Raw genomic sequence first — 51,691 nt, forward strand, 5'->3', positions numbered from 1 at the left:
CCTCCAGAGAGGCGGCCTGCTGCTCGGTGCGGCGCGACAGGTCGTCCGAGGCCTGGCTGATCTCGCTCGAACCCGAACGGATGGCGGCGACGTTGGTGACGACCACCGCGACGGCCTGCTCCAGCTGGGCGATGGCGGTGTTGAAATCCACCTTCAATTGTTCCGAACGGGTCGCGACCTGGGCCGTCATGCGGTGCGTCAGATCGCCGTTGGCCATGGCCTGCAGACCCTGGCCCAGGGCGGTGACGGCGACGCGGTCTTCCTCGGCGGTGCGGGCCTTCTCGGCCTCGATGCGGACGCGTTCTTCCTCAGCGGCGGCGCGTTGGGCCACGGCCTCGGCCTCCAGACGGTCATTGGCGATGGCGGCGTCGCGGAACACTTCCAGCGCCCCGGCCATACGGCCGATCTCGTCGTGACGCGCCAAACCCGGAATGGGGGCGGCTTTGTCGCCGTCCGCCAGCCGCTTCATGCGGTCAGCCAGGGCCACGACCGGACCCGCGACCGAACGGCCCAGCATCCAGCCGGCCACGCCCATGGCCAGGGCCACGGCCAGGGCCATGCCGCCCAGGGTCAGGGCCGCGCGGGCCACGGCGGCGACGATCTGGTCGGTATAGACGCCCGAACCGACCACCCAGCCCCAGGGCTTGAAGGCCTTGACGTAGGAGATCTTGGGCGAGGCCTCCTCGGCGCCGGGCTTGGCCCAGCGGTAATGAACGAAGCCTTCGCCGTCGCGGCGCGCCACCTCGGTCATTTCGCGGAACATGAAGACCCCGTCGGCGTCGGTCTTGCCGCCGATGTCCTGGCCTTCCAGCTGGGCGCTGAACGGGTGCATGATCATGCGCGGCTGCATGTCGTTGACCCAGAAATAGTCATCCTGGCCGTAGCGCAGGGCCCGCAGGGTCGACAGGGCCGAGGCTTGGGCCTGCGGGCGCGTCATCACGCCCAACTGCTCCTGGGCCTGATAGTGGGCGACGACGCTGTGAGCGACCTCGACGGTCTTCCTGGTCCGGTCGGCGATGTCGGCGCGCATCACGCCGTCGAGCTTCATCAGAGAGAGGCCCGTCACCAAAAGCAGGCCGGCCACCGCCAGCACCGACAGCAGGTTCACCCGGCCGCCGATCGTCAAACTACGCATTCCGTCATATCCCCTGACTGTCAGGGTCAGGATGACGAACGCCGGTAAACGGCGCGGAAAATCCGCGTTGCGTAAGATCCCCTGCGTAACCACCCTTACGACTAAGGTCGTAGATCGGGTCGAAACCCATGATCGACGGCGCGATCGGGCCGCCGCCCCTGGCTAGGCCTGGCGCTGGAACTCTAGGAAGATCGGCGTGGTGTCGCCCAGCTTCTTTTCCTCATAGCGGGTGACGACGTGGTCGGCGGGGACGGTGAACCAGTCGGCGCCCCCCGCCTTGATGTCGCCCGTCTCGATCCGCGTCAGGCCCGGGGTGCGCGCCAGCCGCTCCAGCGCCCATTCGGCGTAGTCCAGCCAGTCGGTGACGAAGCGCACCCGGCCGCCGGGCTTCAGCAGGCGGGCGATCTCGACCGCCGTCTCGTCCTGCAACAGGCGGCGCTTGTTGTGGCGCACCTTGTGCCAGGGGTCGGGGAAGAGGATCATCACCCGGTCCAGCGAGGCGTCCGGCAGGGCCGTCATCACGGCGCGGGCGTCGTCGGCGTGCAGGCGCACGTTCTTCAGACCGCCCTCCTCCACATGGCGCAGGGCCGAGGCGACGCCATTGAGGAAGGGCTCGCAGCCGATCATCAGGGCGTCCGGGTTGCGCGTCGCCTGTTCGGCCAGATGCTCGCCGCCGCCGAAGCCGATTTCCAGCCAGACTTCTTTCGCGTCCGGCATCAAGGCCAGGGGGTCGATCGGACCCTTGCTCGGGTCCGGCACGGCGATCTGCGGCATCAGGGTCTCGAACAGGGCCGCCTGACGCGCCTTGATCGGCCGCGACTTGATGCGCCCGAACGAGCGCAGCGGGCCGTGGGCCTGGGCCCACTCGGGGCGGTCGCTGTCGAAGGCGGGCAGATCGGCGGGGTCGGACTTGTCGGTCATGCCGCGCGCTCTAACCGTTTACGCCCGAAGGCGCAAAGTCGATCAGCCCCAGGGTCCGCGCGGGGCGGTCGGCGCCGAGGGCGTGGTCGGCACGCTGGTGCGCGGCGCGCTTGCCGACGGGGCGGGCGCCACGGGCACCGCCGCCGCACGACGGCTCATGCCCATGCTCGCCCCCAGCTCCATCAAGGCGCGGACGCGATTGCCCGTCGCCGGGTGGGTCGAGAACAGGCTGTCCGCCCCCTTCCCGTTCAGCGGATTGATGATGAACATATGGGCCGTGGCCGGGTTGCGCTCGGCCGGGACGTTCACCGCGCCGCGGGCATAGGCCTCGATCTTCTGCAGGGCCGAAGCCAGGGCCTGGGGGTCCTTGGCGATCTCGGCCCCGACCCGGTCGGCCTCGTACTCGCGGGTGCGGCTGATGGCCATCTGCACCAGACCCGCCGCCATGGGGGCCAACAACATAAGGGCGATGGTCCCGATCATGCCGCCGGGACGTTCGCGGTCGTCGCCGCCGCCGAAAAACATGGCGAAGTTGGCCAGCATGGCGATGGCCCCGGCCACCGTGGCCGTGACCGTCATGGTCAGGGTGTCGCGGTTCTTCACATGGGCCAGTTCGTGCGCCATCACCCCGCGCACCTCCTCGCGCGTCAGCATGTCCAGCAGGCCGCTGGTCGCGGCCACGGCGGCGTTCTGCGGGTTGCGGCCGGTAGCGAAGGCGTTGGGCTGATCGTTGGGAATGATGGTGATGGTCGGCAGAGGCAGGCCCGCGTCGCGCGCCATCTGCTTCACGTCGGCGACATAGGCCCGGACCACGGCGTTGGGGTGGGTCTCGTCCACCACCTGCGCCTTGTACATCTTCAGCACGATCTTGTCGGCGTTCCAGTAGCTGAACAGGTTCATCCCCGCCGCCGCGAGCAGGGCGATCATCATGCCGGGGCCTTTGCCGATCAGATAGCCGATCCCCATGAACAGGGCGGTCATCACGGCCAGCAGAGCGAAGGTCTTGAGATGGTTCATGCGGTCCGGGCGTCGTCAGGGGTGGCGTCAAAGGCCTGAACGTCTATGTGAGGCCCTGTATCCGCGCCCTCAAGGCAGACCCCCTGTGACCGAACAGCCCACCCCGCCCGCCGCTGACGACGCTGAAGACACCCCCGCCTTCAACGCCGACGTGCCCCACGCCACGCCGGAGCGCCCCCTGAGCGAGGCCGCGCGCCGCGCCCTGCTGGAAGCGGCCGAACGTCGCAAGGCGGCCGAAGAGACCGTTCTGGCCGAAGAACACGGCGGTCCGCGCGGTCCCGAACCGACCCGTTACGGCGACTGGGAGAAGAAGGGTCTGGCTGTCGACTTCTGATCGCGGGCCGTCCCCGCTCGCGCCAAGGGAGAATATTGAACGCTTCCACCGAAACCGCATTAACCTTTGCGGCTGAAACAAGGAGCGTGGCCATGAAGGCTGTTCTGTATATCGCCGTCGGCGCAGCCCTGCTCGCCGCCGGAACCGCCGAGGCGCAACAGCGTCAGGTCCGCCACAACGCCGCCTCCGGCCATGCCCGGCAAGTCCATGTCGAGCGCGGCCCCATCGTCGAGAGCCGCGTCCGAACATACTACAGCGACACCGGCTGGCAGGGCGGCTACGGCCCGGTCGAGGCCTACGGCTATGGATACGGCTACGGCGGCGCGGGATATCGCCCGCCCGTGGTCGTCGCCCCGCAGCAGGAACCGATCCGCCACGGCTACGGCTATGGCGGCGTGACCCGTTCCATGCCCTTCGGCTATCCGGTCGACGGCTTCGGCCGCTATCCGTGGTCGCGCTGGGGCGGCGGCTACGGCCAAGGTCAGTATCCACAGGGCCAATATCAGCAAGGCTACTATCAGCCCGGCTATCATCACGGCGGGTATGACTGCGGCCGCTGCGGTCCGCCGCCGCAACCGGTCCACTACCGGCCCGAGCCGGTCTATGTCAGCCAACCGCCGGTCTATGTCTCGCAGCCGCCCGTCTATGTGGAATCGCCGCCGGTCTATGTTCAGCCGGCCCCGGTCTACGTCGAGCCGGCCCGCGTTCACGTCGCGCCGCCGCCGGTCTATGTGGCCCCCGCCGACGTCCGCGTCGCCCCGGCCCAGGTCGAGGTCGCCCGGCCCCAGGTCTATGTCGAGCCGCCGCGCGTCGAGGCCGCGCCCCCGGTCGTGAACTTCGAGCAGGGCTACTACGCCGTGCCCAGCACGCCACCCCCTCCCCCGCCGCCGCACCACCATCGGTCGCCGACCGAGCGGCCCTATATGCAGGAGCCCGGCGAGCGAGGCTGATCAAGACAAAGGGCGGCCCCCGCGAGGAAGCCGCCCTTTTTGTTTCACGTGGATCAACAGGTTGCGCGGGATCAGATCAGCGCGATCTCCTGCGATATGGCTTGCGCCGCCGCGCGCGGATCGGCCGAGGCGGTGATCGGGCGGCCGACCACCAAATGGGTGGCGCCGGATTCCAGGGCGCTGGCCGGGGTCGCCGCCCGCGCCTGATCGTCCAGGGCCGCGCCCGTCGGCCGCACGCCCGGCGTCACGATCAGGAAGTCGTCGCGTCCCGCCGCCAGCGCGATCTCGCGCACCCGCGCCGCCTCGTGCGGGCTGGAGACCACGCCGTGGATGCCCGCCTCCAGCGCCTGTCGCACCCGCAGTTCGACCAGGTCGGCGGCCGACAGGCTGTGATCGTCCGCCGTCAGGTCCTCCTCGGTCAGACTGGTCAGGACGGTGACGCCCAGGATCTTGAGGTCCGAGCCCGCCGCCCCGCGCGCCGCCGCCGCCATCACCTGAGGCCGGGCGTGGACGGTCAGCAGGTCGCAGCCAGCGTTCGCCAGCACCGCCGTCGCCTTCTCCACCGTCGCGCCGATGTCGTGCAGCTTCCAGTCCAGAAACACCTGTCGGCCTGCCGCCTTCAGCTCGCGCGCCAGCCCCATGCCGTCGGAGGCGAACAGCTGCAGTCCCACCTTGTAGAAGCCGACCGCGTCGCCGATCCGCTCGACCAGAACCCGCGCCTCGTCGGTCGTCGGCACGTCCAGGGCGCAGATGACGCGGGGATCAAAGGGGCGGTTCGGGCGGTCTTCGGACATTTCCGGCTCTCGGCGGGTTGCAGGCGCGCGCGGATGCCCCGATAGGTGGGACGAAGGGTCGCGGGTCGCGCGGCGGGATTTCAGGGCGGGGGCAAGCAATGAACGCGGTCGATCTGGGGGTCAACCTGTTCGTGGCGCTGTTCGCGCTGCTGGACCCCATCGGCAATGTGCCGATCTTCGCCGCCGCCACCGCCGGGGCCTCGCTGCGTCAGCGGATCACGGTCTCGGCCATGATCTGCGGTTTCGCCGCCGTCTTCCTGGGCTTCTTCTTTTTCACCGGCCTGGGCCTGCTGCAGTTCTTCGGCATTTCGCTGGCCGCCTTCCGCATCGCGGGCGGCATCCTGCTGCTGCTGCTCGGCCTCGACATGGCCCGCGACGACTTCCTCAAACTCTTCGCCGACGCCGACGCCGTGACCGACGCCAAGGACGTGCGCGGCTACGCCAAGCGCCGCTTCAAGCGCCTGATCGTGCCCTTCGCCATTCCGCTGATGATCGGCCCAGGCGCCATCTCGGCCATCATCATCAACGCCGGCGAGGCCGAGAAGCTGGGCGCGGCCGGCACCGCCTCGTCGCTGATCGCCATGGTCGGCGCCTGCGTCGTCACCTTCGTCTGTTTCGCCTGCACCGGCCCGATCAGCCGCATCCTCGGCGACGTCGGCATGGCCATCGTGGTGCGGGTCCTGGGCCTGATCCTGTGCGCCCTGGCCATCCAGTTCATCATCGCCGGCCTGGGCGAGGCCATCCCCGGAATGTTCAGCATCGGGGTCACGGCGCCCTACCCCGCCGGCGGTCACTAGGTCCTTACAGGCGGTCCAGCCTCCTGGCGTGGCCGCCGACCATCCGCAGCGCCAGGGCGTCTGGCAGCATCCCGCCCAGCGCCGCCAGCACATTGTTGGCGAACCCCGGCGTGACGCGCGGCTGGTTGGCCTCGACCGCGTCCCAGCCGATGCGGGCCACGCGATCGGCCTCCATCCACATCCAGGCCGGATAGGCGCTCGACACCTGCTCGCGCGAGCCGTTGACGTCATGGAACTCGGTATAGGTGTAGCCGGGGCAAAGGGCGGTGACGTGCACCCCCGTCCCCTGCGTCTCCAGCCACAGACCCTGCGACGCCTTGATCAGGAAGCTCTTGATCGGCCCGTACAGGGTGTCGCCGCCGGTCGCGGGCATCTGTCCGGCCAGGGAGGCCACGTTCAGCACCCGGCCCCAGCCGCCTTCGATCATGCCGGGCAGCAGCAGACGGCTCAACTCGACCGGCGCCGTCAGCATGACGCGGATCATGGCGGCGTGGTCGGCGGGATCGGTGTCGAGGAAGCCCGTGGTGCGGCTGAAGCCCGCGTTGTTGATCAGGCCGTCGACGCTCAGGCCGCGCGCGGCGACGGCTTCCACGAGGGCGGCGGGCGCCCCCGGTTCAGCCAGATCGGCGGGAACGACATTCGCAGCCACGCCGTGCTTCGCCGTCAGTTCCTCGGCCAGGGCCAGCAGCGGGCCTTCGCGGCGGGCCGTCAGGATCAGGTCATGCCCCCGCCCCGCGCACTCGCGCGCCAGGGCCGCGCCGATGCCGGCGCTGGCCCCCGTGATCAGGATGGTGCGCTCCCCCAAGCGGCGAACGTCAGCCGACGACGCTGGGACAGGCGGGATGCGGCGCGAAGCCCCGCAGCGAGGCGGCGTCGGGGGCCAGCAGGTCGGCGATGGTGATCTTCGACAGAGCCGCGCCCGCGGCCTGATCGGCGGCGGTCAGGGCCTTGGACACCTGACGCGGGATATGTTCGCCAATGGGGCAGCCCTTGGCCCCGGCGGGCGGCGAACCCAGGTGGGCGCAGCCGTTCACCGCCTTCAGCACCTCGTCCAGGCAGATGTCATCCGGGCGACGCAGCAGCCAGGACCCGCCCGAGGCGCCGGGGCGCGTGGCGATCAGGCCCGCCTTGGCCAGCAGGGCCGTCACCCGGCGGATGACCACCGGATTGGTCGGCACCGAGGCGGCCAGAACGGCGCTGGGCGCCGCGTCCGCAGCCGAATAGGCGCCCTTATGGGCCAGATAGGCCAGGGCGTGGGCGGCGACGGGGAATCTTTGGCTGTCAGACATCTTGATTAAGGCTCCAGACCGGAAGGTAGGGCTTCCGGCGCCGTTTCACAAATCCAACCGCAACAAAAACTGTTTTAATTATCGCCAAGCTTCACGCTCCGGCCTTGCAGGCGAAGCCCCAGGCGGCGTCCGACAGGGGTCCGACCTGGGCCGCCATGGTTCTGGCGTGGGCGCTGGCGGCGGTGCCGTCGCGCACCCGACCGGCGATGCCCTGGCAGATGGCCGCCAGCCGGAACAGGTTGTAGGCGAACAGCCAGTCGAGGTTCGCCGCCGCCGTCCCGGTTTTTTCGGCGTAGCGTTCCACCGTCTCCTCGACCGAGGGGATGCCCAGTTTCTTCAGATCCGCCCCCGCCAGACCGTTCCTCAAGCTGGCCGGAATGACCCAGGCGATCAGCAGATAGGAGAAGTCGGCCATGGGATCGCCCAGCGTCGACAACTCCCAGTCCAGCACCGCCCTCACCTTGGCCTCGACCGGGTCGAGGATCAGGTTGTCGAGGCGGAAGTCGCCGTGGACGATCCGCGTCGGCCCTTCCGGCGGCAGGCTGTCGGGCAGGAAGGCGATCAGCCGGTCCATGGCCGGGACGGGTTCGATCTCGCTGGCCCGATACTGCTTGGTCCAGCGCCCGACCTGCCGGGCGAAGTAGTTGCCCGGCTTGCCGTAGTCGCCCAGACCAATAGTGCCGGGGTCGAAGGCGTGCAGGGCCGCCAGCGTGTCCGTCTGCGCCTCATAGATGGCGCGGCGCTCGGCGGGCTGCAGCCCCGGCAGCTTCAGGTCCCAGAAGACCCGGCCCTCGACCTTGTCCATGACGTAGAAGATCGAGCCGATGACCATTTCGTCCGTACACAGAGCATAGGGCCGCGCCACAGGAAACCCCTGGGCGTGCAGGGCCGAGATGACGGTGAACTCGCGGTCCACGGCGTGGGCGCTGGCCAGCAGCGTCCCCGGCGGCTTGCGGCGCAAGACATAAGTCCGCCCCGGCGTGGTCAGCTCATAGGTGGGGTTGGACTGGCCGCCCTTGAACTGGCGGATCGTCAGCGGCCCGGCGTAGCCCTCGACATTGGCGCTCAGCCAGGCGTCCAGCGACGCCTCGTCCAGCCGATAGCGTTCATCCACCTCGCGCGTGCCGGAAAAGGCCGACTGGGCGTCCAGTTGATCGGTCATGTCTCGTCTCCCCCGGCGGCGATGATGGCGGCCTTCACCGCCCCGCGCCAGCCCTTCAACAGCCGCGTCCGTTCCTCCTCGCCCATGCGCGGACGCCAGACGGCGGGGGCCTCCAGCGGGGCGGTCCACAGCTCCGACGTCAGGCCGACGCCGAAGGCCGCCAGCCGCGCCGCGCCCAGGGCCGTCATCTCCTGGAAGGCGGGACGTTCGACCTCGACCTCGCAGATGTCGGCGACGAACTGCATGGCGAAGGCGTTGGCCGTGACCCCGCCGTCGACCTTGAGCCGCGTCAGCGGCGGCGCCCCGTCCGCCTTCAGGGCGTCCAGCAGGTCGCGGGTCTGATAGGCCAGGCTCTCCAGCGCCGCCCGCACGAAGTGGGCCGGACCGCTGTCGCGGGTCAGACCGATGACCGTGCCGCGCGCCTCCGGCTTCCACCAGGGCGCGCCCAGGCCGGTGAAGCCGGGCACCAGATAGACCCCGCCGTTGTCTGTCAGCGTCTGGGCCATGGCCTCGGACTGACGCGAGTCCGAGATGACCTTCAGCCCGTCGCGCAGCCACTGGATCGCCGATCCCGCCGAGAAGATCGAGCCTTCCAGCCCATAGGCGACCTGCCCGTCCGCCGCGTAGCCGAGCGTCCCCAGCAGCCGCGAGGTCGAGGCCACCGGTGCGGCCCCGACATTGGCCACCAGAAAGGCCCCGGTGCCGTAGGTGATCTTGGCGTCGCCGGCCTGCAGCGCCCCGTGGCCGACCAGGGCCGCCTGCTGGTCCCCCGCCGATCCGTGGATCGGCAGAGCCCGCCCGAACAGGCTGGCGTCACAATCGCCCAGATGATCGGCGCAGCCGCGGATTTCCGGCAGGGCCTCGATCGGCACGTCGAACAACTCACACAGGTCCGCCCGCCACTTCCGCGTCGACAAGTCCATCAGGCTGGTGCGGCTGGCGTTGGTGGCGTCGGTGACGTGGCTTTGCCCGCCCGTCAGCTTCCAGATCAGCCAGGCGTCGATGGTGCCCAGTTTGACCTCGCCCCGCGCCGCCCGCTCGCGCGCCCCCGGCACGGCGTCCAGCAGCCAGGCGTATTTCGAGGCCGAGAAATAGGGATCGAGGATCAGGCCGGTCGCGGCCTGCACCATGGCCTCATGCCCTGCCGCCGCCAGCCGCCCGGTCGCCTCGGCCGTGCGTCGGTCCTGCCAGACGATGGCGCGGTGCAACGGCTCGCCGGTCGCCGCGTCCCACAGCACCGAGGTCTCGCGCTGGTTGGTGATGCCCACGGCGGCGAAGCGGCCCACGCCGCCCGCCTTCCTGACCACCTCGCGGCAGGTCTGCAGAGTCGCGCGCCAGATCTCGGCCGCGTCATGCTCGACCCATCCGGAGTGCGGGAAATGCTGCGCCAGCTCGATCTGGCTGACGGCGACGGCGGAGAAGGCCCCTTGAGGCGTGACCTCGAAGGCGATGGCCCGCGTCGAGGTGGTGCCCTGGTCGATGGCGAGGATGAGACGGTTCATGGCGCGCGGCTTTTCCAGGTTTCGATCAAGGCGACCGCTGAGTTCAGAAGACTGTCGAACTCAGCAATCCCTCCACGCAAGGTCTGCTCGAATTCCTGATCATCATTTGTATCCACCGAACGAGCCGTAACCGCGATGGCTCCAACAACGGGCGCATCAATCGAAATCTGAAAGCAATCCCAAGGCGCGCTCCCGCCGATGTAGAAGAATCTGGCCGGAGCATCCGCCCATTCCTTGAACACCGTCCAACCGTTCTCGGCGGCTCGACGGTCCAACTGTGCGTCTATGATCGAGTACGGGTTCATGCTGTCGTATCCTGCGTGGCGCATACCGCCTCGACAAGCCGACAGATGGAGGTATCGAGGTCCCATGCATAAGCCCAGCTTCCAAGGCGTCCTCGACGCCGCCCGCCAGATCGCCCCCGCCGCCGTGCGTACGCCGCTGATCGAGCACCCGGCCCTGAACGCGGCCGTCGGCGGCCGCGTGCTGATGAAGGCCGAGACCTTGCAGGTGGCGGGCGCCTTCAAATTCCGCGGGGCCTATAACCGCATCAGCCGCCTGACGGACGCGGAGAAGACGCGCGGCGTCGTGGCCTATTCCTCGGGCAACCACGCGCAAGGCGTGGCGGCGGCGGCGCAGGCGATCGGAACCCGCGCCCTGATCGTCATGCCGTCGGACAGCCCGACAGTGAAGGTCGAGGGCGTTCGCGCCTTCGGCGGCGAGGTGCGCTTCTACGACCGCTGGACCGAGAGCCGCGAGGCCATCGGCGCCGAGATCGCGGCCGAGCGAGGCTCCATCCTGGTCCCGCCCTTCGACGACCCCTTCATCATCGAGGGCCAGGGCACGGTCGGGCTGGAGATGCTGGAACAGGCCGGCATTCCGATGGACCAGCTTCTGTGCGGCGCCTCGGGCGGCGGCCTGATCGCCGGGCTCAGCCTGGTCATGGCCGAACAGAGCCCCGACACCCGCGTCATCGTCGTCGAGCCCGAGGCCTTCGACGACACCCGTCGCTCTCTGGAAGCCGGCGAACGGGTCGCCTGTCCGCAAGGCGCGCCGTCCATCTGCGACGCCCTGATGGCCCCCCTGCCCGGCGAACTGACCTGGCCGATCAACCGGCGGCTGGCGGGCGCCGCAACCGTCACCGACGCCGAGGTCGCCGAGGCCATGCGCTTCGCCTTCCGCTGGCTCAAGCTGGTGATCGAGCCGGGCGGCGCGGTGTCCCTGGCGGCGCTCCTGTCCGGCAAGGTCGAGGCCAAGGGTCTGACCACCGGGATCGTCCTGTCGGGCGGCAACGTCGATCCGGGACTGTTCAGCACGATCATCGAGGGCCGGTTCAAGGACTGACCCGCCCCCTTGCGCGCCCTCGCGACGCGGGCAAGGCTGCCCAAAACGGGAGGGCGTCATGACGAAACCGAGCGAGCTTCAATCCCTGGTCGGCCAGGAGGTCGGCGTCAGCCGCTGGATCACGGTGGATCAGGCCCGCATCGACGCCTTCGCCCGCATCACCGAGGACGAGCAGTTCATCCACGTCGATCCCGATCGGGCCCGGGCGACACCCTTCGGCGGGACCATTGCGCATGGGTTCCTGACCCTCAGCCTGGCCTCGGCCATGGCAGAGGCCGTCGAGCCGCTGGACGGCGTGGTCATGGGGGTCAACTACGGCTTCGACAAGCTGCGCTTCCTCGCCCCCGTCCCGGCCGGATCAAGGGTGCGCGGCCGCTTCAAGCTGCTGTCCGCCGAGGACAAGGGCGCCCAGGACCGCGTGACGCGCTGGCTGCTGAAGCACGAGCTGACCGTCGAGATCGAGGGGGCCGACAAGCCCGCCCTGATCGCCGAGTGGCTGAGCATGCAGATGGTCGCCGGCTGACCGTCCGCGCGTCCGAGCGGGTTCTTCCGCCGCATACTGACAGAACGGAGTTTCTGTGAAAATCTGCCCGCGCGTCCCTGCTTCGGGACGGCATAGGGCGATTTCATGCACCTGCACGTCGTCTCCGTTTTCGGCGCCCTGTCCGTCCTGGTGGCCGTCTTCGCCGCCTGGACGGCGCTGGATCTGTTCCGGCAGGTTCGCGAGCGGCAGGGAACGGCCCGCCTGCCCTGGCTGGCCACCGCCGCCCTCGCCATGGGCGGAGGCATATGGGCCATGCATTTCATCGCCATGCTGGGCTTCGACCCCGGCGTCCTGGTCCGCTACGACCCCGCGCTGACCGCTTTGTCCTTCCTGCTGGCCCTGGTCGGAACCAGCCTGGCCTTTCTGATCGCCGCCAGGGGGCGGAGCCTGGGGCGGACGCTGGCCGCCGGCGCGCTCATGGGGTCGAGCATCTGCGCCATGCATTATGTCGGGATGGCGGCGCTGAACATCGCGGCCAGCCTCTCCTATTCGCCGCCCCTGGTCGCCCTGTCGCTGGGCGTCGCCTTGCTGGCCTCGACCGCCGCCCTGTTCGCCGCCGCGCACGAAAGCTCGCCCAGCTGGCGGCTGGCGGCGGCCGTGATCCTGGGCCTGGCCGTGGTGGGAATGCACTATTCCGCCATGGCCGCCCTGTCGGTGGGGCCTATACGTCTGGTCGCAGCGCCGCCGGCCGGCGCCACGCCCCTGATTCTGGCGGTTGCGATCGCGGCGGTCACCCTGACCATCCTGATCCTGGCCCTGGCCGCCTCGATGATCAATCAGCGCGGCAAGCTGCTGGCGGTGATCGACGCGGGCGGCGTCGGCTACTGGGAGCTGGCCCTGCCGGGGCAGACCCTGTGGCTGTCGGGTCGGGCCCGGAAATTCCTTGGCCTGGCTCACGGCGAGGCCTTTTCTGTGGGCGATCTGAGCAGCCGTCTCAGCCCCGAGGATCTGGCCGCGGCCAAGGCGGCGCTGGTGCGCGCCCTGAACGGCGACGGCGAATACGCCGCCGAGGTGTGGATGCCGCCCTCGAGCCGCTGGCTTCAGTACCGGGGGCGGCTGATCCGCTCACGGTCGGGGCGGCCGCTCAAGCTGGCGGGGGTGGTCCTCGACGTGACGGATCGGCACGCGGCCTTCGCCGCCCTGGCCACCAGCGAGCATCGTCAGCGCCTGCTGATCAACGAGCTGAATCACCGCGTGAAGAACACCCTGGCCACCATACAGTCGATCGCCGCCCTGACCGCCCGGCGCTCGACCAGCGTCGAGGAATTCATGCGCCTGTTCGAGGCGCGGCTGATCGCCCTGTCCGACACCCACAACCTGCTGACCGCCAACGGCTGGGAACGCGCCGGCCTGCGCGACCTGGTGCAGCAAGAGTTCCGTCCCTTCGCCGAGGATCAGCTACGGATGGAGGGGCCGGACGTGACCCTGGAGGCCGAACAGTCGCTGTCTATGGGCCTGGTGCTGCACGAACTGGCCACCAACGCCGCCAAATACGGGGCCCTGAGCAATCCGGGCGAGGCCGGCGGCTGGGTCGGCGTGACCTGGAGCGGCGTCCACGACGACGGCATGGTCACGATGGACTGGATCGAGCACGGCGGCCCGGTTGTCACGGCGCCGACGCGGTCCGGCTTCGGCTCGCGCCTGATCGACGCCAGCATCCGGGGCACGCTGCGCGGCGCCGCAAGCATGGACTACGCCGACGGCCGCCTGCATTGCCGGCTGGTGTTCCGTCCGGGTGCGGCGTTCTAGACTAACCTCAGAAATAGACGTTCTTATTTCTGAACAGGTAGAGAAGAACCCAAACCGGAATCCAAAGCCCCACCGTCACAATCGACAGCACGACATGGATGAAATGGCCCCACGGGCGCAGTTGCTGAACGCCGCCGCCTGAAGACGACGAAGCGGCAGCGCCGCCCCCGCCTGCATTCATATAAACCGGCGCCGATCGACTAGCAGCCCGCATCGCCTCCTCCGCGCGACGCATCGCAGGATCAAGCATTTCCCCGCAATGGCGACACTTCTTCGCCGCCGCCATGATCTTCTCGGCGCAGAATGGGCAATCGATTTGCGCCGCCTCAGTAGCCGTCGCGTCCGTCATGTAGTCCCCCTCACGAATCGCGAGAGAGATAGCACGGGTAGGTTAAAAATCGAGCGCCGCTATTCCCCCAGGCAGCGCAGGGCGACTTCCAGATTGCGCAGGCCGTCCTCGCCCGACACCGCCGCCGTCTCGCCGGTGCGGATGGCGTGGACGAAGGCCTCGTGCTCCTTCCTCAGCGGCTCGGCGGGCCAGGAGTGCAGCATCCGGGTCGAGTAGGAGCCGTCCGGCTGCTGGCCGAAATACTCCGTCACCTGGCGGGTGATCAGGTCGGCCACGACGAACTTGGTCTTGGTCGCCACCTGCAGGGTGCGGGTCTTGTACGGCGTGACCCAGTTGGTGGTGATGTGGGCGATCACCCCGTTGTCGGTGCGGAACTGCAGCAGGGCCGTGTCTTCGCGCTCGGCGCGGGTGCGGACCAGCTGCGGCTGGACCTCGACGATCTCGGAGCCGGTCAGGTGGCGGATGATGTCGATGTCGTGCACGGCCAGGTCGATGACCACCCCGACCTCGCCCATGCGCGGCGGGAAGGGGCCGACGCGGGTAATCTGGATGGAGATGATCTCGTCGCCCTCGACGGCGCGCTTGACCGTCTCGACCGCCGGATTGAAGCGCTCGACATGGCCGACCATCAGGACGCGGTTGTTGGCCTTGGCGGCGTCGATCATGGCCTGGGCGTCGGCGGTCGTGGCGGCGATGGGCTTTTCGACCAGCACATGGACGCCCGCGTTCAGCAGGGCCACGCCCAGCTCGGCGTGATAGCGGTTCGGCGTGGCGATGACGGCGGCGTCCAGGCCGGCGGCGACAAACGCTTGCGCCGTGGTCACCGCGGTCGCCCCATAGGCCGCGGCGACGCCCTCGGCCGTCACGGCGTCGGGATCGAAGACGGTCGTCAGTTCGACGCCACGCAGATCGGACAGGACGCGCGCATGGTTGCGGCCCATGACGCCGGCGCCGGCGACGCCGATCTTGAGGGGGGCTTGCTGGGTCATGGGGATCAGGCCTTGTAGCTGGCGACGGCGGCGATGATGCGATCCTGGGTCGCCTCGTCCAGATCGGCGTGCATCGGCAGGCTGATGACGCGCTGCATCAGACGCTCGGTCACCGGCAGGCCCTGCGGCCCGCGCGGATACATGTCATAGGCCGGCTGCAGGTGCAGGGGGATCGGGTAATAGACCGCCGTGGGGATGCCCTCGGCCTTCAGATGCGCGGCCAGACCGTCGCGGTCCTCGTGCTCGATCGTGTACTGCGCCCAGTTCGAGACATTGCCCGCCGGCACGTCCGGCACGGCGGCGACATGGGCGCGCAGGCCCGCGTTGTAGCGGGCGGCGATGCGGTTGCGCCACTCGATCTCTTGACCGAAGACCTTCAGCTTCTCGATCAGGACGGCGGCCTGGATGGTGTCCAGACGGCTGTTCAGGCCGATGCGCATGTTCAGGTATTTGGGGTCGTGGTCGAAGGTCTTGTCCTTCAGGTCGACCGCCACCGCCTTGCCGTGCACGCGGATGGAATCGATCAGCTGGGCCAGGTCGTCGTCATTGGTCAGCACCGCCCCGCCGTCGCCGTAGCAGCCCAGCGGCTTGGCCGGGAAGAAGCTGGTGGTGGTGATGTCGGCCCACTTCAGCGGATGCTCGCCGTCGATGGTGCAGCCGAAACCCTGCGCCGAGTCCGAGATCAGCTTCAGGCCGTATTTGTCGCAGATCGCCTTGATCGCCGGATAGTCGGCGGGCTGGCCGAACAGGTCGACGGCGATGACCACGCGCGGCTTCAGACGGCCTTCCTTCAGCGTCGCCTCGATGGCGGCCTCCAGATGGGCCGGGCTCATGTTGTAGGTGGCCTCGTCCACGTCGATGAAGACCGGCTCGGCGTCGAACCACGGCACCACCTCGGCGGTGGCGGCGAAGGTGAAGCTGGGCACGAAGACGGCGTCGCCGCGGCCCACGCCCCAGGCCATCAGCGGCAAGGCCAGAGCGTCGGTGCCGTTGGCGCAGCCCAGGGCGTGCTTGGCCGCGCCGAAGGCGGCCAGATCAGCCTCGAACTGACGGACCTGCGGGCCCATGACCCAGGCGCCGCCGACGACGGCCTCCTGAACGGCGGCCTCGATCTTGCCGCCGAGGCGAAGGCGCTGGGCCTGAAGGTCGATGAAGGGAATGGTCATGAGGGTCGCTCTCTCGGTGGGGGCCGCGCAGGCGGAACATCGGTTCGGCGGGCGGGCGCGAAGGCGGATCAACTATCTTGAGCGCCTCCTACCAAAGCCCGGGGCTGATCGACAAACCCTTGAGGGTCACTTCACGTTGCCGGTTGCAACGAAAGCGGTGCTTGGCAAAGCCCGCAAGCCTGCCTAAGCCCGACGACAGATGACGCTTTCGACGATGCAGAACCGGATCCGCGACTGGCTGTTCGGCCAGGCCCTGCCGCTGTGGGCGCAGGCCGGGATCGACGCCGAGGGCCGCTTCTTCGAGAAGCTGGACTTCGGCGGCCGCCCCATCACGAACCTGCCGCGCCGCACCCGGGTGCAGGCGCGTCAGGTCTATGCCTTCGCCGAAGCCGCATCGCTCGGATGGGCGGAAGGCGAGGCCGTCGCCCGCCGCGCGCTCGACGTCCTGATCCGCGATTACCGCCGTGACGACGGCCTGTGGATCCGCGCCACCGACGACGCGGGCGCCGTGATCGACGCCACGCCCGACCTCTACGACCTGGCCTTCGTCCTGTTCGCCCTCGCCGCCGCCCATCGCGTGCTGAAGGATGACCGCGCCCGGCCGCTGGCGCTGGCCACCCTCGCCGCCGTCGAAACCCACATGGCCGATCCGGTTCACGGCGGCTGGCAGGAAGCCCTGCCCCCCGTCCTGCCGCGTCGCCAGAACCCGCACATGCATATGCTGGAGGCCCTGCTGGCCTGGCAGGGCATCGCCCCCGATCCGGCCTTCGAGGCGGCGGCGCGGCGCGTGCTGGACCTGTTCGCCGCCCGCTTCTTCGACCGCGAACACCTGATGCTGGGCGAGTATTTCACCGCCGACTGGACCATCGCGCCCGGCGGTGCCGGACAAGTGGTCGAACCCGGCCACCACATGGAATGGATCTGGCTGCTGGATCAGGCCCGCCGCCTGGGTCTCGACGGCCATGAGCGCCAGGCCCAGGCCCTGTTCGCCTCGGCCCTGACCAATGGCGTCAACGCCCAGGGCCTGATGGTCCGCGAGATCGACCGCATCGGCGTGGTCCGCGACGGCGGCTGTCGCCTGTGGGCCCAGACCGAGGCGATCCGCACCCTGCTGCTGCGCGGCCAGACCGACCGCGCCCTGACCCTGACCGACCGCCTGTTCGCCACCCATCTGGCGACGGCCACGCCAGGCCTGTGGATCGACAATTTCGACGCCGAGGGCGCAGCCGAAGACGCCGACGCGCCCGCCTCCAGCCTCTATCACCTGATGGCCGCCTTCTCGGCCCTGCTGACGGAACCCGCATGAGCCGACCTACTGCCTTCCTCGACCGCGACGGCGTCCTGATCGTCGACAGCGGCTATCCTCACCGGCCCGACCAGTTGGTCCTCATCCCCGGCGCGGCGGAAGCGGTGAAGCGGCTGAACGACGCCGGATACGTCACAGTCATCGTCACCAACCAGTCGGGGGTGGCGCGCGGCATGTTCGATGAGGCGACCATGCACGGCTTCAACGCCCTGCTGGTCCAGCGCCTGGCCGAGGCCGGCGCCCGCATCGACGCGGTCTACGCCTGCCCCTTCCACTCGGAAGCCGTGGACGAACGCTACCGCCACCCCGACCACCCCGACCGCAAGCCCAACCCCGGGATGCTGCTGAAGGCCATCGCCGAGCACGACCTCGACCCGGCCCGCTCGCTGATGATCGGCGATCAGCCCTCGGACATGGAGGCGGCGCGACGTGCGGGCGTGGCCGGGCATCGCTTCCCCGAGGGCGGCGACCTGGATCAATTCGTTGCGGCCATCCTCTCGACCTGATCGCAATTCTTCATCTGGTGAATTACTCTGCCCGCAACGCTGGAGACACAGCCGGGAGACACGCCTGATGACCTACGCCGAACGCCGCTGGACCTCGCCCGACGGCTTGAGCCTCTACGCCCGCGACTACGCCCCCGCCGACGGCCCGGCGCGGCTGCCGGTCATCGCCATCCACGGTCTGACCCGCAACAGCGCCGACTTCGGCGTCATCGCCGGACTGATCGCCGCGAGCGGTCGCCGCGTGCTGGCGGTGGACGTGCGCGGGCGCGGCCAGTCGGACCGCGCGCCCGACCCCATGACCTACCGGCCCGACGTCTACGCCCGCGACATGCTCGCCCTGATGGATCAGGCGGGGATCGAGAAGGCCGTCTTCCTCGGCACCTCCATGGGCGGGCTGATCACCATGGCCCTGACGGCGATCAAGCCCCAGGCCGTCGCCGCCGCCGTCATCAACGACATCGGCCCCGAGGTGGCGCCCGAGGGTCTGGCCCGCATCGCCGAATACACCGGCCGCAAGATCGAGGTTCGCAACTGGGCCGACGCCGCCGCCTACGCCCGCGACATCAACGCCGTCGCCTTCCCGCTCTACGGCGACGCCGACTGGGACGCCTTCGCCCGCCGCATCTTCCGCGAGGGCGCCGACGGCAAGCCGGTGCTGAACTACGACCCCGACATCTCGGTCCCGATCAAGGCGGCGGGCGCCGCGGCCCTGGTCCCCGACCTGTGGCCGGCCTTCACGGCCCTGGCGACCGGGCGCCCGGCCCTGCTGGTGCGCGGCGGCACCTCGGACCTGCTCAGCAATGACATCGCCGGCCGGATGCGCCAGGCGGCGCCCTCCTTGGCCTATGTCGAGGTCCCCGGCATCGGCCACGCCCCCATGCTGGACGAGCCCGAGGCGCGCGCGGCCATTTCAGAGTTTCTGGCAAGCGTGGACTGAAGGCCGCTCCCCTCGCCGTCATCCTCGGGCTTGACCCGAGGATCGGGCTGTCCGCCCGCGCGACGATGGACCCGCAGAGCGCGCCTTGCCCTCGATCCTCGGGTCAAGCCCGAGGATGACGGCTGGAGCAAACTCAGGCCTTCTTCACAAACTCCGTCCGCAACACCAGGCCGCGCACCTTCTCGACATTGGCCTCGATCTCGTCGGGGTCGCCGGTCAGGCGGATGTTCTTGACCATCGTCCCGCGCTTCAGCGTCACCCCGCCCGAGCCCTTGACCTTCAGGTCCTTGATCAGAGTCACGCTGTCGCCGTCGGCCAGGATGTTGCCGTTGGAGTCCTTGGTCACGTCGTCGGTCATGGTCTCTTCCTCGTCACCCGGTCGAGGCCGGGGCGACGGTCCTACTCAATCCGGGACGTTCTGGTCCAGTTCATCGAGCCAGACGCGGGCGCTGCTGTCCGACGGCGCCCGCCAGTCCCCCCGGGGCGACAAGGAGCCGCCGGTCACCACCTTGGGCCCGTTCGGCACGGCCGAGCGCTTGAACTGGCTGGTCTGGAAGAAGCGGATCAGGAACTTCCTCAGCCAGGCCTTGATGGTGGCCAAGTCGTAGGCGACCCGCTCCGCCTCCGGCAGACCGGCGGGCCAGGCGCCCGTCGCCGCGTCGCCCCAGGCCTGATGGGCGAGGAAGGCGACCTTGGACGGCTTCATTCCAAACCGGCTGATGTAGAACAGGAAGAAGTCGTTCAGGGCATAGGGACCGACGATGGACTGCGTCGACTGGATCGCCCCGTCGGCGCCCGCCGGGACCAGTTCGGGCGAAATCTCGGTGGCCAGGATGGCGGCCAACGTCGGCGTCGCCGCCTCCCCCACCAGGCCGCGCTCGGCCACCCAGCGGATCAGGTGCTGGATCAGGGTCTTCGCCACCCCGCCGTTGACGTTGTAGTGGCTCATGTGGTCGCCCACGCCATAGGTGCACCAGCCCAGGGCCAACTCCGACAGGTCGCCGGTCCCCAAGACGAAGCCGTGGTTCTGATTGGCCAGCCGGAACAGATAGTCGGTGCGCAGACCCGCCTGAACGTTCTCGAAGGTCACGTCGTGAACCGGCTCGCCATTGGCGAAGGCGTGGCCGATGTCGCGCAGCATCTGTTCAGCGGCGGGGCGGATGTCGATCTCGGCCCCCGTCACCCCCAGCGCCGCCATCAGCGCCCAGGCGTTGGCCTTGGTCCCCTCCGACGTCGCGAACCCCGGCAGGGTGAAGGCCAGAATGCCCGTCCTCGGCAGCGCCAACCGGTCAAAGGCGCGACAGGCCACCAGCAAGGCCTGGGTCGAATCCAGCCCGCCCGAGACGCCGATCACCAGGGTCTTCGACCCCGTGGCCGTCATCCGCCGCATCAGGCCCTGAACCTGAATATTGAAGGCCTCGAAGCAGTCCTGATCCAGATGCGCCGCATCGTCCGGCACAAAGGGGAAGCGGTCCAGTGGACGGATCAGGGCGTCGCCGGGACCATCGCCCGCCTCGAACGGGACCACCGTGGCGGCCTCGCCTTCCAGCCGGGCGCAGTCGGCGAAGGTGCCGTTGCGCAGCCGGTCCAGACCGATGCGGTCCACGTCCACGTCTGCGACCGTCAGGTGGCTCTCCAGCGCGAACCGTTCGCCCTCGGCGATCCGGGCGCCCAGCTCATGGATGGTCGCCTGACCGTCCCAGGCCAGATCCGTCGTGCTCTCGCCCCAGCCCGAGGCGGCGAAGACATAGGCCGACAGGGTGCGGCTGGACTGGCTGGCGCACAAAAGGGCGCGTTCGTCGGCCTTGCCGATGACGATGTTGGAGGCCGACAGGTTGCACAGGATGCGGGCCCCCGCGAGCGCCGCCCGCGTCGACGGCGGTTGCGGCGCCCAGAAGTCCTCGCAGATCTCCACCGCGAAGACGAAGCCGGGTCGGTTGCTCGCCTCGAACACCAGACCCGGCGCGAAATCGACGCCTTCGCCGTTCAGGACGACCGAGTCCTCGCTGCGGCTGGCGGCCGGCGCGAACCAGCGCTTCTCATAGTATTCGCGATAATTGGGCAGGTAGGTCTTGGGCACGACGCCCAGCACCTCGCCGCCGCCCAGAACGACCGCGCAGTTGAACAGGGCGTCGCCGTTGCGGAGCGGCGCGCCGATGACGGCGATCAGACCCGCCGCGTCCGCGACCTCGGCCAGATGCGCGATCTGGCGCTCCACCTCTTCCAGCAGGGCCGCCTGCAGATGCAGATCGTCGATGGAGTAGGCGCTCAGCGACAGTTCGGGGAAGACCAGCAGGTCCACGCCCTGATCCCCCGCCTGACGGATCAGCCGCGCGTGCTCCTCGGCGTTGGCGGCCGGGTCGGCGACATGGACCACCGGGGTCGCGGCGGCGACGCGCACGAAGCCGTGGGCGCGCGGGGCGTGGAAGGAACTGTTCGAGGCCATCAAACCATCCGCTCATCCCGGCGGACGCCGGGATCCAGTGAGAGCCGCGAGGCGCGGCCCCCGATCTCTAAGACCGTTCGATCAATATAGGGTTGCGCCCTGAAGCCAAAGCCCCCTCGCCCAGCCCACCGGGACAAAGGATCGCGCGTGACCTGCGAACCGCTGTCGGCTAAGGCTCAACCCATGAGCGATACGCCCAAAAAAGGCTGGTTCCAGCGACTGAGCGCGGGTCTTTCCCGGTCCTCCAAGCAGATGACCGAACAGGTCGTCTCGACCTTCGTGAAGGAGCCCCTGTCCGAAGAGGCGCTGGAGCGTCTGGAAGAACACCTGATCGAAAGCGATCTGGGCCCCGCCGCCTCGGCCCGCATCGTCGAACGCTTCCGCGAGCTGCGTTTCGGCAAGAGCTCCGACGAGCGCGAGATCAAGGAGGCCCTGGCCGAGGCCGTGGCCGCCGAGCTGCTGCCGCGTCAGGCGACCTTTGATCCCCTCGGCGGGCCCAAGCCCTATGTCGTCCTGTTCGTCGGCGTGAACGGCTCGGGCAAGACCACGACCCTCGGCAAGATCGCCTCTGACCTGACGGCCAGGGGCGCCCGGGTGATGATCGTCGCCGGCGACACCTTCCGCGCCGCCGCCCGCGAGCAGCTGAAGGTCTGGGCCGAGCGCGCCGGGGCTGATTTCGAAAGCCGCCGCGACGGCGCCGACGCCGCCGGCCTGGCCTTTGACGCCTACACCAAGGCCAAGGCCGAAGGTTACGACGTCGTCCTGATCGACACCGCCGGGCGGCTGCAGAACAAGTCCGCCCTGATGGACGAACTGCTCAAGATCGTCCGCGTGCTGAAGAAGGTCGACGCCGAGGCCCCGCACGAAACCCTGCTGGTGCTGGACGCCACCGTGGGCCGCAACGCCCTGGAGCAGGAAAAGATCTTCGGCCGCACCGCCTATGTCTCGGGCGTGGTCATGACCAAGCTGGACGGGACGGCGCGCGGCGGGGTCCTGGTCCCCGTGGCCCAGGCCTCGGACGCCCCGATCAAGCTGATCGGCGTCGGCGAAGGCGTCGACGACCTGCAACCCTTCGACGCGCGCGCGTTTTCCCGATCCCTGGTCGGGCTCGAGGACTGAGTAGATGAGTGAAGCGACCGAGACCAAGCGTCCGCAGTGGATTCGTCAGGCCGTCGACTTCGGCGCCCTGCTCGCCTTCATGGCCGCCTATTTCATCACCCGCGACATGATCAAGGCCACCTGGGTCCTGGTCGTCGCCTCGATGATCGCCCTGGCGGTCGGCTTCGTTCTGGAGCGCCGCCTGGCCCCCATGCCGCTGATCACCGGCGGCTTCGCCCTGGTCTTCGGCGCCCTGACCATCCTCACCGACGACGACCTGTTCGTGAAGCTGAAGCTGACGGTGCAGAACGGCCTGCTGGCCGCCGTCCTGCTGGGGTCCATCCCGCTGAACAAGTCGCCGTTCAAGGCCCTGCTCGGCTCGGCCATCCAGGTGACGGACGAGGCCTGGCGCAAGCTGACCTTCCGCTACGGGATCTATTTCCTCTGCGTCGCCCTCGCCAACGAGGTCTTCCGCAGCCCCGAGGCCGTCACCGCCATCTGGTCGGCGCTGAACCTCGGCGCGCCCGACCCGAACGGCGTCTGGACCGCCTTCCGCGGCGTGCTGTGGATCGCCGCCTCCATCTTCGGCCTGTGCCAGGTGCCGCTGATCATGAAGAACATGATCAAGGACGAAGAGCCCGGCCCCATCTCGCCCGACACGGGGCTGTAAGGGAACCGTCCGTCCCCTGACGACCTAGACCGTGGCGACTGCTCGGCGCCCTGGCTTTTCTGCCGGGGCCTCAAGCAGCGCGAAGCGCGGTAGGCCCCAGACAAAATGTCTTCAAACCGTCAGGCTTTCCGTCGTCAAAGCGTAAAGCGCGGCTGTTAGCTGTCGCGCCATGTCCAGCACGCTGGAACGAGGATCGAGGACGATGGTCAAGTCAGGCAAGCAGGCGAAAATCAAGGGCGGGCTGGCGGACTCGCCCAGCCACCTGATGCACCGGGTGCTGCAGTTGGCGCTCGACATCTACGTCGAGGAGGCCGGACCCGACGGCCTGACCCAGCGCCAGTTCGCCGTGCTGGAGGCGGTCTCGGTCCGCTCGGGTCTGACCCAGACCGATCTGGTCAAGGCCACCGGCATCGACCGTTCGACCTTGGCCGATCTGGTCGCCCGCATGACCACCAAGGGCCTGCTGGAACGCGAACGCTCGGCGCTCGACGCCCGGGCCAAGGCCGTGCGCCTGTCCGAAGCCGGTCAGATGGCGCTGGAGGCCGCCAGGCCCCGCGTCGAGGCCGCCGACAAGCGCATCCTGGCCCTGCTGCCCAAGACGAAGCGCGAGGGCTTCCTCGATCTGCTGACCAGCCTGACCGCCGCCGCCGACGCCGCGCCGGAACAGGCCAAGGCCGAAGCCAAGGCGGCCAAGAAGGCGGCCAAGGAAGCGCGCAAGGCCGAAAAGGCGGCGAAGAAGGCGCTCGACGGCGGCAAGTCGAAAAAGAAGAAGAAGGTCGTCGAAGCCGTCGCCCATACAGACGCGGACGCGGGCGCCGTCGAAGCGGTGATCATCCCGCTGAAAGACGTGGCGAAGGGCTAGACTCGGATATCCAGCAGGAACCCCGGCCGCTGATAGCGCGCGGGCGCTTCCTGCGTCTGCACCGAGCGCACCGGCGTGTCGGCCCGCGTCTCGACTGGGACCGCAACGGGCGTCGGCGCGCTCATGCCCATGGCCGCCCGGAAGAAGGCGGACTGGGAGGTTCTCAGCGCATGGCTCGGGCCGCCTGCGGAGGGCGGGAAGGCCGGGCGGTCTGAAGGAATCGCGGACATGGGCCGACGATCCGCTCAAACGGTCTAGATATGGTTAATGCGCGATTCACCGTGTTTCGCGCGAAGCCCGTTTAGCGCGGCGGGGCCTTCAGAGCATCCACCAGCTTCTGAAATTCCGCCTCGGTCAGCACCGGCCCCGACGACTTGGCGACGATGGCCCCATAGGCGTCCACCGCAAAGCTTTCCGGCACGCCCGAGACGCCCAGGTCCAGCCCCGCCCGCCCCTCGCGGTCCACCAGGACCAGAGCATAGGGATCGCCCAGTTCGTCGAGGAAGGCGCGGGTGGCGATCGGATCGTCCTTGTAGGCGACGCCGATGACGTTGATGCCCTGCGCCTTCAGCTTCATCAGCTGCGGGTGCTCCAGCCGGCAGGGCGCGCACCAGCTGGCGAACAGGTTGACGATCATCGGCTTGCCGACCCCCGCCGTCTTCAGGTCCAGCCGCTGATCGGTCTCGACGTCGCCTTGCAGGATAGGCAGGACGGTCAGTGGGATGGGCTGGCCGACCAGGGCGTCGGGCTTGTATTCGCGCCCCTCGCCCGGCGCCCCGGACAGGTGGCCCAGCTGGATCATCATGAAGATGCCCAGGGCGGCCAGCGCCGCGATGGGGATCAGGGCGAACCAGCGGTTCATTTGCGGGCGGCCTCCAGCCGGGTCAGTTCACGCTTCCAGCGCCGGGCGGCGATCAGGGCGCGCAGCGAAATGGCGGCGAGGGCGGCGGCGCTGATCGCCCAGGACGACCAGACGAAGACGCCGTAGGGGCTCATGTCGAGATCCAGCATCGGCGTCTCCTTACGCTTCCTGCGCGGCGCGGGCGCGCAGGGTCATGACGCGGCGACGGCGCACCTCGGTGCGGATCGACGTCAGCCAGATCGCCCCGAACAGCATCCCGTAAGCCGCCATCATGGTCAGCAGGGGCGCCAGATAGGCCGGGTCCAGGCTGGTCCCGCCCGCACGCAGCAACGAGGCCGGCTGATGCAGGGTGTTCCACCAGTCGACCGAGAACTTGACGATGGGCAGGTTGATCAGACCGACCAGTCCCAGCACCGCCGCGGCGCGCCCAGCCTTGGCCTCGTCGTCGATCGAGGCGCGCAGGGCCATGTAGCCGAGGTAGAAGAGGAACAGCACCAGGACGCTGGTCAGTCGCGCGTCCCACACCCACCAGGTCCCCCACATGGGCTGGCCCCACAGCGAGCCGGTGATCAGGGCCAGACCCGTCAGCACCGCGCCCGGCAGGGCGGCGGCGCGAGCGGCGGCGTCGGCGAGGGAGTGGCGGAACACCAGGGCGAAGAAGCTGGAGACGCCCAGGGCCGCATAGGCGCCCAGCCCCAGCGTCGCGGCCGGGACATGGATGAACATGATCCGCACCGTGTCGCCCTGCTGATAGTCGGCGGGTGCGGTGAAGCTGAGCCAGGTCCCGGCCGCCAACAGGACGAGCGCCAGACCCCACAGCACCGGCGTGACCGGGCGGGTGAAGCGCATGAAGCGGTCGGGATTGGCGAGGCCGAACATGGTCCGCCGATTACGCGGCGCGACGGGGAACGGCAAGCGTCCCCCGCGCGTGGCCCTTGGTCGCGATCAGAGCTTGAGCCCGTGCTCGGCGGCCAGGGCCTCCAGCTTGACCATGGGACGCGGGCCCCAGTGGGCGATGACTTCCGAGGCGGCGAGCGAACCCAGGGCCCCGGCCTCGGCCAGCGACAAGCCGCGCGCCAGACCCAGCAGGACGCCGGCGGCGTACTGGTCGCCCGCCCCCGTGGTGTCGACCACCTTGTCGACCGGGAAGGCGGCGATCTCGACCCGCTCGTCGCCGCGGAAGATGATCGAGCCCTTTTCACCGCGCGTCACGGCGGCGACCTCGACGATGCGGCCCAGGTGGGCGGCGGCGTGGTCGAAGTCCTCGGTCTCGAACAGGGCGTGCAGTTCGGATTCGTTGGCCAGGACGATGTCGGCCGAGGCCTCGATGAAGGCCAGCAGCTCGGCGCGCCAGCGATGCACGACGAAGGCGTCCGACAGGGTGATGGCGACCTTGCGGCCCGCGGCATGGGCGGCGGCGGCGGCGGCCTCGAAGGCGGCGCGGGCCGGGGCCGGGTCGAACAGATAACCTTCCAGATAGACGATCGCGCTGTCGCCGATCAGCTCGGCGTCGATGTCGGCGGTCGTCAGCTGGTTGGCGGCGCCGAGGAAGGTGCACATGGTGCGCTGGCCGTCAGGGGTGACGTTGATCAGGCAGCGGCCGGTGCCGAAGCCGGCGCCCGCGCCGTCTTCCAGAACCGGGGTGTCGAAGTGGACGTGGGCGGCGCGGATGTCGTGGCTGAAGACCTCGCCCAGCGTGTCCTGGGCCACCTTGCCGATATAGGCCGCACGGCCGCCGAACGAGCCGACGCCGGCCACGGTGTTGCCGGCCGAACCGCCCGAAGCCTCGACCCCCGCCGCCATGGCGTCATAGAGCATGGCGCTCTGATCCTCGTCGACCAGCTGCATCGAGCCGGCGACCAGATGATGCGCCTCGAGGAAGGCGGGCTCGCACGGGCTCAGCACGTCGACGATGGCGTTGCCGACGGCGCAGACGTCGAAGCGGGCGGTGGAGAGGGCGTTCTGGGTCATCCGCGCCCCATAGCGGGACAAGAGCCGCGACGCCAGCACCGGGCTTTTCGCGGTCGCTGAAAACAGCCTATGCAGGTCGGCCAGAGGAGCAACCTGCATGACCGAAGTCGCCGTCCTGACCCCCGATCCCGCCGACCCGTCCTACGCCGGGCAATGGCCGGGCGTGCTGGACCATCTGGCGGCGGCCCTGGCCACGGCGGGGATCAAGGCCCGACCGACGCCGTGGACCGATCATGTCGAGAGCGCCCACGGCCTGATGGACTTTCCCCTGGTCCTGCCCCTGATCGTCTGGGGCTACCACCACGACCACGAACGCTGGATCCAGGCCTGCGCGACCTGGGCCGAGGCGGACGCGCCGCTGGCCAATCCCGCCGAGGTGCTGCGCTGGAACTCCGACAAGCGTTATCTGGCCAGGCTGGCGGAAAAGGGCGTCGCCATCCCCCCGACCATCTGGACCGACCACGCCAGCCCCGCCGTGGTCGAGGCCGCCTTCGCCGCCATCGGGGCCGAACAGCTGATCGTCAAGCCGACCGTGTCGGGCGGCGCCTGGCGCACGCTCAAGGTCGCGGCGGGCGATCTGCTGGAAGAGGTGCTGACCGACGCCCCGGAAGGCGGGGCCATGATCCAGCCCTTCCTGCCGACCATCCGCACCGAGGGCGAGACCTCGCTGCTGTTCTTCGGCGGCGAGCTGAGCCACGTGGTCAACAAGCGCCCGGCCCATGCCGACGAGTTCCGCATCCAGGTCCAGTACGGCGGCCGCTATCAACGGCTGGATCAGGCCCCCGAGGGCGCGCTCGACCTGGCCGAACGGACTCTGGCGGCGATCGAAGAGCCCCTGCTCTACGCCCGCATCGACATGGTGCCCGACGAGAACGGCCAATGGCTGCTGATGGAGGCCGAACTGATCGAGCCGGACTTCTACCTGAGCGCCGCCCCCGAGGCCGGAGCCCGCTTCGGCCGCGCCGTGGCCGACCGGCTGGGCCTCTAGACGCCGACGAAACTCGCCCGCGACGGGCACAGGTCCGCGATCACGCAGGACAGGCATTTGGGCCGCTGCGCCAGGCAGGTGTAGCGGCCGTGCAGGATCAGCCAGTGGTGGGCCTTGGGCAGCCAGGCCTCGGGCACCACCTTGTGCAGCTGCACCTCCACCTTGTCCGGCGTCGTGGCGTTGGCCAGACCCAGCCGGTGCGAGACGCGGAAGACATGGGTGTCCACCGCGATGGCCGGCTCGATGCCTAACTCGTTCAGCACCACGCTGGCGGTCTTGCGCCCCACGCCGGGCAGGGCCTGCAGGTCGGCGCGGTTCAGCGGCACCTCGCCGCCGTGCTTGTCGACCAGCATCCGCGCCGCGGCGATGACGTTCTTCGCCTTGGTGCGGTAGAGGCCGATCGAGGAGATCAGCGGGATCAGCCCCTCTTCGCCCAGGGCCAGCATCTTCTGCGGCGTGTCGGCCACGGCGAACAGGGCGCGCGTCGCCTTGTTGACCCCCACGTCGGTCGCCTGGGCCGACAGGGCGACGGCCACCACCAGGGTGTAGGGATTGACGAAATCCAGCTCGGTCTTCGGGTCGGGCATGACCCCCGACAGACGGACGAAGATCTCCTCGACCCGGTCCTCGTCCGGCGGCCAGCCGATCACCGCCCCCACCGGCGCCTTCTTGGGCGCGCGCGACCGCTTGCCAGGGGGCGGGCTGAGGGCGGCGCGGACGGCCTTGGACGGGGGACGTGGGCGGACGGTCATGCCCTCGCTTCGCCTTCCCCGCGCGCGGCGTCAACCGGGCGCCGCCGACACGGTGCGGCGAAATCGCGCAGACCGCTCTTGATTTTTGGACACTCCTGTCCATTTTACGCGCCGAAATCGAAGCGAGCTGTCTCCCCATGGCCCTCCCCGCCAATCTCAAGAAACGCCTGCCCCTCATCGTCGGCGGCGTCGTCGGCCTCGCCCTGATCGCCGGCGGCGTGGTCTGGTGGCAGGGCAAGCAGCGCTGGGAAGGCACCGACAACGCCTTCGTCCAGGCCGACACGGTCTCGGTCAGCCCGCGCATCAGCGGCTCGGTGATCGAGGTCCTGGTCAGGGACAACCAGCGCGTCGAGGCCGGCCAGGTCCTGGCCCGTCTGGACGACGCCGACGCCAAGGCCGCCCTGGCCCAGGCCCAGGCCAACCTGTCCGCCCTGACCGCCGCCGTGGCCAATGTCGATGCCCGCGCCGAACAGGAACAGGCCAATATCGCCGCCCGCGCCGCCGCCGTGACCCAGGCCGACGCCCAGGCCAAGCTGGCCCGCGCCGAGGTCGACCGCTACGGCAAGCTGGCCGCCGAGGGCTGGGTGTCGCAGCAGCGCATCGAGACCCAGCGCGCCACCGCCGCCACCGCCCACGCCTCGGTCGCCCAGGCCCAGGCCGCCCTGACCGCCGAGCAACGCACCGCCGCCGTCCTCGGCTCGACCCGCAACCAGAGCGTCGCCGCCGTCGAACAGGCCCGCGCCCTGGTCGAACAGGCCCAGCTGACGCTCGACCGCACCGTCATCCGCGCCCCTGTCGCCGGGGTCGTCGGCGCCCGCGGCGTCCGCGTCGGCCAGGTGGTTCAGGCCGGCGGACAGATGATGTCCATCGTGCCGGTGCAAGACACCTATGTGGTCGCCAACTTCAAGGAGACCCAGGTCGGCCGCATGCGGCTGGGCCAGGCGGTCGAGATCAAGGCCGACGCCTTCCCCGGTCAGGCCATTGTCGGCCGCGTCGACAGCTTCGCCCCGGCCACCGGCTCGGAGTTCGCCCTGATCCCGGTCGAGAACGCCACCGGCAACTTCACCAAGATCACCCAGCGCGTCCCCGTCCGCATCGTCGTCGACCGCCGCGCCTCGGGCGAGCCGATCACCCTGCGCCCCGGCCTGTCGGTCGAGGTCAAGGTCGACCTGAAGAGCCAGGGCGGCGCCGCCTTCGCCGACGCCCATCTGGGCGAGGTCGAGACCGCATCTCTGGACGCGGGCCGGTGAGAGACGGCGTCCTTCCGGCCGACGGCGTCGCCGTCGCGGAAACCAAGCCCGAGATCAACTGGACCGTCCTTCTGCTCGGCTTCGCCGGCATGGTCATCGGCCAGTTCATGGCCATTCTGGACATCCAGATCGTCGCCGCCTCCCTGCCCCAGATTCAGGCCGGGGTCGGCGCCTCGGCCGATGAGATCAGCTGGATCCAGACCGCCTATCTGATCCCCGAGGTCGTGATGATCCCCCTGTCGGGATACCTGTCGCGACTGTGGGGCACGCAGAAGCTGTTCCTGGCCTCCTGCGTCGGCTTCCTGATCATGAGCGTGGCCGTCGGCCTGTCGTCGTCGGTCGAGATGATGATCTTCTTCCGCGCGCTGCAGGGCTTCCTCGGCGGGGCCATGATCCCGACCGTCTTCGCCGTGGCCTTCACCGCCTTCCCGCCCGAGAAGCGCGTCACCGCCAGCGTCATCATGGGTCTGATCGTGACCCTGGCCCCCACGGTCGGTCCGACCCTGGGCGGTCACCTGACCGAGTGGCTCAGCTGGCGCTGGCTCTTCTTCATCAACATCTTCCCCGGCGTGGTCGTCCTCTTCCTGGTCGGCCGCTACGCCCATTTCGACAAGGGCGATCCGTCGCTGGCCAAGGGCTTCGACTGGTGGGGCCTGGGCCTGATGGCCGCCTTCCTGATGAGCCTGCAATTCGTGCTGGAGGAAGGCGCCAGGAACGACTGGTTCGCCGACGACCACATCCTGCTGCTCAGCCTGGTGGCGGCGACCTGCGGCCCGGCCTTCATCTGGCGCTCGCTGGTCTATTACAACCCGATCGTCGAGCTGCGCGCCTTCGCCAACCGCAACTTCGTGGTCGGGGTCGTCATGACCTTCATCGTCGGCGCGGCCCTGTTCGGCGGCACCTTCCTGCTGCCCCTCTTCCTGGGACGGGTGCGCGACTATTCGGCGGCCGAGGTCGGCACCACCATGGTGGTCTCAGGGCTCGCCATGTTCGCCACGGCGCCCTTCGCCGGACGGCTGGTGCGGGCGTTCGACCCCCGCGTTCTGATGTTCGTGGGCTTCGGCCTGTGCGCCTGGGGGATGTGGGACGCGCGCGCCCTCACCGGCGACTGGGGCTTCTGGGAGTTCGCCGGGGTCCAGGCCGTGCGTGGGGCCGGCGTCATGCTGGCCATGATCGCCTCGCAGCAGGTGACCATGTCCACCCTGCCGCCGCACATGGTCAAGAACGCCTCGGGGCTGGTGAACCTCAGCCGCAACGTCGGCGGCGCCTTCGGCCTGGCCATCCTCAACACCTCCCTGACCCAGAACACCGCCCTGCACATGGTCGAGCTGACCAGCGCCATCAATCAGTCGGACGTCGCCGTCAGGAACATGATCGCCGGTCTGGCCCAGAGATTCTCCGGCTCCATCGACCCCCAGGCCGCGGCGATGAAGGCCTTCTATGGGATGCTGCAGAAGCAGGCGACGACCCTGGCCTTCGGCGACGCCTTCGCCCTGCTGGCGGTGGCCTGCGCCTGCGCCGCCTTCGTCACCCTGCTGTCCAAGCCCGGCAAGGCCGCCCCCTCGGCCGAGCCGTCGGAGATGCACTGATGCCGCGCATTCCCGGTCAGATCGACGAGCGCAAGAGCGAAGCCATTCTTCAGGCCGCCTCGGACCTGTTCGTGGAAAAGGGCGCGCAAGCCTCGATGGCCGAGATCGCCCGGCGCGCGGGCGTGTCGAAACAGACCCTCTACAACCGCTTCCCTTCCAAGGCCGAGATCGGCCGCGCCTTGGCCGCGCGCCGATCGGACGCCGTCACCGCCCCCCTGCGGGTCCACGACGCGCCCGAGGCGGTCCTGGCCGCCGTCGCCGAAGCCCTGATCACCAAGGTCCGCGAGGGGCACAAGGGCGCCTCGCTGCGCGGCGTCGCCCTGATGTCGCCCGAGGCGCCGGACCTGGCCGCCGCCATCTATGACGCCGGGCCGGGCGAATCCCTGCGTCGTCTGGCCGCCTGGCTGGCCGAACAGGACCGGCTGGGCGTCCTGGCCGTGCCCGACCCGGCCCACGCCGCCGAAATGTTCTCGGGCATGACCCTGGGCCACGGCCATCTGCGCTCCATCCTCGGCGTGCCCCATCCGCCCATCGCCGACGTGCGCGCCCGCGCCCAGGAGATCGCCCGGCGCTTCTTCCGCGCCTTCGCCCCGGACTAGTCGTCTGCGGTTTGGCCGTTGCGCCGGATCGGCGTAAAGGCCCGGCAAGCCCTGCCCCTTCGGAGTCCCCCATGCTGATCCACCTGTCGTCCTGGCCCGAGATCGACGCGCGCCTGAAATCCGGCGCCGCCCTGTCCAAGACCGTCATCGTGCCGATCGGCTCGAACGAGCAGCACGGCCCCACCGGCCTGCTCGGCACCGACTGGCTCTGCCCCGAGATCATCGCCCACGCGGCTGAAAAGGGCGACGAGCGCCTGATCGTGGCCCCGACCTTCAACATCGGCATGGCCCAGCATCACCTGGCCTTCCCGGGCACCATCAGCCTGCGCCCCTCGACCTTCATGGCCGCCATCACCGACTGGGTGTCGTCCCTGGCCCGCCACGGCTTCGAGCGGATCTATTTCCTCAACGGTCACGGCGGCAACATCGCCACCATCGAGGCCACCTTCTCGGAAATCTACGCCGAGTGGTCCTTCGTCGAGGAGCAGCCTCCGTTTGTCCTGAAACTGCGCAACTGGTGGGACCTGCCCGGCGTGCACAAGCTGTGCGAGGAGATCTTCCCCGTCGGCCACGGGGCCCACGCCACCCCGTCCGAGATCGCCGTCACCCAGGCCGCCTATCCCGACCACATCAAGACCGCCGACTACAGCCCCAAGATCGCCCCCATGGGCCCGATCCGCGACGCGCTCGACTACCGCGCCCGCTTCCCCGACGGCCGCATCGGTTCGGACCCGGCCCAGGCCAGCCCCGAGACGGGCCAGCGGATCATCGACGCCTCCATCCCGGCGCTGATCCAGGACGTCTCGGATTTCGCCGCCGAGGTTCTGCCCTGATCATCGGGAGCGGCTTGCCGGTCCGCTCGAACCGGCCCAGGCTCCCCGCATGAACCCGCTCGATCAGGCCGCCCGCACCGCCCGCGCCGGACAGGAGACGGCCGAGGCCTCGGCCCAGGTCATCGCCCGCCGTCTGGCCATCATGGGCGAGGCCCTGGCCGATCCCCTGCGCGCCGATCACGCCGAACTGGGGCGGATGGGGACGGAGAAGGTCGAGGCCCTGACGGCCTCGGCCGGGGCCCTGGCGGCCGGCGCGCTCGATCTGGCCGATCAGGGCCGGCGCATCGCCGACCGCGAGGGCCTTGAGGCCTCGGCCCATCTGGCGCGGCTTTCACAGACGGACAGCCTGGCCGGGGCGGCGGCGCTGCAGGCCGCCTGGGGCATGGGGGTCTGGTCGCGCGCCCTGGCCGACGGCTGGAACCTCGGCGGCGCCCTGCTCAAGACCCAGGCCGAGGCCCTGTCGCCGATCCATTCCGCCGCCGTCGCCAACGCCAGACGCCTGAAGCCCTGAACAAGTTCGCGTGATGGAACGGCGCCGCGCGGCCCGTGTTGCTTGCTGGAGTCCAGCAAGGAGCCCGACATGGCTGAAGACCCGAAAAAGACCGATCCCCATCCCGGCATGATGGGCGACGGCACCGAAGAGCAGAACCTCAACCAGCCCGGCGACCCGTCCAAGCGGATCACGGAAGAGGAAGTGGACGACGCCTTCACCAAGGACCCGAAGATCGTCCCGAAGAAATAGTCAGGCCGTCCGGATGATCCCGCCCCTGGCCTCGACCGGCCAGGGCGTCAGCTTGCCGCCCGCGCACGGCCCGCCGACGCAGGCGCCCGACAGCGGCTCGAAGATGGCCCCGTGCCAGCCGCACATGATCAGCGAGCCGTCCGGCGTCAGATAGCGATCCAGCTCCATGGCGATGGGAAAGCCCGCGTGCGGGCAACGGTCGACCCAGCCGGCGACCTGGCCGTCCTTCTTGACCACAAAGCCGTGGAAGAAGGCCTCGCCGATCTGCAAGACGAAACCGCGCGAGCCGGGATCATTGATGTCGGCCTCGGCGCACAGGGCCACGTTCGGCGGCGTCGTCCAGACGCGCTTGCGCTCTTCCGGCGCCGCTTCAACAGGCTCGGACACTATTCGCGTTCGGGCTTGAGCGGCCGGGTCAGCAGGGCCTCGATGGCCGCATCCACCGTGGTCTCGCCCGCCAGCACGGCGGCCACCGCCTCGCAGATGGGGGTTTCGACGCCCAGTTTGCGCGCCAGTTCGCGCACGGCCGGCGCGCTCTCATAGCCCTCGGCCACCGAGCGCTTGCCGGCCAAGGCCTGCTCGACGCTCATGCCCTGACCCAGGGCCAGGCCCAGGCTCATGTTGCGCGACTGCGGACTGGAGCAGGTCAGGACCAGATCGCCCAGGCCGCACAGGCCGGCGACCGTCTCGGCCTTGCCGCCCATGGCCAGGGCCACGCGGACGATCTCGGCGAAGCCGCGGGTGATGACGGCGGCGTGGGCGCTGCGGCCCAGCTCGCGCCCCTCGACGATGCCGCAGGCGATGGCCAGGACGTTCTTCAGCGCCCCGCCGGTCTCGGCCCCGATCAGGTCGTCGGCCAGGTAGGGGCGGAAGACCGGGCCCGACAGGGCCGTCGCCAGCGCCACGGCCATGGCTTCGTCCTCACAGGCAACGGTGACGGCGCTGGGCAGGCCGCGCGCCACCTCGGCGGCGAAGCTGGGGCCCGACAGGACGGCGGGCGTGGCCGAAGGAATGGTTTCGGCCAGCACCTCGGTCATCAGCTTCAGCGAACCGCGCTCAATGCCCTTGGAGCACAAGACGATGGGCAGGCCGGGCCGCGCATAGGGGGCGAAGGCGGCCAGGGTCGCGCGCATATGCTGGGCCGGCGGCACAGCCAGGATCAGGTCGCAGTCGGCCAGATCGGCCAGATCCGAGGTGGCGTTGATCGCCGCGTCCAACTCGACGCCCGGCAGGAAGGCCTCGTTGACTCGCCGCGTGCGGATGCTCTCGATCACCTCCGGCTCGCGCGCCTGCAAGACGACCGCGAGGCCCGCCGCCGCCGCGCTCTGCGCCAGGGCCGTGCCCCAGGCGCCGCCGCCGATTACGCCTGCCGTGTGAAATTCCATGTCTTCTCCGGTCCCCCGACCACCGCGCGGACGAAAAGGCCCGTCAGGCCTTCGCGCCCTTGCGGCCCGATTTCTTGTGCACAGGATCGGCGTTCGCGCGCGCCTCGTCCAGAGGCCATCGCGGCCGGGCGGCGACATCAATGTCCGAGGTCAGGCCTTTTTCCAGCCGTTCCGCCCCCGCCAGGGCGATCATGGCCGCATTATCGGTGCAATAGGCCATGGGCGGGGCCAGGAAGCCGAAGCCGTGTTTCGTCGCCAGATCCTCCAGCGTGCGGCGGATCGTCTTGTTGGCCGCGACCCCGCCCGCGACGACGAAATGCAAAGCCTCATGCGCCTCGGCGTAGGCCGTCATGGCCCGCTCGGTCCGCTCGGCCAGCTGACGGGCGATCGCCTTCTGCACCGCGTCGGCCAGATCGGCCCGGTCCTGATCCGTCTCGCAGGTCTGGGCCAGCCGCGAGGCCGCCGTCTTCAACCCCGAGAAGGAGAAGTCGCAGTCCTTGCGCCCCAGCAGGGCGCGCGGCAGATCAAAGCGCGAGCCGTCGCCCTTCTCGGCCAGCTTCTCCAGCGCCGGACCGCCCGGATAGCCCAGCCCCATGGCCTTGGCGATCTTGTCGAAGGCCTCGCCCGCCGCGTCGTCGATGGTGGTGCCCAGCCGGCTCATGTCGCCGATGCCGCGCACCTCCAGCAGCTGACAGTGTCCGCCCGAGACCAGCAGCAGCAAGAAGGGATAGGTCGTCTCCGCCCCCAGCCGCGCCGAGACGGCATGGCCCTCGAGGTGGTTGACCGCGATCAGCGGCAGGTCACGGGCCAGGGCAACCGCCTTGCCGTAGCTCAGCCCCACCATGACCCCGCCGACCAGACCCGGCCCGGCCGTGGCCGCCACCCCGTCCAGCGCCCCATAGTCGATCCCGGCATCAAGCATGGCCCGGCGGGCGACGCCGTCGATCATCTCGACATGGCTGCGGGCGGCGATTTCCGGCACCACCCCGCCATAGGCGGCATGCTCGTCGATCTGGCTGTGAATGACGCTGGACAGGACCTCGGCCCCGGCCGCCGACAGGCGCACCACCGAGGCGGCAGTCTCGTCGCAGCTGGTCTCCAGGCCCAGAACCGTCAGCACGCGGCCTTCGGTTCCGGCAGGCTTGGTTGCCCCCGTCGTTCCGCTGCTATAGTCCGCGCCAGTGTTCATCGGGCCCGAGGTAGCGGCCCGCGTCTTCTTTCGCAACGGCTGCGCGACCTCATGACCCCGCTTCTCCGCATCGGCACCCGCCGCTCCAAACTGGCCCTGGCCCAGTCCGGCATGATGCAGCGCGCCATCGGCCGCGCCCTCGGCGTGGCTGAGACCGACATCGAAACGCTTGTGCCGCTGGTCGAGATCGTCACCACCGGCGACAGGATTCAAGACCGCCGCCTGCTGGAAGTCGGCGGCAAGGCCCTGTTCACCAAGGAGATCGAGGAGGCCCTGCTCGACGGCCGCGTCGATGTCGCCATCCACTCGATGAAGGACGTCCCGGCGGATCAGCCCCCCGGTCTGGCCATCGCCGCCGTGCCGGAGCGCGAGGACGCCCGCGACGGCTTCATCAGCGAGCATTTCGCGACCTTCGCCGACCTGCCCCACGGCGCCCGCCTCGGCACCGCCTCGCTGCGGCGTCAGGCGCAGGCCCTGGCCCTGCGTCCTGATCTGAAGATCGAGATGCTGCGCGGCAATGTCGACACCCGGCTGAAGCGGCTCAAGGACGGCGATTTTGACGCCATCCTGCTGGCCTGCTCGGGCCTGAACCGCCTCGGCTTCTCCGAGGTCATCCGCGAACGCCTGTCGCTCGACGCCTTCCTGCCCGCCCCGGGCCAGGGGGCCCTGGCCATCCAGACGCGCGAGGACGACGCCGACGCCGACTGGACCCGCGCCCTCGACCACGACCTGACGGCGCTCTGCGTCGCCGCTGAACGCGGCGCCATGTCGGCGCTGGAAGGCTCGTGCCGCACCGCCATCGGCACCCATGCGGTGATCGAGGGCGACGTGCTGCGCCTGACCACGGAAATGCTCAGCCCCGACGGTTCGGCCCGCTGGCGTCGCGTTGGCGAAATCTCGGGCGTCACGACCGCCACCGCCCTCGACCACGCCCGCGGCCTCGGCCTGCGCCTGGGCGCCGAGGTCCACGCCGAAGCCGGCGACCAGAAGATCGCCCTCTAGGCCATGCGGCCGATCCGCCGCGTCTGGATCACCCGCGCCCAGCCCGGCGCCGCGCGCACCGCCGCCCGGCTGACGGCGCTGGGGTTCGAGCCTGTCGTCGCGCCCCTGCTGACCCTCCGCCCCCTGCCCGACGCCCTGCCCCGTTTCTTGGGCGACGCGCCCGACCTGAACACGGTCGCCGCCCTCGCCTTCACCAGCCCCAACGGCGTCGAGGCCTTCGCCGCCCTGACGCCCCTGCTACGCGACCGCCGCGTCTTCGCCGTCGGGGACGCCACCGCCGAGGCCGCCCGCGCGGCGGGCTTCGCCGACGCCCGCTCGGCCGCCGGCGACATCCACGCCCTGGCTCGCCTCATTAACGCCAGCCCGATCAAGGGCCTGATCCTCGCCCCCGGCGCCCGCGAGCCCGCCGGCGACCTGCCCGCCCTCCTGCCCGGCCGCCACATCCGGCGCCTGCCGGTCTACGCCGCCGAGGAAACCGACGCCGTCCCGCCCGCCGATTTCGACGCCGTCCTCGTCCACTCCCCGCGCGCCGCCCGCGCCCTGGCCGCCGTCCTGAGCCCCGACGCCGCCCAGAACCGCCTCGCCGTCTGCATTTCCGACGCCGCCGCGGCCCCGCTCAACGCCCTGAACTTCGCCGAAATCCGCACCGCCGACGCGCCCGATGAGCCATCCATGCTGACAGCGCTTGGCAAGTCCGTTTCACCCGTATAAAGAGCCGACCTCGCGCGGCTCTCCGACCCTTGGTCCGAGCCGACGACCGGAGCCGCTTTAGCTCAGCCGGTAGAGCACATCATTCGTAATGATGGGGTCAGGTGTTCGAGTCACCTAAGCGGCACCACTCTTTCCAGACATCGAGATCAGAAGAAGCGGCCTCGGCCGCGCCATCGGTCGCGCGCGATCCGGCCGACCGCGCGCCGACATGATTTCGCGCCACGCCGCGGACATCCCTTGAACGTATAAGCATATCTTTATATGTCTGTCGGCCTCACCGTCTTGCAGGAGCCTGCCTTGGCCCGTTCGTCCTTCCTCTTCACGTCCGAGAGCGTCTCGGAGGGCCACCCCGACAAGGTCGCGGACCAGATCTCCGACTCCATCGTCGACCTGTTCCTGTCCAAGGACCCCGAGGCGCGGGTGGCGTGCGAGACCCTGACGACGACGAACCTGGTGGTGCTGGCCGGCGAGATCCGCGGCGAGGGCATTATGGATACCGAGGGCAACTGGGCCCCCGGCGTCGAACAGGAGATCGAGGACACGGTGCGCGGCGTGGTGCGCGACATCGGCTATGAGCAGGACGGCTTCCACTGGAAGACCTTCCGCTTCGAGAACAACCTGCACCCGCAATCGGCCCACATCGCCCAGGGCGTCGACGCCGGCGAGGACAAGGACGAGGGCGCGGGCGACCAGGGCATCATGTTCGGCTACGCCTCGAACGAGACGCCCGAGCTGATGCCGGCCACCCTGCAGTACAGCCACAACATCCTGAAGGCCCTGGCCGAAGCCCGTCACTCGGGTCGGGAACCGGGCCTGGAGCCCGACGCCAAGAGCCAGGTGACCCTCTTCTATCAGGACGGCCGCCCGGTGCGCGCCACCTCGATCGTCGTCTCGACCCAGCACAAGGACGGCCTGAGCCAGTCGCAGGTCGCCGCCATCGTCAAACCCTATGTCGAGAAGGTGCTGCCGGAAGGCTTCATCACCGACGAGACCGAGTGGCACATCAACCCGACCGGCACCTTCGTCATCGGCGGCCCTGATGGCGACGCCGGCGTGACCGGCCGCAAGATCATCGTCGACACCTACGGCGGCGCGGCTCCGCACGGCGGCGGCGCCTTCTCGGGCAAGGACCCGACCAAGGTCGACCGCTCGGCCGCCTACGCCTGCCGCTACCTGGCCAAGAACGTCGTCGCCGCCGGCCTGGCCGACCGCTGCACCATCCAGATCAGCTACGCCATCGGCGTGTCCAAGCCCCTGTCGGTCCACGTCGACCTGCACGGCACGGGCAAGATCGACGAGGCGGTGCTGGAGGCCGAGCTGCCCCGGCTGATCGGCGGCGCCTCGCCGCGCGCCATCCGCGAGCATCTGGGCCTGAACAAGCCCATCTATCGCCGCAGCGCCGCCTACGGCCACTTCGGCCGCGCGCCGGACGCCGACGGCGGCTTCAGCTGGGAGAAGACCGATCTGGTCGACCAGCTCAAGGCCCTCGCCTGAAGCCTGTAAGCGCCTGAAAAAACGGGGGCGTCGCGGTTTCGGCCGCGGCGCCCTTTTCGTATGCAGCGGCCATGCCGCAATCATGCCCTTGCATCGCGGGGCGTCTGGTCCTTTAAGCCAGCCGAACACGCCTCCCCGCGTTTCCTGAAAGGATGTTTCGACCGATGACCTCGCCCGCCCCCAAGAAAGTCGTCCTCGCCTATTCGGGCGGGCTGGACACCTCGATCATCCTGAAGTGGCTGCAGACGGAATACGGCGCGGAGGTCATCACCTTCACCGCCGACCTGGGCCAGGGCGAAGAGCTGGCCCCCGCCAAGGAAAAGGCGCTGAAGCTGGGCATCAAGCCCGAGAACATCTTCATCGACGACCTGCGCGAGGAGTTCGTGCGCGACTTCGTCTTCCCGATGTTCCGCGCCAACGCCCTGTATGAAGGCCAGTACCTGCTCGGCACCTCGATCGCGCGCCCGCTGATCGCCAAGCGCCAGATCGAGATCGCTCGCCAGCTGGGCGCCGACGCCGTCTGCCACGGCGCCACCGGCAAGGGCAACGATCAGGTCCGTTTCGAACTGGGCTACTACGCCCTGAACCCCGACATCCACGTCATCGCCCCGTGGCGCGAGTGGGAGTTCCGTTCGCGCGAGGCCCTGCTGGACTTCGCCGAGAAGCACCAGATCCCGATCTCCAAGGACAAGCGCGGCGAGGCCCCCTTCTCGGTCGACGCCAACCTTCTGCACTCCTCGTCCGAGGGCAAGGTGCTGGAAGATCCCGCCGTCGAGGCCCCCGAGTTCGTGCACCAGCGCACCATCTCGCCGGAAGCCGCCCCGGACGTCGCCACCGTCATCACCATCGGCTTCGAGAAGGGCGACGCCGTCTCGATCAACGGCGAGGCCATGAGCCCGGCGACCCTGCTGACCGCGCTGAACCAGTACGGCCACGACAACGGCATCGGCCGTCTGGACCTGGTCGAGAACCGCTTCGTCGGCATGAAGTCGCGCGGCGTCTATGAGACCCCGGGGGGAACCATCCTGCTGGCGGCGCACCGCGGCATCGAGTCGATCACCCTGGACCGCGGCGCCATGCACCTGAAGGACGAACTGGCGGTCAAATACGCCCACCTCGTCTACAACGGCTTCTGGTTCTCGCCCGAGCGCGAGATGCTGCAGGCCGCCGTGGACAAGAGCCAGGAGAAGGTCTCGGGCACGGTCCAGGTCAAGCTCTACAAGGGCAACGCCACCGTCATCGGCCGCGAAAGCCCCTACAGCCTCTACGACCAGGACCTGGTCACCTTCGAGGAAGGCGTCCAGGCCTATGACCACCACGACGCCGAGGGCTTCATCAAGCTGAACGCCCTGCGTCTGCGCGTCCTGGCCAAGCGCGACGCCCGCACCAAGGGCTAAGGCCCGACGATCAGGGCCGGGCGATCCCAGGATCGCCCGGCTTGCGGTCGCCCCTGCTCCCCGGCGGACGGCGACGGAACGAACAGCGCCGGGGCGGCCGCCGAACAGGTTCGACTTCATCTGTCCATGCCGCCGCTTGCACTCGCCGCGCACCGGGGCCAACCTGCGCCCCTCTCCGGTCGCCCCGGCCGGCGTGTTGTCTGACGGACCCTCGCGTTCGTTCCCTGCCGGAGTTCCTCCATGTCCCGCCTGACCCTCGCCGCCGCCGCCGCGGCCTTCGCCGTCTGCGCCGCGCCCGCCGTCGCCGCCCAGGAAACGACCCAGGGCCCTCCGGTCATCATCCCCGCCCCGTCGCCCGAAGAAGTCGCCTTCGAGGCCAAGGGCAAAGCCTTCCAGGCCGAAGCCGCGCGCATGGGCGGCGAACTGGAGACGGTGATGGACGACGCCAGCCTGGACGCCGCGACCAAGAAGGCCCGCACCGACGCCATCCTGACCCAGTACGAACCGAAATTCGCCGCCTTCGCCGACGAACTGGCGCTCTTCCTGCGCACCATGGCCGGAAAGCCCGAGCACGCCGCCCAGAAGGACCAGCTGCTCGCCGCCGCCGAAGCCGCGCCCGCCCAGATCCGCGGCGTCCCGGCCCAGATCCGCGCCGGCGTCGAACTGGCCCTCGCCGCCCCGGCCGCCCCGACGGCCCCGGCGGCTCCAACCGGCCAGAACTGACGACACCAATCGCGGTAAGGCGCCGGGCGCCTTACCGCGATTTCACTTGAGACCGGACGACGTTCGGCGGACCTTGCGGCGTCCGTCGAAGGAGATCCGAGATGATCCGCGCCCTGTCGCTTGCCGCCGCCCTCGCCCTGCTGCCCGTCTCCACCGCCGTGGCGCACGAAGACAAGACCTCGGCCGAGGTCCAGCTGGAAGCCGCCGCCGCCGTCTTCGAGAAGAAGATGGCAGAGTTCGGGGAACGCGCCGAAGCCATCCAGGACGACGACGCCCTCGACGAGACGACCAAGGGCCTGCGCGTCGCCGCCCTGTGGTCGGAATACCAGCCCCACGTCGCCGCCTTCACCACCATGGCGACCCGGCAGGCCGGCGAGATCGCCAGCCAGGCCCTGGCCGAGATCGACATCGACGCCGTCGTGACCGAAGCCCTGGCCGGGGTCGAGCCCATGGTGAAGGGTCTGGCGACCAACGGCGCCTGGGCCCAGGCCGATCCCGATCAGATGGTCACCTACGGCCTGATGGCCGACTACGCCGTCGGCCAGTCGCTGGACGCGGTCGAAGAGATCGAGGCGGCCCTCACGGCCCCGCCCGCGCCCCCGGCTCCGCCGGCCAAGCCCGCCAAAACCTGATCCCGACGCCGAACCGCGCTTGACCTGACCGGCCCCCCGCCGGAAAGGGGGTCGCATGGCCGCGCTTCCCGTCGATCCGCATCTCTACGCCGCCTTTCTCGGCGTCATGGCCGTCATGGCGATCACCCCCGGCCCCGCCAACCTGTTCGCCGTGGCGACCGGCATGGAGAAGGGCCGCGCCTCCGCCCTGATCGGCGTGGTCGGCATGAACGCCGCCACCCTGGTCTGGTTCGCCGCCGCCGCGCTCGGCCTCGGCGCCCTGGTCGCCGCCTTCCCCCAGGTGTTTCGCCTCATCGCGATCCTCGGCGCCCTCTATGTCGCCTGGCTGGGGGTCAAGGCCCTGCGCGGCGCCTTCCAGACCGAGGCCCAGCCCGATCATGTCGAGGTCAGGCGCGGCCGCAGCGCCCTGATCGACGGCTTCGCGGTCCAGATCGCCAACCCCAAGGCCGTCCTCTTCTTCACCGCCGTCCTGCCGCCCTTCCTCGACGTGAACCGCCCGGTCGCGCCCCAGCTGGCCCTGTTCGCCCTGGCCACCATCGGCATGGACGTCCTGTCGATGAGCGCCTACGGCCTGGGCGGCGCGGCCCTGGCGAACCGGATGAACGAGCCCCGCTTCAAGCGCGGCTTCGGCGTCTTCGTCGGCGCCCTGCTGATCCTTGCAGCCGTCCTGATCGTCACCAGATTGCACGGGTAGAACATCTGGACGCCGCCGTGGAACCTGCCTGTTCATGGCCTGTTCAGAACAACGGATGCTGAATAGGGGCTCAAGGAGACCCTCCCATGAAAAACCTTCGCAAAACGTCGGTTGTGGCAGCCCTCACAGGCGCTCTGGCTCTGGGCGCCTGCGCGACCGCCACGCCGTATCAACCGGCCGGCTACCAGGGCCAGCGCGGCGGCTACGCCGAGCAACGGCTGGAGGCTAACCGCTTCCGCGTCACCTTCTCCGGCAACTCGGTCACCTCGCGCGATCAGGTCGAGATGTCGCTGCTGCTGCGCTCGGCCGAACTGACGGTCGAGAACGGCTACGACTGGTTCGCCACCGTCAATCGCGCCACGGACCGGGACACCCGCTTCTATTCGACGCCGGACCCCTTCTACTACGACCGCTACGGTCCCTACTGGGGTCCGCAGTGGCGCTTCTACCAGCGCGGCTACTGGAGCATGTGGGACCCCTACTGGGGTCGTGACCGCGACATCCGCCAGGTCGACCGCTACGAGGCCACGGCCGAGATCGTCATGGGCCGCGGTCCCAAGCCCGCCGGCGACCCCAACGCCTTCGACGCCCGCGAGGTCATCAACAACCTCGGCCCGCGCGTCCTGCGGCCTGGGTCGAAGTAAGACGCGAGAAATAAAAACGCCCGCCTCAGCGATGAGGCGGGCGTTCTGTTGTCTGCTCTCGGCCTCAAGTAGCGCGCAGCGCGATAGGCCCCTAAAAATGTCAGCCGACCCGAGGCGTCTTGAGCCGGCGCTTGTTCGAGTGGGTCGCCGGCGCCGAGCCCAGTTCTTCCGGCACCTCGCCCTTGAAGTAGAAGCGCTGCCAGGCCTCCTTGGCCGCGTCGGGATCGCCCGAGGCCAGGCGGGTGTTGAAGTCGGTGCGCGCCCGGTTCCAGGCCTCGAACTGGCCCTTCATCCCGGGGTTGGAGTCCAGCGAGCGGATCACCGGCTCGAAGGCCTCCACCTTGCGGTGCTCGATCGGCAGGATGAAGCAGAAGGGCTCGCCCTTCTCGAACTTGACCCGGCCCGGCCGGGTGAAGATCCAGTTCATGGTGAAGGGGAAGGGCAGCCAGTCGGTCTCGATCAGACCGGTCAGCGGCTGGATGCCGTCCTTCACATGGTTCGGCGAGCCCTGGGCCAGCATCCCCCAGCCCGGCGGGGTGCGGAACAGATACTGCGGGTGCATGGTCAGCACCCCGCGCGAGAAGTGCGAGGTGACGAAGTGGTCCAGCTCCGGCTGGGGCCGGTCCGGGGTGATCTTGATGTCGGACTGGGCCGGACCGCCGTTCCATTCAGCCGTGAAGCCGAACGGGACCAGGATCTCCCACCCCGTGGTGTTGGCCATGGTCAGCGGCAGGCAGCGATAAGGGTGCCGGCTGGCGAAGGCGTCCATCCAGTTGCGCGACTGCCGACCCGGCACCAGATCGCACGGTCGCGGGCTCATCGGATAGCATTCCAGTTCCAAGACGCGGCTCCCAAACAGGTCGAACAGAGGATAACGATAGTCCTCTCCCCTATCGCCCCCGCCGCCCGCCCGACAAGGCCGAGATGACCGACACCGCTTCCGAACTGACCGTCCTAGAGACTGCTCCCGCGTATGACCGCGCCCGCCTGCTGGCCTGGATGGCCGAGAACGGCGTCGCCCAGACCACCCACGACCACCCCGCCGTCTTCCGCGTCGAGGAGGGCCTGGAGCTCAAGGCCGACCTGCCCGGCGTCCACACCAAGAACCTCTTCCTCAAGGACAAGAAGGGCCGTCTTTGGCTGATCTCGGCGGCCCAGGACACGGTCATCGACCTGAAACGGGCCCACAGGACGCTCGGCTCGAACCGCCTGTCCTTCGGCAACGAGGCCCTGATGTGGGAGACCCTCGGCGTCCGCCCCGGCTCGGTCACGGCGCTGGGCCTGATCAACGACGTGGAACGCCGCGTGACCTTCGTGCTGGATCAGCGTCTATGGGAGGCAGACATCGTCAACTTCCACCCCCTGACCAACACCGCCACCACCGCCCTCGATCAGGCGGACTTCCGCCGCGTCCTGTCCCTGCTGGGCCGCGAACCGCTGGTCGTGGACTTCGACGCGCTGGAATAGAGCTTAGCGCGCCGCCGCAGCCCCTCTCGCCCGCGCCAGGAAACGGCCGTCGCCGTAGGCCTCGTCCAGGCGCCCGGTGCGCGCCCAATCCAGAACCGCCTGGAAATAGCCGGGCGCATAGCCGATCTCGGCCCGTTGACCGTCAGAACCGGCCTCGAACCGGATGATGCCGTGATCCGTGTTCGGGTATTCCAGGACGGTGATCGGCCGCCCCTGCGCGGACAGATCGACCAGTCGGCGCCGAGTGGCCTCGGGCGGCGCCCCCGTGTCGTTCGCCGCTTGGACCCAGAGCATGGGCGTGTTCAAGGCGCTCAACACCGGCAAAGGGTCATAATCCCAGGACGTCCCCACATCGAACTTGGGTGCCAGGGCCATAATCTGATCATTGGACGCGTTCAGCAACATACCGGTGAACTCGCCCTTGATGTCGGCGAACCAGGGCTCGGGCCGGTACTTGGCGCGCACGGCTTCCAGGCCCGCGAAGCCGACGGCGCCGTTCGAGGCGGTGAAGGCGCCGGTGACTGCGGTGATCTCGCGCGCCTTCTCCAGAACGTCCGGCCCCCAGCCCTTGGCCTGAAGACCCAGCATCACCTGGTCGCCGTCCTCAGCCAGGGCGCCATAGGCCAGGCCGAAACCGATGCTGACGAAGTCGACCGGCGTCAGGCTGGCGGCAAGCGGCGCGACCCAGCCTCCCTGGCTGCCGCCATGCAGGCCGACACGGCCTGCTCGGCTTCCGGCCATCCGTCGCGCTTCGACCACAGCCGCAGCCGCATCCTCGGCGAGGATGTGGAAGTCCTGAGTGTAGCGCCCTTCCGACCCGCCCGAGCCGCGCTTGGCATAGACGAAGACCCCGACTCCGGACGCCGGAGCGAACCTCTGATAGGCGTTGAAGTCCAGCGCGCTGGCGGCTTCCGATCCATGCACCTCCACCATGATCGGAGCCCGGCCCTCGCCCGGCGGCAGGATCAGCCGCCCCTTCAAGCGAACGCCGCCATGGCCGACGAAGGTCGTCTCCTGCACGTCCAGCGCGGTCCGTTCGCCGACCTGCCCTTCAAAGACGATCCGCCCGTCCGCACAACCTCCCAACTGAGGTTGCGGACCTTCGACCCGATCCGTCCATCCCCGCGTGCTGACCCAATGGCCTTCGGCGTCCTGGGTCATTCTTGCGGTGGAGCCGTCAAGGCGGCGCCAGCGAAGTCCCTTGCCGGCGATCGGCGCCACATCCACCCAGCCGCCGTGCTTCAGACGATAGAGGCCGACATGGCAGACCGCAGCCGGATCCGGCCGCGCATCGGCGTCGTCACCGGGAAACTGGGCCAGGGCTGGAGCGGCCAGGGCGGATGCGGCGATCGCCAGAGCGATCGTGAACCAGGATCGAGACATGAACATTCCCCCTCGAAATGAATGCGGGAACAAAGCCGAAAATTGCTCACACGGTCCAATGAACCTTTGTCCATGGTTCCTGTGATCCGTCCCTAAAGGCGTTGAAAGCCGCCCGCGTCCATTTCAGCGCTTGATGGCGAGGCATCCCGACGCCATCTGATCCGTTACGATTCTTCGACCTCTTCGCGGACCCGATCATGACCTTCGCCGATCCGACCACCACGCCCGACGACCTGATCAAGGACGGCACCGACGCCAGCTTCATGCAGGACGTGGTCGAGGCCTCGAAGCATCAGCCGGTCATCGTCGATTTCTGGGCCACCTGGTGCGGTCCGTGCCGGACCCTCGGCCCCGCCCTCGAAAAGGCCGTGCGCGGCGCCGCTGGCGCGGTGAAGATGGTCAAGATCGACGTCGACGCCAACCCGGCCTATGCGGGCCAGCTGCGGGTCCAGTCGATCCCGACCGTCTACGCCTTCGTCAACGGCCAGCCGGTCGACGGCTTCCAGGGCGCCATTCCCGAAAGCCAGATCAAGGCCTTCATCGACAAGCTGACCGGCGGGGCCGGGGTCAACACCGACGTCGAGCAACTGTTGTCGCTGGGCGAGGAATCCCTGTCGCTCAACGACCTGGGCGGCGCCGCCCAGGCCTTCGCCCATGTCCTGACCATGGAGCCGGACAACCAGAAGGCCGTCGCCGGCATGGCCCGCGTCTATCTGGCCGAGGGCGACGCCGAACAGGCGCGCCAGACCATCGCCATGGCCCCGGCCGACTCCACCGACCCCATGGTCCAGAGCGTGCGCGCCCAGCTGTCGCTGGCCGCCGCCGCTCCGACCGGCGCCAACGCCGAACTGGAAGCCCGGATCGCCGCCGATCCCAATGATCATCAGGCCCGCTACGACCTGTCTTTGGCGCTCGCTTCGACGGGCGACCTGAACGGCGCCGTCGACCAACTGCTGGCCATCGTCAAGGCGGACCGCGAGTGGAACGACCAGGCGGCGCGCAAGCAGCTGCTGACCGTTTTCGAAGCCGCGGGCGCCACCAGCGAGGTCGCCCGCGACGGCCGTCGCCGTCTGTCCTCCATCCTGTTCGCCTGACGGAGACCGGCGATGGCCCAGGGCTATATCAAGACGATTGAACTGCCCCAGGTGATCCCGGTCTTTCCCCTGCCGGGGTCGATCCTGCTGGCGCGCGGCCAGCTGCCGCTGAACGTCTTCGAGCCGCGCTATCTGAACATGGTGGACGACGCCATGGCCGGGGACCGGATCATCGGCCTGATCCAGCCCCTGACCGGCGCCCTCGAGCCCCAGCCGCCGCTGGCCCGCGTCGGCTGCGCCGGGCGCATCACCAGCTTCAACGAGACCTCGGACGGCCGCTATCTGATCACCCTGACCGGAATCTGCCGCTTCCGCGTGACCGGCGAGCTTCAGGTCAAGACGCCCTATCGTCAGGTCCGCGCCGACTTCGCCCCGTTCGAGGCCGATCTGCGCGCCCCCGACCCGGCTGCCGAGTTCGACCGCCACGGCTTCCTCGACGCCCTGCGCCCCTATCTGGAGCACCGCGGCCTGAACGTGGACTGGGACACGGCCGAGGCCGCGCCGCAGGAGGCCCTGATCAACAGCCTGGCCATGGCCCTGCCCTTCGAGCCGCCCGAGAAACAGGCCCTGCTGGAGGCGGACACCCTGGAGGACCGCGCCGCAGCCCTGACCGCCCTCCTCCGCATCGACGCCGCCGACCCCGGCGACGACGACAGCCCGGCGATGCAGTAGACCGCGAACGTCCCCTCCCCCCTTGAGGCCGTGGCCCGCCAAACGGGCTCAAGTAGCGCGAAGCGCGATAGCCCACTAAGAAACGCCCTCAAACAGTGAGCGACCGCGTCGCGAACGATTGGGTCTAAACCCCCTCAAGCAGCGAGCCGCCGCGCGGCAAGCGATAGGGTCTAAAATTATGAGCGACGCCTTCAACACCCCCGTCTCGGTCGATCCCCGCCTGCTGGAGGTCCTGGTCTGCCCGGTCACGCGCGGCCGCCTGACCTATGACCGCGACCGCAACGAACTGGTCTCGGCCGGCGCCAAACTGGCCTTCCCCATCCGCGACGGCGTGCCGATCATGCTGATCGAGGACGCCCGCCCCCTGGACTGAGCCGCCTTACGCCGCGCTTAGGCGGCGCCCCGATTTCCGCATCGCGCCCTTACGCCCCTCGGGTGTCTTCTTCAGGCTCTGAAGGAGATCGCTATGAGCCGCCGCGCCCTGCTGAACCATTCCCTGAACCGGGCCTCCGCGCCGCCGAGCGTCTGGCGCATGACCCAGACGATTCTGGCTCTCTATCTCGGCTGCACCCCCCGCGACCCCGGCGACCGGAGCCGCTCGCGATGATGACCGGCTATCCCGACGCCCCCGTCCCCGAAGCCCAATCGGTCGCCGTGCCGCACCGTCATCGCACCTATGGCGTCGTCGCCCGCGACGGCGGCTGGTGCGTCACCCTGGACAGCTGCGCCACCCGGCCCTTTCCCGACCAGGCAGCGGCGCTGCGCATCGCCCGCCAGCTTCAGCGTCAGGCCGACGGCCTGAACCACGCCGAGACAGAGACCAAAGCATGACCGCCGAACCTCTCTCTCCCTCGGGCGCCAGGCGCGCCCATCCGGTGCTGTTCGAAATCCAGCGCATGGGCCGGGTCTGGCGCCTGGCCTCCTCGGACGGCCTCTTCTTCGGCCTGTTCCAGAACCGGGCCTCGGCCCTGCGCTGCGCCGTCGAGGAGGCCGACCGCCGCGACGGCGGCGACGTGCTGCTGCACAGCCACGACTGACCATGCGTCCTTCCTCCCTGTCGCCCAGCGACGGGGAGGCGGCGCGGCGACCTGATGCTAGTGCAGGGTCTCGCCGGCCTCGAGCATGGCGACGAAGGTCTCCAGCCGCCGCTGCCGGGTTTCAGGCCTCTTCGCGTCCTGCAGGCGATAGAGGATGGCGTAGCGATTGGCGCCGCTCAACGTCTCGAAGAAGGCCCGCGCCTTCGGATTCTTCGCCAGCGCCGCCGCCAGATCGTCCGGCGTCGCAGCGCTCGAGGCCGGCGCATAGGCCGCGTCCCAGCGACCGTCAGCCCTGGCGGCGTCGATCTGCGCCTGACCCGCCGGGCGCATACGCCCGGCAGCGACGAGCGCCTCGGCCCGCTTCACATTGATCGCTGACCATTTGCTGCGCGCCTTTCGGGGCGTGAACCGCGTGAGCCACCACTTGTCGTCCAGGGGTGCGAGTTGGCCGTCGATCCAGCCAAAGCACAGGGCGACGTCGATCGCCTCGGACTTGGAGACGGAAGGCGCGCCTGCCGCCGGCTTTGCGAACTTGATCCAGATGCCGGGCGAGGTCGCGTGATGCGTCTCCAGCCAGGCGCGCAAGACCTCGGCGGAAGAAAAGGCCAGCATCGCCAGGTCGGTTCGCATCTCCGGCATGGCGTCTAGAGCCGCTCGCCCCTCAGCAGTTTCGGCAAATCCCCCGTCGCGCCGCCGGCCTCGTGCATGAAGGCGCGGCGTAGAGGGGCGATGCGGTTGACCGCCGCCATGCCCAGGTCGCGCGCCAGCCGCACCGGCGGCAAGTCGTTGGAGAACAGCCGCACGAAGCCATCGAAGCCCGCCGCCAACGCCGCGTTGTCGAAGCGGCGCCAGCGAGCGTAGCGCTCCAGCACCAGTTCCGAGCCGATGTCTTCGCCGATCCGCACGGCGTCGGTCAGCACCTCGGCCAGGGCGGCGGCGTCCTTCAGCCCCATGTTCAGCCCCTGACCCGCCACCGGGTGCACCCCGTGGGCGGCGTCGCCGAGGATGGCGATGCGCGGCGCGGTCAGCTTCTCGGCCAGGCTGAGCGACAACGGATAGACGAAGCGCGGCCCGACGACCTCGACCCCGTCCAGAAACTCGCCGAAGCGCCGGATCAGGTGGGCGTGGAAGGCTTCGTCGGAGGCGACCTTCAGGGCCTCGGCCCGGCGCGTGCTCTCGGTCCAGACCAGGCTGGCGCGCTGCTCCGTCAGCGGCAGGATGGCGAAGGGGCCGTCGGGCAGGAAATACTCGTGGGCGACATTGCCGTGGTCGCGGCCCAGTTTCACCGTCGCCACCACGCCGCTCTGGCCGTAGTCCCAGCCCAGGGTGTCGATCCTGGCCGCCTGACGCACGGTCGAGCCGCGCCCCTCGGCGCCCACGACCAGAGGCGCCTGTAGCGTCGAGCCGTCCTTCAGCGTCACGGTCGCCAGACCCGGCCCGACCTCGACCTCGGCCACGGCGGCGGGGGCGCGGACCTCGATCCCGGCGGCGGTCACGGCCTCGGCCAAGGCCGTGCGGATGCGGCGGTTTTCCAGCATATAGCCCAGCGGTTCGCCGCCGTTGCGGTCGCCGATCTCGTCGGCGTCGAAGCGGATGAAGGCCGGCGACGGGGGGCGGCTGGCGGCGCCCGGCCGCTTGCCGTCCGTGACCAGAATCCGATCCATGCGGCAGGCGTGGGGGCGAAGGCTCTCGCCCAGACCAAGCGCGTCCAGCATGCGGAAGGTCGAATAGGCGATGGCCGTCGAGCGCCCGTCGAAGGTCGGCGCCAGCTGGGCGTCGAACGGCTGGGGATCGACCAGAACCGGCTTCAGCCCGCCCTGCGCCGCCGCGAGCGCAAACGTCGCCCCCGCCAGTCCCGCGCCCGCGATGATGATGTCGTAGTCCGTCTGAGCCATGCCGCCTGTGTCGCGCCGATGACCGCCCGCGTCCAGAGGCGACGAGAGGGGCGAGAGGTCGCGGTCGCCGGATCGACGCCTGGTAAACAGCCCCTTAACCCTGTCGCGCGACAAGGGAGGGACTAGTCTTCTGAGGTTCGCCTTCATGTCCGTCGCCCTCGCGCTCGGCCAACGCGCCTGGTCCACCGCCCGCATCGTCTGGGCGGCGCCCTTCGCCGTGCGGTTCCGCGGCGTCCTGCAAGCCCTGCTGTCGTCCCTGCTGCTGGTCGCCATGATCTCGTGGAACCCGGCGGACCCCAGTCTGAACGCCGCCTCGACGCAAGGCGCGACCAACTGGCTGGGCGGAACCGGCGCCGTCCTGGCCGACCTGATGATGCAGTCTCTGGGCCTTGCCGCCTGGCCCGCCGTCCTGCTGCTGATCGCCTTTGGTCTGGCCGTCGCCATCGGTGACGCCTTGCAACACCGGCTGCAGCCCACGGCCTTCAAGGTCTTCTGCGCAATCGTGGGCGTCCTGCTGCTGTCGGCCGCGCTTTCAGCTCTGGCTGCGCCCGCCAAGTGGCCGCAGGCCGCCGGTCTCGGCGGCCTGTGGGGCGACGGCGTCACCGGCCTGTCGGCGCAGGGGCTGGCCGCCCTGCACGTGCCCGCCGGACGCTGGATCGCCGGGGGCCTGTTCCTGATCCTCGGCCTGTGGGCTTTGGGTTACGCCGTGGGCCTGCGCCTGCGCGACTTCACCGACACCGCCGGCTGGGCCGCCGAGAAGAACGCCGCCCGTCGCGCTCAACATGCCGAACGCCCCGCCAACCCCGCCCGCGCCGTGGC

62 protein-coding genes and 1 tRNA gene are annotated in these 51,691 nt (G+C 69.4%); 36 read left to right on the top strand and 27 right to left on the bottom strand.

Features of this window, described 5'->3' with window-relative positions; all coding sequences use genetic code 11:
* The 3 genes from ACREEF_RS05905 to htpX form a co-directional block, all read right to left on the bottom strand.
* Nucleotides 1-1,135 (bottom strand): cache domain-containing protein (locus ACREEF_RS05905; RefSeq protein ID WP_431564671.1); only part of this gene is annotated, 1,135 nt, incomplete at its 3' end.
* A 162-nt stretch (nucleotides 1,136-1,297) separates the two neighbouring features.
* Nucleotides 1,298-2,056 (bottom strand): tRNA (guanosine(46)-N7)-methyltransferase TrmB, encoded by a 759-nt coding sequence (gene trmB, locus ACREEF_RS05910; protein WP_431564672.1) that lies wholly within the window; start codon nucleotides 2,054-2,056, stop codon nucleotides 1,298-1,300.
* Nucleotides 2,057-2,098: 42 nt separating this feature from the next.
* Nucleotides 2,099-3,073 carry a zinc metalloprotease HtpX gene (htpX, locus tag ACREEF_RS05915; protein ID WP_431564673.1) on the bottom strand — a complete coding sequence of 325 codons (975 nt, stop codon included), beginning with the start codon at nucleotides 3,071-3,073 and terminating at the stop codon, nucleotides 2,099-2,101.
* Between the two features lie 85 nt (nucleotides 3,074-3,158).
* Here htpX and ACREEF_RS05920 point away from each other — a divergent pair, with 85 nt between their 5' ends.
* Complete coding sequence (locus ACREEF_RS05920; RefSeq protein WP_431564674.1) at nucleotides 3,159-3,407, top strand: DUF1674 domain-containing protein; 249 nt, start codon at nucleotides 3,159-3,161, stop codon at nucleotides 3,405-3,407.
* Between the two features lie 92 nt (nucleotides 3,408-3,499).
* Nucleotides 3,500-4,357, top strand: a complete 858-nt coding sequence (locus ACREEF_RS05925) for a hypothetical protein (RefSeq protein WP_431564675.1) — start codon at nucleotides 3,500-3,502, stop codon at nucleotides 4,355-4,357.
* A 71-nt stretch (nucleotides 4,358-4,428) separates the two neighbouring features.
* Here the strand turns inward: ACREEF_RS05925 and pyrF are convergent, their stop codons facing one another.
* Nucleotides 4,429-5,151 carry an orotidine-5'-phosphate decarboxylase gene (gene pyrF, locus ACREEF_RS05930; protein ID WP_431564676.1) on the bottom strand — a complete coding sequence of 241 codons (723 nt, stop codon included), beginning with the start codon at nucleotides 5,149-5,151 and terminating at the stop codon, nucleotides 4,429-4,431.
* Nucleotides 5,152-5,249: 98 nt separating this feature from the next.
* Between pyrF and ACREEF_RS05935 the strand changes: the two genes are divergently transcribed.
* Complete coding sequence (locus tag ACREEF_RS05935; protein WP_431564677.1) at nucleotides 5,250-5,948, top strand: MarC family protein; 699 nt, start codon at nucleotides 5,250-5,252, stop codon at nucleotides 5,946-5,948.
* A gap of 4 nt (nucleotides 5,949-5,952) precedes the next feature.
* On the opposite strand, the gene ACREEF_RS05940 is transcribed toward ACREEF_RS05935, so the two are convergent.
* The 5 genes from ACREEF_RS05940 to ACREEF_RS05960 all read right to left on the bottom strand — a co-directional run bounded on the left by ACREEF_RS05940 (nucleotide 5,953) and on the right by ACREEF_RS05960 (nucleotide 10,206).
* Nucleotides 5,953-6,753, bottom strand: coding sequence for an SDR family NAD(P)-dependent oxidoreductase (locus ACREEF_RS05940; protein ID WP_431564678.1), 801 nt, complete (start codon nucleotides 6,751-6,753; stop codon nucleotides 5,953-5,955).
* 10 nt (nucleotides 6,754-6,763) lie between these two features.
* Entirely contained in the window at nucleotides 6,764-7,237 is a 474-nt protein-coding gene (locus ACREEF_RS05945) for an Rrf2 family transcriptional regulator (RefSeq protein ID WP_431564679.1), read from the bottom strand.
* A 91-nt stretch (nucleotides 7,238-7,328) separates the two neighbouring features.
* A complete protein-coding gene (locus ACREEF_RS05950) occupies nucleotides 7,329-8,399 on the bottom strand; it encodes a phosphotransferase family protein (RefSeq protein WP_431564680.1) in 1,071 nt (356 codons plus the stop codon).
* Entirely contained in the window at nucleotides 8,396-9,901 is a 1,506-nt protein-coding gene (glpK, locus tag ACREEF_RS05955) for a glycerol kinase GlpK (protein ID WP_431564681.1), read from the bottom strand. Before glpK ends, ACREEF_RS05950 begins: the two co-directional genes overlap by 4 nt.
* Nucleotides 9,898-10,206: a hypothetical protein gene (locus ACREEF_RS05960; protein WP_431564682.1), complete on the bottom strand. Its 309-nt coding sequence runs from the start codon at nucleotides 10,204-10,206 to the stop codon at nucleotides 9,898-9,900. Before ACREEF_RS05960 ends, glpK begins: the two co-directional genes overlap by 4 nt.
* Nucleotides 10,207-10,270: 64 nt before the next feature.
* Here ACREEF_RS05960 and ACREEF_RS05965 point away from each other — a divergent pair, with 64 nt between their 5' ends.
* From ACREEF_RS05965 to ACREEF_RS05975, 3 genes are all read left to right on the top strand, one after another.
* Nucleotides 10,271-11,245 carry a threonine ammonia-lyase gene (locus ACREEF_RS05965; protein WP_431564683.1) on the top strand — a complete coding sequence of 325 codons (975 nt, stop codon included), beginning with the start codon at nucleotides 10,271-10,273 and terminating at the stop codon, nucleotides 11,243-11,245.
* A 58-nt stretch (nucleotides 11,246-11,303) separates the two neighbouring features.
* The gene (locus ACREEF_RS05970; RefSeq protein ID WP_431564684.1) at nucleotides 11,304-11,768 is read left to right on the top strand and encodes a MaoC family dehydratase; all 465 of its coding nucleotides are present in this window, start codon (nucleotides 11,304-11,306) and stop codon (nucleotides 11,766-11,768) included.
* A 105-nt stretch (nucleotides 11,769-11,873) separates the two neighbouring features.
* Nucleotides 11,874-13,538 carry an MHYT domain-containing protein gene (locus ACREEF_RS05975; protein ID WP_431564685.1) on the top strand — a complete coding sequence of 555 codons (1,665 nt, stop codon included), beginning with the start codon at nucleotides 11,874-11,876 and terminating at the stop codon, nucleotides 13,536-13,538.
* 7 nt (nucleotides 13,539-13,545) lie between these two features.
* Here ACREEF_RS05975 and ACREEF_RS05980 read toward each other — a convergent pair whose 3' ends face one another.
* The 3 genes from ACREEF_RS05980 to ACREEF_RS05990 are packed head-to-tail and all read right to left on the bottom strand — an operon-like array spanning nucleotide 13,546 to nucleotide 16,042.
* Entirely contained in the window at nucleotides 13,546-13,887 is a 342-nt protein-coding gene (locus tag ACREEF_RS05980) for a hypothetical protein (RefSeq protein WP_431564686.1), read from the bottom strand.
* Between the two features lie 59 nt (nucleotides 13,888-13,946).
* Complete coding sequence (locus ACREEF_RS05985) at nucleotides 13,947-14,876, bottom strand: Gfo/Idh/MocA family oxidoreductase (protein ID WP_431564687.1); 930 nt, start codon at nucleotides 14,874-14,876, stop codon at nucleotides 13,947-13,949.
* Between the two features lie 5 nt (nucleotides 14,877-14,881).
* Entirely contained in the window at nucleotides 14,882-16,042 is a 1,161-nt protein-coding gene (locus ACREEF_RS05990; RefSeq protein WP_431564688.1) for a DegT/DnrJ/EryC1/StrS family aminotransferase, read from the bottom strand.
* Nucleotides 16,043-16,241: 199 nt separating this feature from the next.
* Here ACREEF_RS05990 and ACREEF_RS05995 point away from each other — a divergent pair, with 199 nt between their 5' ends.
* From ACREEF_RS05995 to ACREEF_RS06005, 3 genes are all read left to right on the top strand, one after another.
* Nucleotides 16,242-17,348 carry an AGE family epimerase/isomerase gene (locus ACREEF_RS05995; protein WP_431564689.1) on the top strand — a complete coding sequence of 369 codons (1,107 nt, stop codon included), beginning with the start codon at nucleotides 16,242-16,244 and terminating at the stop codon, nucleotides 17,346-17,348.
* Nucleotides 17,345-17,854, top strand: coding sequence for a D-glycero-alpha-D-manno-heptose-1,7-bisphosphate 7-phosphatase (locus ACREEF_RS06000; protein WP_431564690.1), 510 nt, complete (start codon nucleotides 17,345-17,347; stop codon nucleotides 17,852-17,854). The genes ACREEF_RS05995 and ACREEF_RS06000 overlap by 4 nt, the downstream gene beginning before the upstream one ends.
* A 67-nt stretch (nucleotides 17,855-17,921) precedes the next feature.
* Entirely contained in the window at nucleotides 17,922-18,791 is an 870-nt protein-coding gene (locus ACREEF_RS06005; RefSeq protein ID WP_431564691.1) for an alpha/beta fold hydrolase, read from the top strand.
* 133 nt (nucleotides 18,792-18,924) lie between these two features.
* On the opposite strand, the gene ACREEF_RS06010 is transcribed toward ACREEF_RS06005, so the two are convergent.
* Both ACREEF_RS06010 and ACREEF_RS06015 read right to left on the bottom strand, forming a co-directional pair.
* A complete protein-coding gene (locus ACREEF_RS06010) occupies nucleotides 18,925-19,149 on the bottom strand; it encodes an alkylphosphonate utilization protein (protein WP_207824154.1) in 225 nt (74 codons plus the stop codon).
* A gap of 45 nt (nucleotides 19,150-19,194) precedes the next feature.
* Nucleotides 19,195-21,237, bottom strand: coding sequence for an NAD(+) synthase (locus ACREEF_RS06015; protein ID WP_431564692.1), 2,043 nt, complete (start codon nucleotides 21,235-21,237; stop codon nucleotides 19,195-19,197).
* 183 nt (nucleotides 21,238-21,420) lie between these two features.
* On the opposite strand from ACREEF_RS06015, the gene ftsY reads away from it, so the two are divergent.
* The 3 genes from ftsY (at nucleotide 21,421) to ACREEF_RS06030 (ending at nucleotide 23,867) form a co-directional block, all read left to right on the top strand.
* Entirely contained in the window at nucleotides 21,421-22,356 is a 936-nt protein-coding gene (gene ftsY, locus ACREEF_RS06020; RefSeq protein WP_431564693.1) for a signal recognition particle-docking protein FtsY, read from the top strand.
* A 4-nt stretch (nucleotides 22,357-22,360) separates the two neighbouring features.
* Nucleotides 22,361-23,005: an inner membrane-spanning protein YciB gene (locus tag ACREEF_RS06025; protein ID WP_431564694.1), complete on the top strand. Its 645-nt coding sequence runs from the start codon at nucleotides 22,361-22,363 to the stop codon at nucleotides 23,003-23,005.
* Between the two features lie 202 nt (nucleotides 23,006-23,207).
* Nucleotides 23,208-23,867, top strand: coding sequence for a MarR family winged helix-turn-helix transcriptional regulator (locus ACREEF_RS06030; protein WP_431564695.1), 660 nt, complete (start codon nucleotides 23,208-23,210; stop codon nucleotides 23,865-23,867).
* Here the strand turns inward: ACREEF_RS06030 and ACREEF_RS06035 are convergent.
* From ACREEF_RS06035 to ACREEF_RS06055, 5 genes are all read right to left on the bottom strand, one after another.
* Nucleotides 23,864-24,097 (bottom strand): hypothetical protein, encoded by a 234-nt coding sequence (locus ACREEF_RS06035; protein ID WP_431564696.1) that lies wholly within the window; start codon nucleotides 24,095-24,097, stop codon nucleotides 23,864-23,866. The genes ACREEF_RS06030 and ACREEF_RS06035 overlap by 4 nt on opposite strands.
* A 71-nt stretch (nucleotides 24,098-24,168) precedes the next feature.
* A complete protein-coding gene (locus ACREEF_RS06040; protein WP_431564697.1) occupies nucleotides 24,169-24,729 on the bottom strand; it encodes a DsbE family thiol:disulfide interchange protein in 561 nt (186 codons plus the stop codon).
* Nucleotides 24,726-24,878 (bottom strand): heme exporter protein CcmD, encoded by a 153-nt coding sequence (ccmD, locus tag ACREEF_RS06045; protein ID WP_431564698.1) that lies wholly within the window; start codon nucleotides 24,876-24,878, stop codon nucleotides 24,726-24,728. Before ccmD ends, ACREEF_RS06040 begins: the two co-directional genes overlap by 4 nt.
* Before the next feature lie 10 nt (nucleotides 24,879-24,888).
* Nucleotides 24,889-25,608, bottom strand: coding sequence for a heme ABC transporter permease (locus tag ACREEF_RS06050; RefSeq protein WP_431564699.1), 720 nt, complete (start codon nucleotides 25,606-25,608; stop codon nucleotides 24,889-24,891).
* Between the two features lie 66 nt (nucleotides 25,609-25,674).
* On the bottom strand, nucleotides 25,675-26,700 hold the full coding sequence (locus ACREEF_RS06055; RefSeq protein ID WP_431564700.1) for an adenosine kinase: 1,026 nt from the start codon (nucleotides 26,698-26,700) through the stop codon (nucleotides 25,675-25,677).
* Nucleotides 26,701-26,797: 97 nt separating this feature from the next.
* Between ACREEF_RS06055 and ACREEF_RS06060 the strand changes: the two genes are divergently transcribed.
* Nucleotides 26,798-27,688, top strand: a complete 891-nt coding sequence (locus ACREEF_RS06060; protein WP_431564701.1) for an ATP-grasp domain-containing protein — start codon at nucleotides 26,798-26,800, stop codon at nucleotides 27,686-27,688.
* On the opposite strand, the gene nth is transcribed toward ACREEF_RS06060, so the two are convergent.
* On the bottom strand, nucleotides 27,685-28,440 hold the full coding sequence (gene nth, locus ACREEF_RS06065) for an endonuclease III (RefSeq protein WP_431564702.1): 756 nt from the start codon (nucleotides 28,438-28,440) through the stop codon (nucleotides 27,685-27,687). The genes ACREEF_RS06060 and nth overlap by 4 nt on opposite strands.
* Nucleotides 28,441-28,577: 137 nt before the next feature.
* Between nth and ACREEF_RS06070 the strand changes: the two genes are divergently transcribed.
* From ACREEF_RS06070 to ACREEF_RS06095, 6 genes are all read left to right on the top strand, one after another.
* A complete protein-coding gene (locus ACREEF_RS06070) occupies nucleotides 28,578-29,690 on the top strand; it encodes an HlyD family secretion protein (RefSeq protein ID WP_431564703.1) in 1,113 nt (370 codons plus the stop codon).
* Complete coding sequence (locus tag ACREEF_RS06075; protein WP_431564704.1) at nucleotides 29,687-31,279, top strand: DHA2 family efflux MFS transporter permease subunit; 1,593 nt, start codon at nucleotides 29,687-29,689, stop codon at nucleotides 31,277-31,279. Before ACREEF_RS06070 ends, ACREEF_RS06075 begins: the two co-directional genes overlap by 4 nt.
* Entirely contained in the window at nucleotides 31,279-31,878 is a 600-nt protein-coding gene (locus ACREEF_RS06080) for a TetR/AcrR family transcriptional regulator (RefSeq protein ID WP_431564705.1), read from the top strand. Before ACREEF_RS06075 ends, ACREEF_RS06080 begins: the two co-directional genes overlap by 1 nt.
* A gap of 71 nt (nucleotides 31,879-31,949) precedes the next feature.
* Nucleotides 31,950-32,711, top strand: a complete 762-nt coding sequence (locus ACREEF_RS06085) for a creatininase family protein (RefSeq protein WP_431564706.1) — start codon at nucleotides 31,950-31,952, stop codon at nucleotides 32,709-32,711.
* 49 nt (nucleotides 32,712-32,760) lie between these two features.
* On the top strand, nucleotides 32,761-33,222 hold the full coding sequence (locus ACREEF_RS06090; protein ID WP_431564707.1) for a phasin family protein: 462 nt from the start codon (nucleotides 32,761-32,763) through the stop codon (nucleotides 33,220-33,222).
* A gap of 69 nt (nucleotides 33,223-33,291) precedes the next feature.
* Nucleotides 33,292-33,453, top strand: coding sequence for a hypothetical protein (locus ACREEF_RS06095; protein ID WP_300197888.1), 162 nt, complete (start codon nucleotides 33,292-33,294; stop codon nucleotides 33,451-33,453).
* Here the strand turns inward: ACREEF_RS06095 and ACREEF_RS06100 are convergent, their stop codons facing one another.
* Genes ACREEF_RS06100 through tsaD form a run of 3 tightly spaced genes read right to left on the bottom strand, consistent with a single transcriptional unit; the run spans nucleotide 33,454 to nucleotide 36,027 of the window.
* The gene (locus tag ACREEF_RS06100) at nucleotides 33,454-33,840 is read right to left on the bottom strand and encodes a Rieske (2Fe-2S) protein (RefSeq protein WP_431564708.1); all 387 of its coding nucleotides are present in this window, start codon (nucleotides 33,838-33,840) and stop codon (nucleotides 33,454-33,456) included.
* Nucleotides 33,840-34,838, bottom strand: a complete 999-nt coding sequence (locus ACREEF_RS06105) for an NAD(P)H-dependent glycerol-3-phosphate dehydrogenase (RefSeq protein ID WP_431564709.1) — start codon at nucleotides 34,836-34,838, stop codon at nucleotides 33,840-33,842. The genes ACREEF_RS06100 and ACREEF_RS06105 overlap by 1 nt, the downstream gene beginning before the upstream one ends.
* A gap of 43 nt (nucleotides 34,839-34,881) precedes the next feature.
* Complete coding sequence (gene tsaD, locus ACREEF_RS06110) at nucleotides 34,882-36,027, bottom strand: tRNA (adenosine(37)-N6)-threonylcarbamoyltransferase complex transferase subunit TsaD (protein WP_431564710.1); 1,146 nt, start codon at nucleotides 36,025-36,027, stop codon at nucleotides 34,882-34,884.
* 51 nt (nucleotides 36,028-36,078) lie between these two features.
* On the opposite strand from tsaD, the gene hemC reads away from it, so the two are divergent.
* The 9 genes from hemC to ACREEF_RS06155 all read left to right on the top strand — a co-directional run bounded on the left by hemC (nucleotide 36,079) and on the right by ACREEF_RS06155 (nucleotide 43,324).
* The gene (gene hemC, locus ACREEF_RS06115; protein WP_431564711.1) at nucleotides 36,079-37,029 is read left to right on the top strand and encodes a hydroxymethylbilane synthase; all 951 of its coding nucleotides are present in this window, start codon (nucleotides 36,079-36,081) and stop codon (nucleotides 37,027-37,029) included.
* Between the two features lie 3 nt (nucleotides 37,030-37,032).
* Nucleotides 37,033-37,740: a uroporphyrinogen-III synthase gene (locus tag ACREEF_RS06120; protein WP_431564712.1), complete on the top strand. Its 708-nt coding sequence runs from the start codon at nucleotides 37,033-37,035 to the stop codon at nucleotides 37,738-37,740.
* Nucleotides 37,741-37,791: 51 nt separating this feature from the next.
* Nucleotides 37,792-37,867: transfer RNA gene (locus ACREEF_RS06125), tRNA-Thr, on the top strand.
* Between the two features lie 170 nt (nucleotides 37,868-38,037).
* The gene (gene metK, locus ACREEF_RS06130) at nucleotides 38,038-39,234 is read left to right on the top strand and encodes a methionine adenosyltransferase (RefSeq protein WP_431564713.1); all 1,197 of its coding nucleotides are present in this window, start codon (nucleotides 38,038-38,040) and stop codon (nucleotides 39,232-39,234) included.
* Between the two features lie 164 nt (nucleotides 39,235-39,398).
* Nucleotides 39,399-40,631: an argininosuccinate synthase gene (locus tag ACREEF_RS06135; RefSeq protein ID WP_431564714.1), complete on the top strand. Its 1,233-nt coding sequence runs from the start codon at nucleotides 39,399-39,401 to the stop codon at nucleotides 40,629-40,631.
* Between the two features lie 240 nt (nucleotides 40,632-40,871).
* Complete coding sequence (locus tag ACREEF_RS06140; RefSeq protein ID WP_431564715.1) at nucleotides 40,872-41,354, top strand: translation initiation factor IF-2; 483 nt, start codon at nucleotides 40,872-40,874, stop codon at nucleotides 41,352-41,354.
* A 101-nt stretch (nucleotides 41,355-41,455) separates the two neighbouring features.
* Entirely contained in the window at nucleotides 41,456-41,986 is a 531-nt protein-coding gene (locus tag ACREEF_RS06145) for a hypothetical protein (protein ID WP_431564716.1), read from the top strand.
* Nucleotides 41,987-42,041: 55 nt separating this feature from the next.
* Nucleotides 42,042-42,680: a LysE family translocator gene (locus tag ACREEF_RS06150; RefSeq protein ID WP_431564717.1), complete on the top strand. Its 639-nt coding sequence runs from the start codon at nucleotides 42,042-42,044 to the stop codon at nucleotides 42,678-42,680.
* Between the two features lie 86 nt (nucleotides 42,681-42,766).
* Nucleotides 42,767-43,324 (top strand): CC0125/CC1285 family lipoprotein, encoded by a 558-nt coding sequence (locus ACREEF_RS06155; protein ID WP_431564718.1) that lies wholly within the window; start codon nucleotides 42,767-42,769, stop codon nucleotides 43,322-43,324.
* A gap of 100 nt (nucleotides 43,325-43,424) precedes the next feature.
* On the opposite strand, the gene ACREEF_RS06160 is transcribed toward ACREEF_RS06155, so the two are convergent.
* Nucleotides 43,425-44,165 (bottom strand): DUF6065 family protein, encoded by a 741-nt coding sequence (locus ACREEF_RS06160; protein ID WP_431564719.1) that lies wholly within the window; start codon nucleotides 44,163-44,165, stop codon nucleotides 43,425-43,427.
* Between the two features lie 83 nt (nucleotides 44,166-44,248).
* Here ACREEF_RS06160 and ACREEF_RS06165 point away from each other — a divergent pair, with 83 nt between their 5' ends.
* On the top strand, nucleotides 44,249-44,791 hold the full coding sequence (locus ACREEF_RS06165) for a prolyl-tRNA synthetase associated domain-containing protein (protein ID WP_431564720.1): 543 nt from the start codon (nucleotides 44,249-44,251) through the stop codon (nucleotides 44,789-44,791).
* A 3-nt stretch (nucleotides 44,792-44,794) separates the two neighbouring features.
* Here the strand turns inward: ACREEF_RS06165 and ACREEF_RS06170 are convergent, their stop codons facing one another.
* Entirely contained in the window at nucleotides 44,795-46,174 is a 1,380-nt protein-coding gene (locus ACREEF_RS06170) for an alpha/beta hydrolase family protein (RefSeq protein ID WP_431564721.1), read from the bottom strand.
* 197 nt (nucleotides 46,175-46,371) lie between these two features.
* On the opposite strand from ACREEF_RS06170, the gene trxA reads away from it, so the two are divergent.
* The 6 genes from trxA to ACREEF_RS06200 all read left to right on the top strand — a co-directional run bounded on the left by trxA (nucleotide 46,372) and on the right by ACREEF_RS06200 (nucleotide 48,977).
* On the top strand, nucleotides 46,372-47,268 hold the full coding sequence (gene trxA, locus ACREEF_RS06175; RefSeq protein ID WP_431564722.1) for a thioredoxin: 897 nt from the start codon (nucleotides 46,372-46,374) through the stop codon (nucleotides 47,266-47,268).
* Nucleotides 47,269-47,280: 12 nt separating this feature from the next.
* Nucleotides 47,281-47,940, top strand: a complete 660-nt coding sequence (locus ACREEF_RS06180; protein ID WP_431564723.1) for an LON peptidase substrate-binding domain-containing protein — start codon at nucleotides 47,281-47,283, stop codon at nucleotides 47,938-47,940.
* Between the two features lie 178 nt (nucleotides 47,941-48,118).
* Nucleotides 48,119-48,313 carry a Trm112 family protein gene (locus tag ACREEF_RS06185; protein WP_431564724.1) on the top strand — a complete coding sequence of 65 codons (195 nt, stop codon included), beginning with the start codon at nucleotides 48,119-48,121 and terminating at the stop codon, nucleotides 48,311-48,313.
* A 93-nt stretch (nucleotides 48,314-48,406) separates the two neighbouring features.
* Nucleotides 48,407-48,547, top strand: coding sequence for a hypothetical protein (locus ACREEF_RS06190; RefSeq protein ID WP_431564725.1), 141 nt, complete (start codon nucleotides 48,407-48,409; stop codon nucleotides 48,545-48,547).
* Nucleotides 48,544-48,771 carry a hypothetical protein gene (locus ACREEF_RS06195; protein WP_431564726.1) on the top strand — a complete coding sequence of 76 codons (228 nt, stop codon included), beginning with the start codon at nucleotides 48,544-48,546 and terminating at the stop codon, nucleotides 48,769-48,771. Before ACREEF_RS06190 ends, ACREEF_RS06195 begins: the two co-directional genes overlap by 4 nt.
* Complete coding sequence (locus ACREEF_RS06200; protein ID WP_431564727.1) at nucleotides 48,768-48,977, top strand: hypothetical protein; 210 nt, start codon at nucleotides 48,768-48,770, stop codon at nucleotides 48,975-48,977. The genes ACREEF_RS06195 and ACREEF_RS06200 overlap by 4 nt, the downstream gene beginning before the upstream one ends.
* A gap of 57 nt (nucleotides 48,978-49,034) precedes the next feature.
* Here ACREEF_RS06200 and ACREEF_RS06205 read toward each other — a convergent pair whose 3' ends face one another.
* Together ACREEF_RS06205 and ACREEF_RS06210 are read right to left on the bottom strand one after the other, a co-directional pair.
* The gene (locus ACREEF_RS06205) at nucleotides 49,035-49,616 is read right to left on the bottom strand and encodes a YdeI/OmpD-associated family protein (protein WP_431564728.1); all 582 of its coding nucleotides are present in this window, start codon (nucleotides 49,614-49,616) and stop codon (nucleotides 49,035-49,037) included.
* Between the two features lie 5 nt (nucleotides 49,617-49,621).
* Nucleotides 49,622-50,872, bottom strand: a complete 1,251-nt coding sequence (locus ACREEF_RS06210; protein WP_431564729.1) for a UbiH/UbiF/VisC/COQ6 family ubiquinone biosynthesis hydroxylase — start codon at nucleotides 50,870-50,872, stop codon at nucleotides 49,622-49,624.
* Nucleotides 50,873-51,017: 145 nt separating this feature from the next.
* Between ACREEF_RS06210 and ACREEF_RS06215 the strand changes: the two genes are divergently transcribed.
* The coding region (locus ACREEF_RS06215; RefSeq protein ID WP_431564730.1) for a DNA translocase FtsK 4TM domain-containing protein at nucleotides 51,018-51,691 on the top strand (674 nt) is incomplete at its 3' end.

Origin of the sequence: Brevundimonas sp. (genome assembly GCF_050729455.1) — a bacterium.
In the GTDB taxonomy this organism is placed as follows: Bacteria; Pseudomonadota; Alphaproteobacteria; order Caulobacterales; family Caulobacteraceae; genus Brevundimonas.

Excerpts from the sequence above, each read along its gene's own strand:
- trmB (WP_431564672.1), bottom strand. The coding sequence starts at position 2,056 with ATGACCGACAAGTCCGACCCCGCCGATCTGCCCGCCTTCGACAGCGAC.
- htpX (WP_431564673.1), bottom strand. The coding sequence starts at position 3,073 with ATGAACCATCTCAAGACCTTCGCTCTGCTGGCCGTGATGACCGCCCTG.
- ACREEF_RS05925 (WP_431564675.1), top strand. The coding sequence starts at position 3,500 with ATGAAGGCTGTTCTGTATATCGCCGTCGGCGCAGCCCTGCTCGCCGCC.
- pyrF (WP_431564676.1), bottom strand. The coding sequence starts at position 5,151 with ATGTCCGAAGACCGCCCGAACCGCCCCTTTGATCCCCGCGTCATCTGC.
- ACREEF_RS05935 (WP_431564677.1), top strand. The coding sequence starts at position 5,250 with ATGAACGCGGTCGATCTGGGGGTCAACCTGTTCGTGGCGCTGTTCGCG.
- ACREEF_RS05945 (WP_431564679.1), bottom strand. The coding sequence starts at position 7,237 with ATGTCTGACAGCCAAAGATTCCCCGTCGCCGCCCACGCCCTGGCCTAT.
- ACREEF_RS05950 (WP_431564680.1), bottom strand. The coding sequence starts at position 8,399 with ATGACCGATCAACTGGACGCCCAGTCGGCCTTTTCCGGCACGCGCGAG.
- glpK (WP_431564681.1), bottom strand. The coding sequence starts at position 9,901 with ATGAACCGTCTCATCCTCGCCATCGACCAGGGCACCACCTCGACGCGG.
- ACREEF_RS05960 (WP_431564682.1), bottom strand. The coding sequence starts at position 10,206 with ATGAACCCGTACTCGATCATAGACGCACAGTTGGACCGTCGAGCCGCC.
- ACREEF_RS05965 (WP_431564683.1), top strand. The coding sequence starts at position 10,271 with ATGCATAAGCCCAGCTTCCAAGGCGTCCTCGACGCCGCCCGCCAGATC.
- ACREEF_RS05970 (WP_431564684.1), top strand. The coding sequence starts at position 11,304 with ATGACGAAACCGAGCGAGCTTCAATCCCTGGTCGGCCAGGAGGTCGGC.
- ACREEF_RS05975 (WP_431564685.1), top strand. The coding sequence starts at position 11,874 with ATGCACCTGCACGTCGTCTCCGTTTTCGGCGCCCTGTCCGTCCTGGTG.
- ACREEF_RS05980 (WP_431564686.1), bottom strand. The coding sequence starts at position 13,887 with ATGACGGACGCGACGGCTACTGAGGCGGCGCAAATCGATTGCCCATTC.
- ACREEF_RS05985 (WP_431564687.1), bottom strand. The coding sequence starts at position 14,876 with ATGACCCAGCAAGCCCCCCTCAAGATCGGCGTCGCCGGCGCCGGCGTC.
- ACREEF_RS05990 (WP_431564688.1), bottom strand. The coding sequence starts at position 16,042 with ATGACCATTCCCTTCATCGACCTTCAGGCCCAGCGCCTTCGCCTCGGC.
- ACREEF_RS05995 (WP_431564689.1), top strand. The coding sequence starts at position 16,242 with ATGACGCTTTCGACGATGCAGAACCGGATCCGCGACTGGCTGTTCGGC.
- ACREEF_RS06000 (WP_431564690.1), top strand. The coding sequence starts at position 17,345 with ATGAGCCGACCTACTGCCTTCCTCGACCGCGACGGCGTCCTGATCGTC.
- ACREEF_RS06005 (WP_431564691.1), top strand. The coding sequence starts at position 17,922 with ATGACCTACGCCGAACGCCGCTGGACCTCGCCCGACGGCTTGAGCCTC.
- ACREEF_RS06010 (WP_207824154.1), bottom strand. The coding sequence starts at position 19,149 with ATGACCGACGACGTGACCAAGGACTCCAACGGCAACATCCTGGCCGAC.
- ACREEF_RS06015 (WP_431564692.1), bottom strand. The coding sequence starts at position 21,237 with ATGGCCTCGAACAGTTCCTTCCACGCCCCGCGCGCCCACGGCTTCGTG.
- ftsY (WP_431564693.1), top strand. The coding sequence starts at position 21,421 with ATGAGCGATACGCCCAAAAAAGGCTGGTTCCAGCGACTGAGCGCGGGT.
- ACREEF_RS06025 (WP_431564694.1), top strand. The coding sequence starts at position 22,361 with ATGAGTGAAGCGACCGAGACCAAGCGTCCGCAGTGGATTCGTCAGGCC.
- ACREEF_RS06030 (WP_431564695.1), top strand. The coding sequence starts at position 23,208 with ATGGTCAAGTCAGGCAAGCAGGCGAAAATCAAGGGCGGGCTGGCGGAC.
- ACREEF_RS06035 (WP_431564696.1), bottom strand. The coding sequence starts at position 24,097 with ATGTCCGCGATTCCTTCAGACCGCCCGGCCTTCCCGCCCTCCGCAGGC.
- ACREEF_RS06040 (WP_431564697.1), bottom strand. The coding sequence starts at position 24,729 with ATGAACCGCTGGTTCGCCCTGATCCCCATCGCGGCGCTGGCCGCCCTG.
- ccmD (WP_431564698.1), bottom strand. The coding sequence starts at position 24,878 with ATGCTGGATCTCGACATGAGCCCCTACGGCGTCTTCGTCTGGTCGTCC.
- ACREEF_RS06050 (WP_431564699.1), bottom strand. The coding sequence starts at position 25,608 with ATGTTCGGCCTCGCCAATCCCGACCGCTTCATGCGCTTCACCCGCCCG.
- ACREEF_RS06055 (WP_431564700.1), bottom strand. The coding sequence starts at position 26,700 with ATGACCCAGAACGCCCTCTCCACCGCCCGCTTCGACGTCTGCGCCGTC.
- ACREEF_RS06060 (WP_431564701.1), top strand. The coding sequence starts at position 26,798 with ATGACCGAAGTCGCCGTCCTGACCCCCGATCCCGCCGACCCGTCCTAC.
- nth (WP_431564702.1), bottom strand. The coding sequence starts at position 28,440 with ATGACCGTCCGCCCACGTCCCCCGTCCAAGGCCGTCCGCGCCGCCCTC.
- ACREEF_RS06070 (WP_431564703.1), top strand. The coding sequence starts at position 28,578 with ATGGCCCTCCCCGCCAATCTCAAGAAACGCCTGCCCCTCATCGTCGGC.
- ACREEF_RS06080 (WP_431564705.1), top strand. The coding sequence starts at position 31,279 with ATGCCGCGCATTCCCGGTCAGATCGACGAGCGCAAGAGCGAAGCCATT.
- ACREEF_RS06085 (WP_431564706.1), top strand. The coding sequence starts at position 31,950 with ATGCTGATCCACCTGTCGTCCTGGCCCGAGATCGACGCGCGCCTGAAA.
- ACREEF_RS06090 (WP_431564707.1), top strand. The coding sequence starts at position 32,761 with ATGAACCCGCTCGATCAGGCCGCCCGCACCGCCCGCGCCGGACAGGAG.
- ACREEF_RS06095 (WP_300197888.1), top strand. The coding sequence starts at position 33,292 with ATGGCTGAAGACCCGAAAAAGACCGATCCCCATCCCGGCATGATGGGC.
- ACREEF_RS06105 (WP_431564709.1), bottom strand. The coding sequence starts at position 34,838 with ATGGAATTTCACACGGCAGGCGTAATCGGCGGCGGCGCCTGGGGCACG.
- tsaD (WP_431564710.1), bottom strand. The coding sequence starts at position 36,027 with ATGAACACTGGCGCGGACTATAGCAGCGGAACGACGGGGGCAACCAAG.
- hemC (WP_431564711.1), top strand. The coding sequence starts at position 36,079 with ATGACCCCGCTTCTCCGCATCGGCACCCGCCGCTCCAAACTGGCCCTG.
- ACREEF_RS06120 (WP_431564712.1), top strand. The coding sequence starts at position 37,033 with ATGCGGCCGATCCGCCGCGTCTGGATCACCCGCGCCCAGCCCGGCGCC.
- ACREEF_RS06135 (WP_431564714.1), top strand. The coding sequence starts at position 39,399 with ATGACCTCGCCCGCCCCCAAGAAAGTCGTCCTCGCCTATTCGGGCGGG.
- ACREEF_RS06140 (WP_431564715.1), top strand. The coding sequence starts at position 40,872 with ATGTCCCGCCTGACCCTCGCCGCCGCCGCCGCGGCCTTCGCCGTCTGC.
- ACREEF_RS06145 (WP_431564716.1), top strand. The coding sequence starts at position 41,456 with ATGATCCGCGCCCTGTCGCTTGCCGCCGCCCTCGCCCTGCTGCCCGTC.
- ACREEF_RS06150 (WP_431564717.1), top strand. The coding sequence starts at position 42,042 with ATGGCCGCGCTTCCCGTCGATCCGCATCTCTACGCCGCCTTTCTCGGC.
- ACREEF_RS06155 (WP_431564718.1), top strand. The coding sequence starts at position 42,767 with ATGAAAAACCTTCGCAAAACGTCGGTTGTGGCAGCCCTCACAGGCGCT.
- ACREEF_RS06165 (WP_431564720.1), top strand. The coding sequence starts at position 44,249 with ATGACCGACACCGCTTCCGAACTGACCGTCCTAGAGACTGCTCCCGCG.
- ACREEF_RS06170 (WP_431564721.1), bottom strand. The coding sequence starts at position 46,174 with ATGTCTCGATCCTGGTTCACGATCGCTCTGGCGATCGCCGCATCCGCC.
- trxA (WP_431564722.1), top strand. The coding sequence starts at position 46,372 with ATGACCTTCGCCGATCCGACCACCACGCCCGACGACCTGATCAAGGAC.
- ACREEF_RS06180 (WP_431564723.1), top strand. The coding sequence starts at position 47,281 with ATGGCCCAGGGCTATATCAAGACGATTGAACTGCCCCAGGTGATCCCG.
- ACREEF_RS06185 (WP_431564724.1), top strand. The coding sequence starts at position 48,119 with ATGAGCGACGCCTTCAACACCCCCGTCTCGGTCGATCCCCGCCTGCTG.
- ACREEF_RS06190 (WP_431564725.1), top strand. The coding sequence starts at position 48,407 with ATGAGCCGCCGCGCCCTGCTGAACCATTCCCTGAACCGGGCCTCCGCG.
- ACREEF_RS06195 (WP_431564726.1), top strand. The coding sequence starts at position 48,544 with ATGATGACCGGCTATCCCGACGCCCCCGTCCCCGAAGCCCAATCGGTC.
- ACREEF_RS06200 (WP_431564727.1), top strand. The coding sequence starts at position 48,768 with ATGACCGCCGAACCTCTCTCTCCCTCGGGCGCCAGGCGCGCCCATCCG.
- ACREEF_RS06205 (WP_431564728.1), bottom strand. The coding sequence starts at position 49,616 with ATGCCGGAGATGCGAACCGACCTGGCGATGCTGGCCTTTTCTTCCGCC.
- ACREEF_RS06210 (WP_431564729.1), bottom strand. The coding sequence starts at position 50,872 with ATGGCTCAGACGGACTACGACATCATCATCGCGGGCGCGGGACTGGCG.